General features: G+C 60.5%; 58 protein-coding genes (2 of these 58 cut by a window edge). 23 read left to right on the top strand and 35 right to left on the bottom strand.

The window, feature by feature from the left end; genetic code table 11:
* Positions 1-1,360: the 5' portion of an AI-2E family transporter gene (locus ACLB1Z_RS10875; RefSeq protein ID WP_409559880.1), read on the bottom strand. 449 nt of this gene lie to the left of the window's left edge; the window shows 1,360 of its 1,809 coding nt (coding positions 1-1,360); its start codon is at positions 1,358-1,360; its stop codon lies off the left edge, out of view.
* Between the two features lie 513 nt (positions 1,361-1,873).
* Between ACLB1Z_RS10875 and ACLB1Z_RS10870 the strand changes: the two genes are divergently transcribed.
* The gene (locus ACLB1Z_RS10870) at positions 1,874-2,848 is read left to right on the top strand and encodes an arsenic resistance protein (protein WP_409559879.1); all 975 of its coding nucleotides are present in this window, start codon (positions 1,874-1,876) and stop codon (positions 2,846-2,848) included.
* Between the two features lie 28 nt (positions 2,849-2,876).
* On the opposite strand, the gene ACLB1Z_RS10865 is transcribed toward ACLB1Z_RS10870, so the two are convergent.
* Positions 2,877-3,425, bottom strand: coding sequence for a hypothetical protein (locus ACLB1Z_RS10865; RefSeq protein ID WP_409559878.1), 549 nt, complete (start codon positions 3,423-3,425; stop codon positions 2,877-2,879).
* Between the two features lie 127 nt (positions 3,426-3,552).
* Positions 3,553-4,449: a LysR family transcriptional regulator gene (locus ACLB1Z_RS10860; protein WP_409559877.1), complete on the bottom strand. Its 897-nt coding sequence runs from the start codon at positions 4,447-4,449 to the stop codon at positions 3,553-3,555.
* A 95-nt stretch (positions 4,450-4,544) separates the two neighbouring features.
* Here ACLB1Z_RS10860 and ACLB1Z_RS10855 point away from each other — a divergent pair, with 95 nt between their 5' ends.
* Positions 4,545-5,435 carry an aldo/keto reductase family oxidoreductase gene (locus ACLB1Z_RS10855; RefSeq protein WP_409559876.1) on the top strand — a complete coding sequence of 297 codons (891 nt, stop codon included), beginning with the start codon at positions 4,545-4,547 and terminating at the stop codon, positions 5,433-5,435.
* A 226-nt stretch (positions 5,436-5,661) separates the two neighbouring features.
* On the opposite strand, the gene cysQ is transcribed toward ACLB1Z_RS10855, so the two are convergent.
* The 5 genes from cysQ to ACLB1Z_RS10830 all read right to left on the bottom strand — a co-directional run bounded on the left by cysQ (position 5,662) and on the right by ACLB1Z_RS10830 (position 11,371).
* Positions 5,662-6,486: a 3'(2'),5'-bisphosphate nucleotidase CysQ gene (gene cysQ, locus ACLB1Z_RS10850; RefSeq protein WP_409559875.1), complete on the bottom strand. Its 825-nt coding sequence runs from the start codon at positions 6,484-6,486 to the stop codon at positions 5,662-5,664.
* 11 nt (positions 6,487-6,497) lie between these two features.
* The gene (locus ACLB1Z_RS10845) at positions 6,498-7,316 is read right to left on the bottom strand and encodes a hypothetical protein (RefSeq protein WP_409559874.1); all 819 of its coding nucleotides are present in this window, start codon (positions 7,314-7,316) and stop codon (positions 6,498-6,500) included.
* A 209-nt stretch (positions 7,317-7,525) separates the two neighbouring features.
* On the bottom strand, positions 7,526-9,355 hold the full coding sequence (locus ACLB1Z_RS10840) for a diguanylate cyclase (RefSeq protein ID WP_409559873.1): 1,830 nt from the start codon (positions 9,353-9,355) through the stop codon (positions 7,526-7,528).
* 161 nt (positions 9,356-9,516) lie between these two features.
* Positions 9,517-10,017: a DUF1772 domain-containing protein gene (locus ACLB1Z_RS10835; protein ID WP_409559872.1), complete on the bottom strand. Its 501-nt coding sequence runs from the start codon at positions 10,015-10,017 to the stop codon at positions 9,517-9,519.
* A 151-nt stretch (positions 10,018-10,168) separates the two neighbouring features.
* A complete protein-coding gene (locus ACLB1Z_RS10830; protein ID WP_409559871.1) occupies positions 10,169-11,371 on the bottom strand; it encodes a YbfB/YjiJ family MFS transporter in 1,203 nt (400 codons plus the stop codon).
* A gap of 490 nt (positions 11,372-11,861) precedes the next feature.
* On the opposite strand from ACLB1Z_RS10830, the gene ACLB1Z_RS10825 reads away from it, so the two are divergent.
* From ACLB1Z_RS10825 to cysC, 3 genes are all read left to right on the top strand, one after another.
* On the top strand, positions 11,862-12,308 hold the full coding sequence (locus tag ACLB1Z_RS10825) for a DUF1810 domain-containing protein (RefSeq protein WP_409559870.1): 447 nt from the start codon (positions 11,862-11,864) through the stop codon (positions 12,306-12,308).
* 205 nt (positions 12,309-12,513) lie between these two features.
* Positions 12,514-12,852, top strand: a complete 339-nt coding sequence (locus ACLB1Z_RS10820) for a hypothetical protein (RefSeq protein ID WP_409559869.1) — start codon at positions 12,514-12,516, stop codon at positions 12,850-12,852.
* 211 nt (positions 12,853-13,063) lie between these two features.
* Complete coding sequence (cysC, locus tag ACLB1Z_RS10815) at positions 13,064-13,705, top strand: adenylyl-sulfate kinase (RefSeq protein ID WP_409559868.1); 642 nt, start codon at positions 13,064-13,066, stop codon at positions 13,703-13,705.
* A 60-nt stretch (positions 13,706-13,765) separates the two neighbouring features.
* Here cysC and ACLB1Z_RS10810 read toward each other — a convergent pair whose 3' ends face one another.
* From ACLB1Z_RS10810 to ACLB1Z_RS10800, 3 genes are all read right to left on the bottom strand, one after another.
* Positions 13,766-14,311 carry a peroxiredoxin gene (locus ACLB1Z_RS10810; RefSeq protein WP_029670964.1) on the bottom strand — a complete coding sequence of 182 codons (546 nt, stop codon included), beginning with the start codon at positions 14,309-14,311 and terminating at the stop codon, positions 13,766-13,768.
* A gap of 132 nt (positions 14,312-14,443) precedes the next feature.
* Positions 14,444-15,319 (bottom strand): ParA family protein, encoded by an 876-nt coding sequence (locus ACLB1Z_RS10805; RefSeq protein WP_409559867.1) that lies wholly within the window; start codon positions 15,317-15,319, stop codon positions 14,444-14,446.
* A 175-nt stretch (positions 15,320-15,494) separates the two neighbouring features.
* A complete protein-coding gene (locus ACLB1Z_RS10800; protein ID WP_409559866.1) occupies positions 15,495-15,686 on the bottom strand; it encodes a hypothetical protein in 192 nt (63 codons plus the stop codon).
* Between the two features lie 213 nt (positions 15,687-15,899).
* Here ACLB1Z_RS10800 and ACLB1Z_RS10795 point away from each other — a divergent pair, with 213 nt between their 5' ends.
* Positions 15,900-16,328 (top strand): hypothetical protein, encoded by a 429-nt coding sequence (locus ACLB1Z_RS10795; RefSeq protein ID WP_409559865.1) that lies wholly within the window; start codon positions 15,900-15,902, stop codon positions 16,326-16,328.
* 11 nt (positions 16,329-16,339) lie between these two features.
* Here ACLB1Z_RS10795 and ACLB1Z_RS10790 read toward each other — a convergent pair whose 3' ends face one another.
* The 4 genes from ACLB1Z_RS10790 to eno all read right to left on the bottom strand — a co-directional run bounded on the left by ACLB1Z_RS10790 (position 16,340) and on the right by eno (position 19,708).
* A complete protein-coding gene (locus ACLB1Z_RS10790; RefSeq protein ID WP_409559864.1) occupies positions 16,340-17,332 on the bottom strand; it encodes an SDR family oxidoreductase in 993 nt (330 codons plus the stop codon).
* A gap of 20 nt (positions 17,333-17,352) precedes the next feature.
* A complete protein-coding gene (locus ACLB1Z_RS10785; protein ID WP_409559863.1) occupies positions 17,353-17,844 on the bottom strand; it encodes a hypothetical protein in 492 nt (163 codons plus the stop codon).
* Between the two features lie 108 nt (positions 17,845-17,952).
* Positions 17,953-18,267: a hypothetical protein gene (locus tag ACLB1Z_RS10780; protein ID WP_409559862.1), complete on the bottom strand. Its 315-nt coding sequence runs from the start codon at positions 18,265-18,267 to the stop codon at positions 17,953-17,955.
* Between the two features lie 154 nt (positions 18,268-18,421).
* Positions 18,422-19,708 (bottom strand): phosphopyruvate hydratase, encoded by a 1,287-nt coding sequence (gene eno, locus ACLB1Z_RS10775; RefSeq protein WP_409559861.1) that lies wholly within the window; start codon positions 19,706-19,708, stop codon positions 18,422-18,424.
* Between the two features lie 154 nt (positions 19,709-19,862).
* Here eno and ACLB1Z_RS10770 point away from each other — a divergent pair, with 154 nt between their 5' ends.
* Genes ACLB1Z_RS10770 through ACLB1Z_RS10760 form a run of 3 tightly spaced genes read left to right on the top strand, consistent with a single transcriptional unit; the run spans position 19,863 to position 21,164 of the window.
* The gene (locus ACLB1Z_RS10770) at positions 19,863-20,222 is read left to right on the top strand and encodes a GFA family protein (protein WP_409559860.1); all 360 of its coding nucleotides are present in this window, start codon (positions 19,863-19,865) and stop codon (positions 20,220-20,222) included.
* Positions 20,203-20,940 carry a 7-cyano-7-deazaguanine synthase QueC gene (queC, locus tag ACLB1Z_RS10765; protein WP_409559859.1) on the top strand — a complete coding sequence of 246 codons (738 nt, stop codon included), beginning with the start codon at positions 20,203-20,205 and terminating at the stop codon, positions 20,938-20,940. Before ACLB1Z_RS10770 ends, queC begins: the two co-directional genes overlap by 20 nt.
* Complete coding sequence (locus ACLB1Z_RS10760; protein WP_409559858.1) at positions 20,919-21,164, top strand: hypothetical protein; 246 nt, start codon at positions 20,919-20,921, stop codon at positions 21,162-21,164. The genes queC and ACLB1Z_RS10760 overlap by 22 nt, the downstream gene beginning before the upstream one ends.
* 180 nt (positions 21,165-21,344) lie before the next feature.
* On the opposite strand, the gene ACLB1Z_RS10755 is transcribed toward ACLB1Z_RS10760, so the two are convergent.
* Positions 21,345-21,833: a PaaI family thioesterase gene (locus ACLB1Z_RS10755; protein ID WP_409559857.1), complete on the bottom strand. Its 489-nt coding sequence runs from the start codon at positions 21,831-21,833 to the stop codon at positions 21,345-21,347.
* A gap of 12 nt (positions 21,834-21,845) precedes the next feature.
* Entirely contained in the window at positions 21,846-22,553 is a 708-nt protein-coding gene (locus ACLB1Z_RS10750; protein WP_409559856.1) for a queuosine precursor transporter, read from the bottom strand.
* A 64-nt stretch (positions 22,554-22,617) separates the two neighbouring features.
* Here ACLB1Z_RS10750 and queE point away from each other — a divergent pair, with 64 nt between their 5' ends.
* The 3 genes from queE to queF all read left to right on the top strand — a co-directional run bounded on the left by queE (position 22,618) and on the right by queF (position 24,191).
* A complete protein-coding gene (queE, locus tag ACLB1Z_RS10745; protein ID WP_409559855.1) occupies positions 22,618-23,250 on the top strand; it encodes a 7-carboxy-7-deazaguanine synthase in 633 nt (210 codons plus the stop codon).
* A gap of 86 nt (positions 23,251-23,336) precedes the next feature.
* The gene (locus ACLB1Z_RS10740; RefSeq protein WP_409563260.1) at positions 23,337-23,723 is read left to right on the top strand and encodes a 6-pyruvoyl trahydropterin synthase family protein; all 387 of its coding nucleotides are present in this window, start codon (positions 23,337-23,339) and stop codon (positions 23,721-23,723) included.
* 6 nt (positions 23,724-23,729) lie between these two features.
* Complete coding sequence (gene queF, locus ACLB1Z_RS10735; protein ID WP_409559854.1) at positions 23,730-24,191, top strand: preQ(1) synthase; 462 nt, start codon at positions 23,730-23,732, stop codon at positions 24,189-24,191.
* Between the two features lie 37 nt (positions 24,192-24,228).
* Here queF and ACLB1Z_RS10730 read toward each other — a convergent pair whose 3' ends face one another.
* From ACLB1Z_RS10730 to ACLB1Z_RS10720, 3 genes are all read right to left on the bottom strand, one after another.
* Positions 24,229-24,528 carry a hypothetical protein gene (locus tag ACLB1Z_RS10730; RefSeq protein WP_409559853.1) on the bottom strand — a complete coding sequence of 100 codons (300 nt, stop codon included), beginning with the start codon at positions 24,526-24,528 and terminating at the stop codon, positions 24,229-24,231.
* Positions 24,529-24,777: 249 nt separating this feature from the next.
* Entirely contained in the window at positions 24,778-25,701 is a 924-nt protein-coding gene (locus ACLB1Z_RS10725) for a pirin family protein (RefSeq protein ID WP_409559852.1), read from the bottom strand.
* Positions 25,701-26,195, bottom strand: coding sequence for a thiol-disulfide oxidoreductase DCC family protein (locus tag ACLB1Z_RS10720; protein ID WP_409559851.1), 495 nt, complete (start codon positions 26,193-26,195; stop codon positions 25,701-25,703). Before ACLB1Z_RS10720 ends, ACLB1Z_RS10725 begins: the two co-directional genes overlap by 1 nt.
* 168 nt (positions 26,196-26,363) lie before the next feature.
* Between ACLB1Z_RS10720 and ACLB1Z_RS10715 the strand changes: the two genes are divergently transcribed.
* The 3 genes from ACLB1Z_RS10715 (at position 26,364) to ACLB1Z_RS10705 (ending at position 28,267) form a co-directional block, all read left to right on the top strand.
* Positions 26,364-26,786, top strand: a complete 423-nt coding sequence (locus ACLB1Z_RS10715; protein ID WP_409559850.1) for a lysozyme inhibitor LprI family protein — start codon at positions 26,364-26,366, stop codon at positions 26,784-26,786.
* A 269-nt stretch (positions 26,787-27,055) separates the two neighbouring features.
* On the top strand, positions 27,056-27,550 hold the full coding sequence (locus tag ACLB1Z_RS10710) for a DUF992 domain-containing protein (RefSeq protein WP_409559849.1): 495 nt from the start codon (positions 27,056-27,058) through the stop codon (positions 27,548-27,550).
* 318 nt (positions 27,551-27,868) lie between these two features.
* On the top strand, positions 27,869-28,267 hold the full coding sequence (locus ACLB1Z_RS10705; protein ID WP_409559848.1) for a hypothetical protein: 399 nt from the start codon (positions 27,869-27,871) through the stop codon (positions 28,265-28,267).
* 18 nt (positions 28,268-28,285) lie between these two features.
* On the opposite strand, the gene ACLB1Z_RS10700 is transcribed toward ACLB1Z_RS10705, so the two are convergent.
* From ACLB1Z_RS10700 to speB, 3 genes are all read right to left on the bottom strand, one after another.
* The gene (locus ACLB1Z_RS10700) at positions 28,286-28,984 is read right to left on the bottom strand and encodes a ParB-like protein (protein ID WP_409559847.1); all 699 of its coding nucleotides are present in this window, start codon (positions 28,982-28,984) and stop codon (positions 28,286-28,288) included.
* A 135-nt stretch (positions 28,985-29,119) separates the two neighbouring features.
* A complete protein-coding gene (locus ACLB1Z_RS10695; protein WP_013947576.1) occupies positions 29,120-29,431 on the bottom strand; it encodes a hypothetical protein in 312 nt (103 codons plus the stop codon).
* Positions 29,432-29,558: 127 nt separating this feature from the next.
* Positions 29,559-30,584 carry an agmatinase gene (gene speB, locus ACLB1Z_RS10690; RefSeq protein WP_409559846.1) on the bottom strand — a complete coding sequence of 342 codons (1,026 nt, stop codon included), beginning with the start codon at positions 30,582-30,584 and terminating at the stop codon, positions 29,559-29,561.
* Between the two features lie 219 nt (positions 30,585-30,803).
* Here speB and ACLB1Z_RS10685 point away from each other — a divergent pair, with 219 nt between their 5' ends.
* Complete coding sequence (locus ACLB1Z_RS10685) at positions 30,804-31,103, top strand: hypothetical protein (RefSeq protein ID WP_409559845.1); 300 nt, start codon at positions 30,804-30,806, stop codon at positions 31,101-31,103.
* Positions 31,104-31,177: 74 nt separating this feature from the next.
* On the opposite strand, the gene ACLB1Z_RS10680 is transcribed toward ACLB1Z_RS10685, so the two are convergent.
* Positions 31,178-31,384: a hypothetical protein gene (locus ACLB1Z_RS10680; protein ID WP_409559844.1), complete on the bottom strand. Its 207-nt coding sequence runs from the start codon at positions 31,382-31,384 to the stop codon at positions 31,178-31,180.
* Positions 31,385-31,681: 297 nt separating this feature from the next.
* Here ACLB1Z_RS10680 and ACLB1Z_RS10675 point away from each other — a divergent pair, with 297 nt between their 5' ends.
* Positions 31,682-32,029 (top strand): DMT family protein, encoded by a 348-nt coding sequence (locus ACLB1Z_RS10675; RefSeq protein ID WP_013947571.1) that lies wholly within the window; start codon positions 31,682-31,684, stop codon positions 32,027-32,029.
* Positions 32,030-32,164: 135 nt separating this feature from the next.
* Here ACLB1Z_RS10675 and ACLB1Z_RS10670 read toward each other — a convergent pair whose 3' ends face one another.
* Positions 32,165-33,211, bottom strand: coding sequence for a hypothetical protein (locus tag ACLB1Z_RS10670; RefSeq protein ID WP_409559843.1), 1,047 nt, complete (start codon positions 33,209-33,211; stop codon positions 32,165-32,167).
* A 211-nt stretch (positions 33,212-33,422) separates the two neighbouring features.
* Here ACLB1Z_RS10670 and ACLB1Z_RS10665 point away from each other — a divergent pair, with 211 nt between their 5' ends.
* The gene (locus tag ACLB1Z_RS10665) at positions 33,423-33,809 is read left to right on the top strand and encodes a YidB family protein (protein ID WP_024275836.1); all 387 of its coding nucleotides are present in this window, start codon (positions 33,423-33,425) and stop codon (positions 33,807-33,809) included.
* A gap of 9 nt (positions 33,810-33,818) precedes the next feature.
* On the opposite strand, the gene ACLB1Z_RS10660 is transcribed toward ACLB1Z_RS10665, so the two are convergent.
* From ACLB1Z_RS10660 to ACLB1Z_RS10650, 3 genes are all read right to left on the bottom strand, one after another.
* Positions 33,819-35,462, bottom strand: a complete 1,644-nt coding sequence (locus tag ACLB1Z_RS10660; RefSeq protein WP_409559842.1) for an isovaleryl-CoA dehydrogenase — start codon at positions 35,460-35,462, stop codon at positions 33,819-33,821.
* A 23-nt stretch (positions 35,463-35,485) separates the two neighbouring features.
* Entirely contained in the window at positions 35,486-35,920 is a 435-nt protein-coding gene (locus ACLB1Z_RS10655) for a GNAT family N-acetyltransferase (protein WP_409559841.1), read from the bottom strand.
* An 88-nt stretch (positions 35,921-36,008) separates the two neighbouring features.
* A complete protein-coding gene (locus ACLB1Z_RS10650; protein WP_409559840.1) occupies positions 36,009-38,111 on the bottom strand; it encodes an alkyl/aryl-sulfatase in 2,103 nt (700 codons plus the stop codon).
* A gap of 611 nt (positions 38,112-38,722) precedes the next feature.
* On the opposite strand from ACLB1Z_RS10650, the gene ACLB1Z_RS10645 reads away from it, so the two are divergent.
* Both ACLB1Z_RS10645 and hspQ read left to right on the top strand, forming a co-directional pair.
* Positions 38,723-39,784, top strand: a complete 1,062-nt coding sequence (locus ACLB1Z_RS10645; RefSeq protein WP_409559839.1) for an HpcH/HpaI aldolase/citrate lyase family protein — start codon at positions 38,723-38,725, stop codon at positions 39,782-39,784.
* Between the two features lie 50 nt (positions 39,785-39,834).
* Positions 39,835-40,167 carry a heat shock protein HspQ gene (gene hspQ / locus ACLB1Z_RS10640; RefSeq protein WP_409559838.1) on the top strand — a complete coding sequence of 111 codons (333 nt, stop codon included), beginning with the start codon at positions 39,835-39,837 and terminating at the stop codon, positions 40,165-40,167.
* A 263-nt stretch (positions 40,168-40,430) separates the two neighbouring features.
* Here the strand turns inward: hspQ and ACLB1Z_RS10635 are convergent, their stop codons facing one another.
* On the bottom strand, positions 40,431-41,243 hold the full coding sequence (locus ACLB1Z_RS10635; protein WP_409559837.1) for an invasion associated locus B family protein: 813 nt from the start codon (positions 41,241-41,243) through the stop codon (positions 40,431-40,433).
* A gap of 344 nt (positions 41,244-41,587) precedes the next feature.
* Here ACLB1Z_RS10635 and ACLB1Z_RS10630 point away from each other — a divergent pair, with 344 nt between their 5' ends.
* On the top strand, positions 41,588-43,378 hold the full coding sequence (locus ACLB1Z_RS10630) for an extracellular solute-binding protein (protein ID WP_409559836.1): 1,791 nt from the start codon (positions 41,588-41,590) through the stop codon (positions 43,376-43,378).
* The gene (locus ACLB1Z_RS10625; protein ID WP_409559835.1) at positions 43,375-44,907 is read left to right on the top strand and encodes a class I adenylate-forming enzyme family protein; all 1,533 of its coding nucleotides are present in this window, start codon (positions 43,375-43,377) and stop codon (positions 44,905-44,907) included. Before ACLB1Z_RS10630 ends, ACLB1Z_RS10625 begins: the two co-directional genes overlap by 4 nt.
* A gap of 47 nt (positions 44,908-44,954) precedes the next feature.
* Here ACLB1Z_RS10625 and mfd read toward each other — a convergent pair whose 3' ends face one another.
* On the bottom strand, positions 44,955-48,440 hold the full coding sequence (gene mfd, locus ACLB1Z_RS10620) for a transcription-repair coupling factor (protein WP_409559834.1): 3,486 nt from the start codon (positions 48,438-48,440) through the stop codon (positions 44,955-44,957).
* A gap of 9 nt (positions 48,441-48,449) precedes the next feature.
* Complete coding sequence (locus tag ACLB1Z_RS10615) at positions 48,450-48,797, bottom strand: succinate dehydrogenase assembly factor 2 (RefSeq protein WP_409559833.1); 348 nt, start codon at positions 48,795-48,797, stop codon at positions 48,450-48,452.
* A 128-nt stretch (positions 48,798-48,925) separates the two neighbouring features.
* Between ACLB1Z_RS10615 and recG the strand changes: the two genes are divergently transcribed.
* Positions 48,926-51,040: an ATP-dependent DNA helicase RecG gene (gene recG, locus ACLB1Z_RS10610; protein WP_409559832.1), complete on the top strand. Its 2,115-nt coding sequence runs from the start codon at positions 48,926-48,928 to the stop codon at positions 51,038-51,040.
* Here the strand turns inward: recG and ACLB1Z_RS10605 are convergent.
* The 4 genes from ACLB1Z_RS10605 to glmS all read right to left on the bottom strand — a co-directional run.
* Positions 51,037-51,408 carry a VOC family protein gene (locus ACLB1Z_RS10605; RefSeq protein WP_409559831.1) on the bottom strand — a complete coding sequence of 124 codons (372 nt, stop codon included), beginning with the start codon at positions 51,406-51,408 and terminating at the stop codon, positions 51,037-51,039. The genes recG and ACLB1Z_RS10605 overlap by 4 nt on opposite strands.
* A gap of 56 nt (positions 51,409-51,464) precedes the next feature.
* Positions 51,465-52,295: a DUF502 domain-containing protein gene (locus ACLB1Z_RS10600; protein WP_409559830.1), complete on the bottom strand. Its 831-nt coding sequence runs from the start codon at positions 52,293-52,295 to the stop codon at positions 51,465-51,467.
* A 45-nt stretch (positions 52,296-52,340) separates the two neighbouring features.
* Positions 52,341-53,714 carry an SPOR domain-containing protein gene (locus tag ACLB1Z_RS10595; protein WP_409559829.1) on the bottom strand — a complete coding sequence of 458 codons (1,374 nt, stop codon included), beginning with the start codon at positions 53,712-53,714 and terminating at the stop codon, positions 52,341-52,343.
* Positions 53,715-53,834: 120 nt separating this feature from the next.
* A protein-coding gene (gene glmS, locus ACLB1Z_RS10590; RefSeq protein ID WP_409559828.1) for a glutamine--fructose-6-phosphate transaminase (isomerizing) crosses the window boundary here: on the bottom strand, positions 53,835-54,035 show its final stretch. 1,620 nt of this gene lie beyond the right edge of the window; 201 of the gene's 1,821 nt are visible here — the last part of the coding sequence; its start codon lies off the right edge, out of view — the gene reads right to left on this strand; it ends in the stop codon at positions 53,835-53,837.

Raw genomic sequence — 54,035 nt, 5'->3', positions numbered from 1 at the left:
GGTTTTCGGGCTTGGACTTTTCTGGCTTGGACTTTTCCGTGATGGCGCCAATCGTGCTCGAGAGTTCCGCCAACGCTTCCTTGTCCAGACGACCGCGCCGCCGATCTCGGGCGCTTAATGCCAGCGCCGGAAAGACGAGCTTGTCCAAAACTTCCGCGTAAGGGGCCTTTTCTTCAGCTTCGGCGATTTGTTCAGTGGCCGCAAATACGTCGCTCGACAGGAGCCGATGATAAAGGTTCTGCTGTTCGGATAACGCCGGCTCATCGCCGAGCAGAACCGTTATGAATTCAAGGTCGGGCACGTATTTGCCCAACACCACAAGAATGAGCGTGATTGGTGCGGCTAGAACGAGCCCGATGGGACCCCAGGTGAGCGTCCAAAAGCTCGTTGCCAAAATCATCGCAAAGGGAGATAGGCCAGCTCGCCGGCCGAGAACCAACGGTTCCAGAACCTGCCCCATGATAGGTTCGCCGATAGCAAATATCGCGAGCGTCAGAAGAGCTTTCGTCCAGCCTGGGTCGACGGCCGCGGCCAACAATATCGGCGGAATGGCCGCGATATATGAGCCGACAAACGGAACGAACCGCATCACGAACGCCACCACGCCCCACAGCGGCGCGTTCGGGACGCCGAGCGCCAATAAAGACAGGCCGACAAACGTTCCGAATGAGGCGTTGAGTATGACCTGGCCGGTGAAGAGCGCGATGAGCCTATCGCCGGCATCCGACATCGCTGCGGTCGTCTCAGTCATGTGCTCGACGCCGAAAATGCGCACAATCCTGTCTCGCAGGTCGCGGAACTGCATCAGCAGAAAAAGCGTGAACAGGAACGTCAAGGCCGCTTGCGTCAGCGGCTCTGCGAGAATGCGAAGTCCGTAGAGGGCCGTGCTTTCGTCGTCACCCTTAACGATCTGGACCTTGTCGCCTTCCTTACTCGAAGCATTCTCGGAGGGCGGTTGGTTCTCAGGGAACGACGTGACGCCGAACTGAAGTTCGTTATTGATCATTCGCTGATACGTCTCGACCGCGTCAATGGCACGGCCAACAAGACCGCTCGGCACGGATGAACCAACGATGCTTCTGACTTTCTCCAGCACATTCGTGCGGTACTGGGGCAGATCGGCCGCGAGCGAGAGAAGTTGCGAACTCAAGCCGATCGAGGCTGCCGTCATGCACACAACCACGACAAGCAGGACGGTGCCTTCGGCAAAGCCTTGAGGGACACCACGTTTCTTGAGAAAAACGACAATGGGCACCAGCACGAAGCAGGATATGCCTGCGAGCGCGAGAGGCACCAGGATATCCCGGCCCAAAACCAGCGCCGCAATAATAAGGGCCGCCGTTACGAGCGTGGCAGACAAACTTCGTATTGAATCTGCGAGTAACGGCATCGGATGACGTATCGGACGTTAGAGGAAGCGTCGCGCTTTAACGTTGCTGCCTTCCCTCCTGTTCCCCGCCCGCAGACAATGCTCATTCAGCGGTGAACTGAACTCTTTTGCCCGCCGCGCGTTGAATGAATGCACGCGCCCGGTGGCAACCGGCCGCAACAGGGAATGATGGACGCAGCTATTTTGCCGGTTTCTCGCTGCGACACCAACGCATTGGTACGCGCTGACATCTAACCCGTTCCGGGCGAGTGCGCTTTCCTAGAGACCGCACCGACGCGGCCACCTCCAAGACGTTATCGATAAACGCTCTTCCCCTAAACGCTTAAAACTGCGTTTTTTCCGAAGCATGAGTGTCGCCCCCGCAGCTCCGTCTTTTGGGGCGATCGACCACGTTCTTTGATCGTATGACGCGTGGCAATGTGGGCACGATCGAACTTGCGAACGGGGTTCATTCGAGCCTGAAGCGAAGTGGGGGAAATAGTTTTGGCTGAACTCCGCGAGATCCTGGAAAGCCGGCAGGTCTCGATCTATTTCGCCGCCGTCGCGTTGGCCGCAGTGCTCGCTCTAACCGTCGGCGGGACGGATGTTCTGGAAGACAGCATCAATCCCGCACTCGCGGCGATGCTGTTCCTCACCTTCCTACAGGTCCCGTTGGCCGATCTTGGCCTGGCCTTCGCGCACGGCCGGTTTCTTGCCGCGCTACTCCTCACGAATTTCGTCGCGATGCCGCTGCTCGTCGCGCTTCTCGTACAGATCCTTCCCGATGATCCGATGATTAGGCTCGGAGCACTGCTGGTACTGCTCAGTCCCTGCATCGACTACGTCGTCACGTTCTCGCACCTCGGCCGCGCCGACGCCCGTCTGCTGCTCTCCGCCACTCCCGTCCTGCTCATCGTGCAGATGCTGCTGCTGCCGATCTACCTCCAGTTATTTCTCGGAGCGCGCGTGGCAGACCTCGTCCATGCCGGACCGTTCGTACACGCCTTCATCTGGCTTATCGCCATTCCGCTGGCGTTTGCGGCTCTCCTCCAGTACTGGGCCGCCCGCAACGCTGCCGCCGCGCGCCTGTCCTCTATCTTCGGACTTCTGCCGATTCCGGCCACCGCCATCGTTCTCTTTATTGTCGTCGCGGCGGTCATACCCCAGCTCGCGCCTGCCATCGGCAAAGCTCTGAGCGTCGTCCCGATCTATATCGCCTTCGCGATCCTCGCCCCACTCATCGGATGGCGCATTGCACGCTTATTTCAGCTTCAGGCACCGGCAGGACGCGCCGTCGCATTCAGCGCCGCGACGCGGAATTCGCTCGTCATCCTTCCGCTCGGACTTGCTATTCCCGGCGCGGTGCCGGTCCTTCCGGCGATCATCGTGACCCAGACTCTGATCGAACTTTTGAGCGAACTCGTCTACGTCCGCCTCATGCCAAAGCTGACTACCAATCGCGAGACGGAAACGGTCTGACCGGCCACCGCAATATCAGCTTTGCAAGCTAAAAGGCTGCCAGCCGTTTCGTCGGGCGCTGGCCGATGTCATCCGCCCGTCGCTTCAGCCACGTTCCGCCCTTCTGGTCGGCTTCGGCCACACAGTCGTCGACCCACGCCACCAAATTCGACGATTGCTGACGCAGACTTTCGAGCTTCAGGATACGCCGCACCTCCATCAGTCGCCCCGGTTGATGCGGAAAAACCGGCCTATCGTCGCGATCGACGTTCCAGTGGCACAGGATCATAAGATCGCCGTCGCCCGCTGCCGCTTCCTTCACGACGTCCGCAAGAATATCGTCAACGGGCAGAACTTCCGCGAAGCCGCCGCCAACCCCAATGAAGAGCAGGATCTGCGCCAGGTTCTGCGGACGGCGCAGCGCGTTACGCAGAATGACGTGCCGGTGCATTTGCCGAAGCGCCGTCCTGAATTCGCCGTCGAAAATCTGTAGCAGCGCCGTGCCGCGATCAGGCTCCGTGCTTCGCCATAGCGTTTGGCCCGGATCGTATTCGAGGTCGACAAGTTGTGGGTCGGAAACGGGTGAGCGGAAAGGCATGGCGGGGCTCCGGATGCGCTCGCAAACGCACGGCAATGATTGCCGGCGTAAGGTATTTCGAAATCCCGCGAAATGATCTGTAATACCAAAACTGGGTCGAAAGAATGACCGAGCCGAGCATTTGCAGCTAATTGGCTTTGATGAAATCGACGAACGCCCGCAATGGCGCGGGCACCAGCCGCCTCCCTGGATAATACAGAAACGGCCCCGAAAACGCTTGCCACCACGGTTCGAGGATGGGCTCCAGCGCGCCGCTGTCGAGATACGGCCGCAGCCAATCTTCGAACAGATAGATGACGCCCGAACCAGCTACGGCGACGTCCACCGCCAAGTCGACCATGCCGCCCGCCTGCACGATCATAGGTCCGGTTGTGTCAACGCTCACGATCTCGCCGTCGCGCTCGTATTCCCACGGCGGCATGGAGCCACTCGCGAACCGCCCTCGCAGACACGCATGATTGAGCAGGTCCCGCGGATGTGAAGGTCTGCCGTGGCGATCGAGATACGCAGGCGATGCAGCCGTCGCGAAACGCTGCACGCGAGGGCCGATCGGCACGGCGATCATGTCCTGCTCCAGCCGTTCGTCATAGCGAATACCGGCGTCGCATCCCGCTCGCACCACGTCGACGAAGGTGTCTTCGGCAATGATTTCGAATTTGATTTCGGGATAGGCCGACAGAAAAGGCGGAATGATCGTCGGCAGCACGAGCCGCGCCGCGCTGACCGGCACGTTGAGACGCAGCGTGCCCGCAGGCCGGTCGCGGAAAACATTGACGACATCGAGCGCGGCTTCGACCTCATTGAGAGCAGGCGTAAGCCGTTCCAACAAGCTGCGGCCGGCATCCGTCGGCACCACGCTCCGGGTTGTCCGGTTGAGAAGCCGGACACCAAGCTGCGCTTCCAGCCGACGTACCGCGTCGCTCAGGCCAGAAGGGCTCGCACCGCTCGCCCGAGCGCCATCCCGGAAGCCACCGGCCCGCGCCACAGCAACGAACGCGTTCAAATCACCAAGGTCAACGGCCATTGTTCGAAAATCCGCACAGCTTGTCCGGATTGTGGTCGATTATCGCATGCTAAACAACCGCTATATCTCCGCGCAGCACGAATAAGGAGACGCCCATGACCACCCTCGACGCTTCCGACACCTTCAAACTCGGCGACCGCACCGTCACGCGCCTCGGCTACGGTGCCATGCAGCTGGCCGGACCCGGCGTTTTCGGTCCGCCAAAAGACCGTGCCCAAGCCATCGCCGTTTTGCGCGAGGCCGTTGCGTCCGGCGTGAACCACATCGACACCAGCGATTTTTACGGCCCGCACGTCGTCAATGAACTGATCCGCGAAGCGCTGCACCCGTACCCGGACGACATGGTGATCGTGACGAAAGTTGCCGCCCGCCGCGGTGACGATGCCTCGTGGATTCCGGCGCTCTCACCAAAAGAGCTGACCCAAGCCGTGCACGACAATCTGCGCAATCTGGGCGTCGATGTGCTTGATGTCATCAACTTCCGCAGCATGCTCGACGTGCATGGGCCAGCAGAGGGCTCGATTGAAGAGCAAGTCTCTACGCTTGCCGACCTTCAGCGAAAGGGACTGATCCGCCACATTGGCCTCAGCAATGTCACGCGCAAGCAAATCGAAGACAGTCGCAAGATCTGTGACATCGTCTGCGTCCAGAACCTTTACAATCTTGCGCACCGTGACGACGACGCCCTGATCGACCAACTCAGCGCTGAAGGCGTGGCCTATGTGCCCTTTTTTCCGCTCGGTGGCTTCACGCCGTTGCAGTCGTCGGAATTGTCGGCAGTTGCCGCCCGTCTGGGCGCAACGCCTATGCAGGTCGCACTCGCATGGCTGCTCCGGCGGGCATCGAATATCCTGCTGATCCCCGGTACGTCATCGCTGGCGCACCTTCGCGAAAATCTGGCGGCAGCAGAGTTGCAATTGCCGGACGATGCGATGGGCGAATTGGATCGTATTTCTGCAAACACTGCTCCGGCAAACGGGCATTAGGTCGAACGTTGAAGGGACGGGGGAACGAATTCTCGGCCGGACGCCTTTATCCGATATGGAAAACGGCAACGATCCCCCGACCATCCCTTTCCCGACGCAAGAGCCCGGTGAGTTACCGCCGCTGCCACCTGAGCCGAACAAGCCGCCTGAGCCGTCTCCAATTCCGATTGACGATCCGGCCGAGCCGATGCCTCATCCGCCGGGGAGGTGAGCGCTCGGGGCGATGCTACGCGTCGATCACACCGCCGCAATTCTGCAGTAGCGCCCGCAGGGTGTCCGCATCGCCGCCGTACGAGATGAAATGCGGATTGTCGTAAGAACCGTCCGCCGCGCATGGCACGCCGTATTCGAGTTCCCTGCCGTCCGACGTCAGCGTGCAGCCACCGGCGCCGCGCAACACCGCGTCACCTGCCGCCGTGTCCCACTGCATCGTCCGACCGAAACGCGGATAGATATGAGCGTCCGCCATCGCCACGAGACAGAACTTCAAAGACGAGCCAACCGAGACCTTGCGATCGACCGGGAGCTTCTGCAGAAAATCTTCCGTTTCCAGATTTCCGTGCGAAGCACTCGCGACGGCGGTCAGGCGGCCATCTCCGCATGATGCGCGAATTTGCGAGCGCTCACCAATCGAAGCATCTTGCAAAATTGCGGACCGGTAAGATGCCAAGCCGTCACTGCTAAACAACTCGCCCCGCGCCGGCGCGAAGACGACGCCGAGTTTCGGCTTTCGGTTTTCGACGAGGCAGATGTTGACCGTGTAATCCGGCCTGCCGCGAATGAATTCTTTTGTCCCATCGAGCGGATCGACAAAAAACAGCGCGCGACTTGTTGAATGGTCTGCAACGCAAGAAGCGGCAGATTCTTCCGCGATGATCGGAATCTCCGGCGCGATCCTCTGCAGCGCGCGCACGATCAGATCTTCAGCCGCCTGATCGGCATCCGTCACCGGACTGCCGTCGGACTTGGTCATAACGTTCGCACCACCTTGCCGAATTTGGGCAATGAGTGTGCCGGCCTCGATGGCAATGCGTTCGAGCGTATCAAGCATTTCTTCTTCTCTTACCCGAACAAACGGGCAAGGCGCCGCTCGCATTGATAGCGGGGTCTCAGAAACTCCGAGCGCCTGAATTGACTTTGCAGATCGGGAGCAACTCTGACGTCTTCTTTCAGCACCCACCGTCGCCACAGATAACGATCAAGCTGTGTACGCGATTTCAGCTCGGCGCGTTCGGCGTCCGACAGATCGCCATGGCGCACCATCGTCCAACCGGCCTTTGCTTTTCCATCTTCGGTCGTGTTTTGCCGTTTAGCCACCGGCGAGATACCGAGTTCGGCCGAGATTTTGCGAACCAAGTCGTCTGCCTCGCTGATCGGAGCAATATGATCGACAGACGCCAGCGCGTCGTCGAGGAGACGCATCTTCTGCTGATCCGACAGTCGCACCAGATCCAGCCACGGAAGTTCGAGCCAGCGGTCCAAGAGGAAATGCGAAATGAAATTCTGGCGCGTTGCCCGCAAAAACAGCGAGAACCCATAGGGCCGCAGTCCCTGCTGGATGTACCGTATCATGCGATAATTGTAGTAGGACAGCATCAGGCTTTCCGGCTCGCGAAGAATGATCGAGCGAACGATTTTGCGGTCCTTGAACTGCTCCTCGATCGAGCGGCCGATGAAATGCCCGGATAAGGCTTTGATCTGGTCGAGCGGCGCCGGCGGCTTGTCGTTGTATTTTCGACCGAACCAACCGAGCGGAAATTGCCGCGTCCGCTTCGGCGCAAACCACACGCCCGAATGGCCCAGCTCGTATGCCAAATGCTTTTCAACCGTCGTGCCTGCGCATTTCGGCACGTGAATATGGATGAGCAACGGCTCCGGCATGCCAGACTTCCCCCCGTAACAGCTCGACGTCGGATAGACTGAGCAGCTTAGATCACCTTATCGGCAAGTCACACCGAGAGAGCTACCCTAAAAGTCATAATGGACAACTTTTTGGTCGCGGGGGGATCGCGGCTTCGCGCAGCACGAAGCCCGTATAACGTACTGTTTTTTCGTATTTATTCCTGAAAGGAGGATCGCATTAGCGCCGATTAGGCTTGGTCGGCTAGGCTCTCCTGGAAGACCGAGCGATTACGACCCGCCGCTTTCGCCTGATAGAGCGCCTTGTCGGCAACGAGAAGCAGCGACGCCAAATCGTCGTCCAGCGCCGATCGCGTCGTCGCTCCCACACTAACTGTCACGGCAACGCTGAGACCGTTCTCCATTGCGATCGGCCTCGCCTCGAGCGCTCGGCAAATTCTGTCTGCTACGGCCCTCGCCTCACGCGCCCCGCAACCGCTGAGCAGAATGGCAAATTCCTCGCCACCCAATCGGCCGACGAGATCCTGTTTCTTGACGCAGGCCTTGATCCGCTTTGCCGCGACGGCCAGCACATGGTCGCCACACGGATGGCCATACTCGTCGTTAATCGACTTGAAGTGATCGAGATCCATCATCAGCAGGCTGACGGGTGCGGCGTGTGCTGAGGCCTGCGCTATCGCGGCAGAGGCGCTATTGATGAAAGCTCGCCGGGTCAACAGCTCGGTAAGCTGATCCTCCGTCGCCATGCGCTCCAGCTCTTTTGTGAGCCGGGCGCGTTCGTCCGCCGCGAGGTACGAGTCATGGATGTCGGTGCTCGTGCCGAACCATCGCGTAATGTTTCCCTCGTCGTCGCGTATCGGCAAGGCCATGACGCGAAGCCAGCGATACTCTCCGGAATGATGACGGAACCGATAGTCGACATCGTAAGGCGTACCGGTCGCAACCGCATCCCTCCATGCCTTGCGGACCATATCCCAATGCGGCGGATAGACCAGCATCTTCCAGGTATCTTCGCTGATTTCATGCGAGAGTATCCCTGTGAATTCGCTCCAGCGCGCCGAGAAATAATCGTACTGGCCCTGCGCATCGCAGCTCCATACGATTTGCGGCAACGCTTCCGTTAATGTTTCAAATTGAAAGCGGCTCTGCGCTAACGCCGACGCCGTTTCCATCTGATCGGTCACATCGACGACGACGCCCGACATGCGCACGAGGTCGCCGCGCTCGTCGTAGACAGGCTTTGCCGACGTAATGACCCAGCGCAGCGCTCCGCCCTGCGGGAGGACGCGATATTTGCAGCGATAAGACGTTCGCGTCTCGATGGCAGTACGCAGCGTCTCTTCTACGCGCGCACGATCGGCGGCATGGATCGCGCGTATAAAATGCCCATCGTCAACACCGCGCACACAGCCTGCTGCCGACAATCCATACATCCGCGCCACGTTGGCGTCGGCCGTGCTGATGTTCGTTTTGACGTCGAAGTCCCAGACGCCGACCATTCCGGATGATTCAAGCGCAAGCTTCAGCCGCTGCTCCGACTCCCGAAGGTTGCGCGCGCACTGAACATGGCTTGTAACCTCCGACGCGATTGCAAGCACACCCAGCACCTGTCCCTGCGCATCGGCGACCGGCGTGAAATGCAGATTGAACCAGCGCGTCGCCCATTGGCCGTTGCGCACGAGACGCATCGGCTGATCATGGAAGCTGCAGCTTTCGCCGGTGAACACGCGCGATAGAACATCGGCGTAGAATTTCGCCCCTTCCCCGACAACCTCTTCGACCGACCGGCCGAGGAAATCACCGCGTGTAAATTCACTGAATAGCACGGTCGCCGCCGCATTCGGCACGAGGTGACCTTCCCGTCCGACCATCAATGCCATGGGTACGGACGCGTGCGCCACAAGCCGCGCGGCCATGCTCAATGCCGCGGGCCAGTCCTGAAACGGCGGCAGCCCTGACGACGGCCAATCGAAATGCGAAATCTCGGCGAGGCCACCGTTGTCGGCGCGTCGTGACAGGAGAAAATCGATACTGCGCGCCGGAATATCGCTATCGCGCATCAAATCAGTGACCCACCGCGTCACGATTGAAAAATTGATACAGCATTCGCGAAAGTTACCCTAAGCCACCGGAATTGAGAAAACGTTAGAATATCGCCGATAGTTCTCGGCTAATCCGTAGTCGGAATATTGTGAAAATAACGCTTAAAAAGCCGACGGTATCAGAGCGAACGCGCATTCAAAGCCATTAAGGCGAAAATGAACAGCGTGCTCGCTGCAATCGAGGCAGCGGTGCGGACGTGATTCCATATCGTCCAATCGGACACGTACCGCTTCCAAACGCCCCCTGACGATGCCGTCATCGGATCTGCTGTAGCCAAAGCGTCGTTTAACGGCACATTGAAGACAATTGTAACAATGAACATGCCGACGACATAGATCACGCCGCCGGCGAACATCGGAGCGGCGCCCTCGTTTCCCCAATGCCATAACGCCAGAACTGCCAACGCCAAACTGGCGACCGAAGTGCCGAAGAACAGCGGCATGAACAGCGATTTTAAAATGTCTGTGTTGATGGCATTCATCGCAGCAATCGCCGCCGCTTGGTCGATCCGGCCTAACGCCACCATGATGAATGCTGAAAACGCGAAGTAAACGCCGCCCATCACGGCGCACCCGACGGCGGAAAACCAGAGCAGCGCTGTCACGATCGTATGCATCATTGCAACTCCCGACAGCCGGACATGTCCGCGAGGGGAAGCTAAGCGTCCCGATGGTTTTCCCAAAGCAGTTATTGGCAGGCAAACGTAGTCGAATATGAACGGGAGTATTTTTCGGCCAACGTCTTGCGGGCGATACGCGAGCCCTTGCAGCCTAGCGCATTGCTTTTTCCCGGAAAGTCCCGCCGACGTCGATGACGAGCGCCAGTGACATCGCAATCATGCCGATAACAAACAGAATGTGATAATCGCCGCCGCTATGTGCGAAGATGAATGAAAATCCGTAAGCGGCTGCAGCCTGGCACAGTGCAAACGCCACGGTCGCAACACTCCAGGCCGCCTTCTGCTCGGCCGGATGATGCGGCAGAAGCTCGTGAATGCGCCCGAGAACCAGCGGCACGGTTCCGGTCACGAACGCACCAATGATGACGCTCGACAGAAACAGCCAGGGCGTGCTGGTCACGTCGAACACGAGCAAACCGATTGCGAAGATCTGCAAGCTGAACGCCAAGCGCAACGCCGATCTAAATCCGATACGGTCCGCGATGTGCCCGGCCAGAATAGGACCGGCCGTCGCGCTCAGGCCGAAGGCGACCCAGAACTCCGCACCGACTTTCACACCTTGCCCTAACCCGCGCGCCACGAAATCGACGAGAAAAATCATGTGCGGCACCCACCCGCCCGCATTGAGCCCATACTCGACATAAAGCGCGCGGAGTGCACCCAGGCGCGGCGGATGGACGTGGCCCGACGGGGCCGTCAGCACATGACCCGGTCCGTCCGGCCAGCCGCGCCAGGCAATAGCCGTCAGCACCAACGACAGTATTCCAAGGCCGATCCATGCGGCCTGCACGCCGAACTGCAACAGGAAAGGAATGACCGTTCCCGACGCCGCAATGCCAGCACCGATCCCCATGAAGATCAGCCCGCCCGCCAATCCGCGCCGCGCAGGCGGAACGTGCGCAAGCACCATCGGAGCGGCGAGAACCATCATCGCTCCGCCCGCAAAGCCCGCAGCAAAACGCCATACGAAAAACCAGAGAAAGCCTTGCGGCGACGCGCACGCGAAAAAGGCAGCCGTTGCCAGGACCATCATGGCGCGCAACACCGCGACGCCCGAAAGGCGTGCGGAAATGGGCCTCCCGAGCACAGCGCCTGCGAGATATCCCGCGAGATTGGCCGCGCCGAGATAGGCGGCATCCGCCGGCGCAAACCAGTGCGCATCGACGAGGGCGGGCAGCAGCGGCGTATAGGCGAAGCGCGCGAGCCCGATGCCGATGAGGCCGGTGCAAAATGCACAGATGATGGCTCTGGCAATTCTGGGAGAAGAAGCCTGCAAGACATCAGTGCGCGCCATACCGGTATCCCTTTTTGTTCGCGCGCGACCATACGCAAGCACGGGACATCCACAATAGGCGCTCCGCGATGGCACCTTTGCTCTCGGGCCCCTTGACGAAGAACCCCAAAATTCTAGCGAAACCTCACACCGATCTGCAGGCGACAGATTCATCGAGCGCCCCAGCCTTCACCTGAAACTTCCTTTGGAAAGAAGGCCGGGAAATATTTGTGCGGATACGGAGCACCACCTATAAGAGCGGGGCTTTAATGACTTTTCAGCATTCCATTTTCCGGAGCAGACGATGACCAATGAAAAGCCGATGATCTCGCAACTGCGAACAACAGGCTTCGCCTTCTAAGCGCAGTGCTGACGCCTATTTTCACGTTCGCTTTCAGCTTCTCTTTTGTCGATCTGACACTTCCGGACCGTCCGCTGCTGCCGCCTCAGGATTGTCGTAACGACGCTAAATCCTGTGCGCACGGCGTCGACCGGCTTCTGCGGTGAGAACATGCAAGACCTTCACGATCCATTCGACCTCGAACGCTTCGTCAGTGCTCAGGCGCACACCTATGAGCGCGTCGTCAGCGAACTGACGGCCGGCAAGAAGCAATCCCATTGGATGTGGTACACGTTTCCGCAGATGCGCGGATTAGGCTCCAGCGCCATGTCGGAGAAGTATGGCATCGGCAGTTACGAAGAAGCACTCGCCTATGTCTGCCACCCGATGCTCGGTCCGCGCCTCGCACAAATGACGGCGCTGATCCTCGAACACCGATACGATTCGCTCCTCCAGATTCTCGGCAATCCGGACAATCTGAAATTCCATTCCTCGATGACACTCTTCGCCGCCGTCACTGGGCACGAAAGCATTTACGCGCGAGCACTATTCACGTTTTGCAATGGGCCCGACCCAAAGACGATGGAGCTCCTTGCAAAATCGCGCAAGCTCGACTGACAGGCTGCGTACGGACGCATAATCCGCGGAAGATTTCCGCACGCGGCCTGCACACACAAGCCGGAAAAAAGATTTTTCGCCGTCTTAACTGTTCGTTACACGCCGTCCCCGAAAATGCTCACGACTATCGCGATTCCAAGTTGTACGGCCGCGCGCTTCGTTGAAGCAGCGAACAGCGCTCGCGCCATTCCGACCAAAGATCGTAGTGAGCCACATTCGGACCGAGCGCTTGCAAGCCATGAAAATTCTGCCGACCCTCGCGGCCGCCTTCATCTTTTTTATGCCCGCACTGGCGTGCGCTGCAGACTTCGGCGGCGAGGAAGCCCCGCCGGAAGAAGCTTTCGTTACGCCAATTCCGCCGCCGGTCCTGCTCGCCCGCCCCTATAATTACGTTTACGAGGAAAGCGGCATCTACTACGCGCCGCCGTACCCGATGCCCTACTTCGGACTGTTCCCTCAGTGGGGACCGCAGGTCGCGTTCATGCCGCAGCCGTATTGGCAGCCTCCCCCGCGGCCGCCGCATCCGCCACGCCGCCGCTGGTAGAGCGAGACGCGCCAAAGTCTGTCAGATGGTCGCCGTCGGTATCTCCGGGCGCGATTTTTGTTGCCTCCCCGCACCGCTTCGACGACCTTATTCCTGAGCAAGATATAGATGTGCAAAAAAGCCTATATCTTTCGGCATAGCGGGCCAATGACGATTATCTTGGAGGCGTGCGGTCGCCCAGAAACCTGGGCCGTGACCTCCGGGGGGAGCCATGAGAAAAATCGGCATGGAAAGTTTGCGCGGAGATCGCGCTTTGAACCTGCTTTGGCAGGATACAGCCATCTGCAAAGACGATCGGGCCGACGCCAAGGGGCAGAAAGCCTGTTGCCTGTGGTTCACCGGGCTCTCCGGCGCAGGCAAAACGACGATTGCCAATCTTCTCGACCAGACCTTGCATGCCTCCGGCCAGCACACGTTCGTGCTTGACGGCGACCGCTGCCGTACCGGCCTCTGCAGCGACCTCGACTTCACCGAAGCGGGACGCGCCGAAAACGTCCGCCGCATCGCCGAAGTCGCCAAGTTGATGGTCGATGCCGGACTGATCGTCATTGTGTCGCTGATCTCGCCGCTCCTTTCTCACCGGGAAACGGCACGAAAGATCTTCGATAACGGCGAATTCCTTGAGGTCTTCGTCAACACGCCCCTCACCGTCTGCGAGCAGCGGGACGCCAAGGGGCTCTATAAGAAGGCGCGACAGGGCCTCATTCCGCAGTTCACTGGCGTCTCAGCACCTTACGAGCCGCCGCTGAATGCCGAGATCGAGCTGAACGGCCGCGCGCATCCCGAGGAACTCGTGGTCGCGATCCGTTCCAAGCTCGAAGAATTGGGCGCCCTGGAAGGCCCTTACGGCTGACCGCCGCCCGGCAGCCAGCCCCTCCCGAAGCACCTTCTGCGTCGCCGAGTGCGATCGCGTTTAGCTGTGGTGCTTCGTCTTCCAGGCTTTGACCGCCGCCAGCGTATTCTTCACGTGCTCCGACGGATCGAGCGCGGTGTACTCGTAGGAAATCCGCCCGTCCGGCGTCACCACATAGGATGTGCGGCTGGCATAGGGCATGAAGCCCATCATCACCGAGTCGTAAGCGGTCATGATCCGCTGGCCACTGTCGGCCGCCACCGGAAATTTGCTGCGGCACTCCGACGTCGAAAACTTGTTGAGCGTCGCGATATCGTCGTTGCTGATCCCGATCACCGAAGCTCCCAGAGCATGGAACTGCCCCATCGCCTCAGCGAAATCGTGCGCCTCCTCGGTGCAGCCCGACGTGAAGGCCTTCGGATAGAAATAGACGACGACAGGCCCTTTCTTGAGCGCCTCGGGCAGGGAGAACGTGAATTGCTTGCCTCCGAGTGACGCCTGCGCCTTGAACATAGGCGCCTTGTCACCGGGTTTGAGCTGCGCCAGAGCCGGCGTCGTGACTGCCGCTAGCGAAATCAGCAGGTATCCCAGGAAACGGATCAGCATGATTGGTCCCCTCACTTATCAAAACCCAAAGCCGAAGGGCGATCCGACCTTGGCTCCAATAGCCGGACTTATAGCGCGCGCATCGGGCTCCGGCATCCCCAAATGGTCGCTGATCCACTCAGTATCCGACTATCAGCCATTTGCGCTCACGCGCTCGACAACCGCCTTCGTCAGCGCCACGACATCCGCCAATGCGTTGCCGTATTTCTGCCGCGCCGTCCGCAGGTTGCCCATCCCCGGATGCGCGGCAGCGTTCTGTAGAGCCGCCGTATAAGGCACCGGTCGGGAGATCGCGTTGAGATGTGCCAGCCCTTCTTTGATGTGCTGGAGCATCTCGCGTTGTAGAGAATTCGTCGCCTGATACTGCGTAATCAGCGGATGCACCACGACCTGCGCCGCAAGATCGAGATCGTCCGCGAGAATGAACTTCAGGAAGTCCGTCAGTGTCGAATAGGCATTCGTCTCAAGGCTCGTCGGCGCCAGGATATGATGCGCCAGCCGGATGCCCGCCAACGCGAGCGGTCCTGGCCCCGCGGGACAATCGACCAGAACGGCATCGTATTCGTCATCGAATTTATTCAGCTCTGCTCGCAGAGCCTTAGCAAGCTGCACATCGAGGCGGTCGCGCCGCCGTTTCCGGTGCGCAGAACGTTCGAAGTCGGCCATATCGCCCAGCAGCTCATGGTTCGACGGTACGATATCGATAAAACCTTTTTCCCGGTCCTGAAGCTCGATGAGATCGCTCGCCGCAACCCGATGCGAAGCAAGACGGATATCGCGTCCGCGCGCAAAGGCCTGAAGCATGGCGCCGAGGCCGATCCGCCTCTCGCGTAGTTCCTGCTCCGCGTCGATGCCGAGCAGCGCCTTTGTCGCCCCGGCCTGCGGATCCATGTCGAGCACGAGCACGCGAGCGCCGTAGGATAGCGCCAGCCCATCGGCCAGCATCATCGTCGTCAGCGTCTTGCCGACGCCGCCTTTCGGATTGGCGATCGCAATCGTAACGCTCATCGCCACACTCCCCGGCCCACCAGCCAGGACGTCAAAGTGTTGTATAGAAGCCCGACGAGACCACGCACGAGCATACCGGAACGCCCCCAGCTCCCCGGGACAGACACTACGTTCCACATCGAGCAAATGCCAGCGCGGCAATGCCACAACGTGCGGGCCGACAAGGTAAACGGGGTTATTTGCCGCCGACCGGACGGCGTGACGGGCCGTCGTCGTACCGCCACGGGCTATTTTTGCGCGCCCACTCTCTGGCGACTTCAGGATCGATCTTCGGCCGCTTGTTGATGACGGGTTTCGGAGCCGGACTAGGCGTTACCTCCGTATCCGGCTTGCGTTCGCGCCGATGGATCCATCCGAGCATGCTCATCAAAGATAGCCTTTACGATAACATTGCCAGTCGCCGTTCGGAGCGCGACGCCCCTTCGAGTGGCACCGCAGAATCAAATCGATCATAACAAACGGACACCGCGGGCGCGCATGTCATAAAACTGGAGGTTTGTTATCTGCGCGTCCCACTCACGGCATATTTCGCGCATCATTGCTGTCGTGCGAAACGATCCCGCTGCGAGATGCTATTGAGATGAGATTAAGATCGGCTGCCAGGTTTGCGATTGCAGGTGTCATCGCTGCCGTGCTGTCAGGATGGCTCAATCCGCCGACGGACGCCTGGGCCAAACACAAAAAGCCGAAAAGCCTTTCCACGGCCAACAGCGATCCCTGCGCCGAGCCGACAAAATTCGTCAACGACCAGCTCATAAAAATTCGCGCCTTACAGGCCTCGCAAGCCGCGCGACCGACCAACACCGTTTTCAGCTTGTTCAGCTCGAACGCGCACGTCGATCCCGACAGTTACGCGCAAATCGCTAATTTGCGTCGCGACGCCGATACCGTGAACGAGATGCTGCGTACCGGCGGCTGCAAACCGATCGATATCGATCTGGTGCTCAAAAACATGCCGGCCCCGGCGCCGACTCCGGCAACACCGAGCCATAAGAAACATCGGCAGTAAGCGCGATTGCGTTAAGCGCCATAACCGCCGATGACGGGAAGTATTTCGCCCGTGATGTAGCTTGAGCAGCAGGGCGCTGCCATGAATACGAACGCGGGCGCGATCTCTTCCGGTTGTGCCGCGCGTCCCATCGCCGCCGACGTTCCGAACTTGGCAACATCCTCGGCCGGACGATCGGCAGGGTTGAGCGGCGTCCACACCGGCCCCGGCGCGATGGCATTGACGCGAATGCCGCGCTCTATGAGTTGAGACGACAGCGAACGCGTAAACGCATGAATGCCGCCCTTGGTCATCGAATAATCCAGCAACTCTTTGCTGCCTTCGATGCCGGTCACCGATCCCGTCATGATGATCGCAGAACCAGAAGCCATATGTGGAACGGCAGCCCGCGCCATGTAGAAATAGCCGTAGAGATTTGTCTTCAGTGTCCGATCGAAATGCTCGTCGCTGAGGTCGAGAATATCCGACGTGTGCTCCTGGAAAGCCGCGTTGTTCACGAGCACGTCGAGCTTGCCGAGCGTCTTCACCGTTTGCGCGACGGCATCTTCGCAAAATTTGGAATCCGACACATCGCCTTCGATCAGTAGGCAGCGTCGTCCTTCCTTTTCGACGGCTTCCTTCGTATCGAGCGCATCGTTGCGCGATTCCAGGTAACAGATCGCGACGTCGGCGCCTTCGCGCGCAAATAACACCGCGACAGCCCGGCCGATGCCGGAATCACCGCCCGTGATTAACGCGACGCGATCCTTGAGCTTCGCCGAACCTTGATATCCCGGCGCATCATACATCGGCGCAAGTTGAAGCGCGGCTTCATCGCCGGACTTTTCCTGATGCTGCGCCGGAAAATGCGAAGGGTATTCGCGCGCCCCCGCCTGCATGACCGGCTTTGATTTTTGCTTTTTCTCCTGCCCGGCCTCCTTGGCATCCAGGAGATCGACCTCATCCTGAATGTCGCGGCCTTGTTGCGCCGTACGCTCAGGTTTTGACTTTGCTTGTGTTGCCATGATTATCCTTCGCAAATGGACTAGTGGCCGCCGCCCGACGAAGCTCCGCCTGCGCCGCCGCCCGCACCACCGGCGCTCCCACTTGCACCCGAGCCACTTGACGCACCCGTTCCCGGCGATGATCCGATGCCGGACGTCCCGGTGCTCGTGCCGCTGGTGGAAGGCGCCCCGCGCATGATCGTGTTGTAAGACGATCCAGACGGCCCCGGATGCAACGCGTCCGCATCAGGATTGCGCACCGAGGCGCTGGTGCCATCTTCAATCTGCAGTCGTTGCGGACTGGGCGCCGCCGGATCGAGCCGATGCCGTTCAACCGGTCCAGCCGCGCTGCCCGGCGCTTCCGTCGTCGGCTGCGAGCTTCCGCGGTTGGCAGGCATGTTCTGATCGCTGGCGTTCTGCTGCGTCACGCTTTGTTGGATGCGCATGCTTTCCGGCAGCGTGCTGTCCTGTGCCAACGCTGATGCAGCAGGAGCGGCGATCAGAGTTAGGGCTATCGCTGTTAAATGTTTCATGTCGCAGCTCTCCTTTGCGAGGCAAACGACCTGACAGCGCGACAGTTCCAACAAAGAAAAAGCCCCGACGCGGGGCTTTAACAAATGGCTTGCATGAAGACGTAGGCGTCAGCCTTTTTGCGGCCTCGCATCCGTCAATCGCTTCGCGCCACGATAGAGAAACCAGATTGCGAAGAACGGCGACAGCACTGTTAATATCGTGACGTCCCAGGTCAGGCAGATGGTACGCTTCACCGCCACGAAGAGTGGCGATTGCGGCTCTTCGAACTCGCCCGGAATATAGTTGCTCGCAACAGTCGGTTCCGAAATCTCGACCGGCACCGACCTGCGAACTGTTCGTGGCGTCCACGATTTACGCCGGAAATTCTCGATCCGTCGCGGGCGAGCAATCACCTGCTGAGCCAATACTCTCGATTGTCGCATTACTAACCCACCCTCTTACTCGCGGCAGAAACGCTCGCGAGGGGCAAAACGTTCCGACATCAGATCAGCATAGAAGATCGCAAGCGAAAGTGACGGAAAGTCGGTGAAAAACGACCTCGGTTCCGTAATGCTCGAAAAAAACGGCCCTTAAAGTTTATGCTGAGGCACGTTTAATTACTGATCGTCCAGCATAAACGGCGACATCGCCAAGCTCTTCTTCGATGCGAATGAGCTGGTTGTACTTTGCCAAACGATCCGAGCGCGACAGCGATCCTGTCTTGATCTGACCGCAATTCGTCGCGACCGCGAGATCCGCAATCGTCGAATCTTCGGTCTCGCCAGAGCGGTGCGACATGACGGCAGTATATCCGGCGCGCTGCGCCATACTGACCGCATCGAGCGTTTCGGAGAGCGAGCCGATCTGATTGACCTTCACGAGGATCGAGTTGGCCGTCCCCTTCGCGATGCCGTCCGCAAGCCGTTTCGTGTTCGTCACGAAGAGATCGTCGCCCACGAGCTGCACGCGATTTCCAAGAAGATCGGTCAGGATCTTCCACCCGGCCCAATCGTCTTCTGCCATACCGTCTTCTATCGAGATAATCGGGAAACGGTTGACGAGATCTTCGAGGTATTTGGCGTTCGCCGCGCTGTCCAGCGATTTGCCCTCGCCGGCAAGCTCGTACTTGCCATTCTTGAAGTATTCGGTCGAGGCGCAATCGAGCGCCAGCATCACGTCGTCGCCCGGCTTGTATCCTGCCTTCTCGATCGCCTTCATGATGTAGCCGAGCGCCTCGTCGGCGCTTTTGAGGTTTGGCGCGAACCCGCCTTCATCGCCAACCGAAGTGCTGAGGCCGGCGTCATGCAGGTTCTTCTTCAGCGTCTGAAAAATTTCCGAACCCATCCGGATCGCATCGGCGCAGGTCTCCGCCGCCACCGGCATGATCATGAATTCCTGAATGTCGATCGGGTTATCGGCATGCGCGCCGCCGTTGATGATGTTCATCATCGGCACCGGCAGGATGTGCGCATTGACGCCGCCGACATAGCGATAGAGCGCCAGGTTGTTCGCAATCGACGCTGCCTTGGCGACGGCCAGCGAAACGCCGAGGATCGCGTTGGCGCCGAGACGGCTTTTGTTATCCGTACCGTCGAGCTGGATCAGTGCCGCGTCGATACCGCGCTGGTCTTCCGCGTCCATACCCGACAGCGCATCGAAAATCTCGCCGTTGACCGCATCGACCGCCTTCTGCACACCCTTGCCCTGATAGCGCGCCTTGTCCCCGTCGCGCAGTTCGATGGCTTCGTGCGCGCCGGTCGAAGCGCCCGATGGCACCGCCGCGCGTCCCTCCGAGCCGTCTTCCAGCACCACATCCACTTCGACTGTCGGATTGCCACGGCTGTCGAGAATTTCGCGGGCAATGATGTCAACGATGGCGGTCATGAGCGTTTCCGATATTTTCTGGTTGGCTTGTCGAGAGACGACGGGTGTGACAGGTTCGGGCGGGTTTTAGCCGCAATCGCTAATAAGGCAAAGTCCCTGCGGGCAGTCGAACGCCTACCCGAAAGGACATTTACCCGAGAACCAAGGTATACCAATGTCGGAAACGAAGAAGTGGACCGGAGGTTGCCACTGCGGCCGCGTCCGTTTTGAGGCGGAGCTGGCCCTCGAAGGCCTGAAAATCTGCAATTGCTCCTTCTGCCAGAAGCGCGGCGCCATCATGGGCTTCGTGCCGGAGAGCGCTTTTTCCCTTTTATCGGACAAAGACGCGCAGACCGAGTACCAGTTCAATAAGAAGGTGATCCACCACACCTTCTGCCCGGAATGCGGCATCGGCTCCTATTCCTACGGCACCACACCGAGCGGCGCGACGATGGTCGCCGTCAACGTCCGCTGCCTTGATGGTATCGACGCGGCGTCCCTGAAACCGACGCTGTATGACGGTAAGAGCCTCTGATCGTACCCCCATGACGACACCTGAAACATCCGCGCTCGTATTGTTCTCAGGCGGCCAGGATTCGACCGTCTGCCTCGCCTGGGCGCTCGCGCATTACGACCGCGTCGAAACGATTGGGTTCAAATACGGCCAGCGCCACAGCGTCGAGCTTGTCCAGCGCGACGTCGTTCGCGACAAGCTCGCGAAGTTGGGAAAGGTCGGCGCCCGGCTCGGGCCTGACGCGGTGCTCGATCTTCCTGCCTTACAGAGCATCAGTGACACGGCGTTGACACGCGAAACAGAGATCACGTTCGCGGCGACCGGCCTGCCGACGACGTTCGTGCCGGGGCGCAATCTCTTGTTCCTCACCTACGCTGCGGCACTGGCCTACCGGCGCGGCATCACCACCCTCGTCGGCGGCATGTGCGAGACCGATTTCTCCGGTTATCCCGACTGCCGCAACGAAACGATCCAGACGCTCGCGCAGGCGATCTCGCTCGGCCTTGCAACCCCAATGACCATCGAAACGCCGTTGATGTTCATCGACAAAGCCGGAACTTGGGCGATGGCGTCCGAACTCGGCGGCGACAATCTCATCAAGATCATCATCGAGGATACGCACACCTGCTACATGGGCGACCGCACCAACCGTCATGACTGGGGGTACGGCTGCGGCATCTGCCCTGCGTGCGAGCTGCGCGCGAAAGGCTGGATCGAATGGCAGTCTCAGCAGACCTGAAACGCGCCGTTGATCTCGCCATCGCGGGCGATTGGGACAGCGCCCACCAGATCGCTCAGCGCGACGAGCGCGATCCGATGCATCGTTGGCTGCACGCCATTCTGCACAAGATCGAAGGCGACGATTTCAACAGCCGCTACTGGTATCGCGGCTCGGGGCATTCCTACGAAGATTTCCCCTCGCCTGAAGCCGAGCTTCAGGCGATCGCCGAAGCGCTAGAGTGATCCGGCCTTATATCGAGGCAGAACAACGTCATCCCGGCGCAGGCCGGGATCCAGTCAAACTGCAGCACCGCAAATGTCGATCGTTGTTTGGGTGCCGGCCTCCGCCGGCATGACGATATTGAAGAGACGGCGCAAATCTAGAACAGGTCATCTCCGATCTAAATCCGAGGATAACAAACATCAAAAACTGAAAACCAGACACGTCGTCGTTGCATGCGCGATGAGCTTGCCGCGCTTGTCCGTCAACCGTCCCTCAGCCGTCGCGGCGCGGCGTCCACGGCTCATGATGAGGCCTTCCGCGCGCACGGGGCCCGTATCCTTCGTCATCGGCCGCAGCAGAGAAATCTTGAACTCCATCGTCGTGAAGCCGGTGCCTTTCGGCAGCGTCGAAAGCACGGCGCACGCCATGCAGGAATCGAGCAGCGTCGCCGTGTAGCCCGCGTGCACGGTCGCGATGGCGTTGTAATGCGCCACCTGCGGCTCGGACTCGAATACCGTCCGCCCCTCTTCCGCCTCGACCATCTGAAACCCGAGCGTCGTCTCGATCGGCATACGCGGAACATCGCCCCGCATCATCGCTTCGAGGTATTGCAGCCCGCTCATCGACGCCATCGTCTCGACGTCGATGACGGCGTGGGTGTCCGGCGCGGAAATGCCTTCATCAGTCAACGGTAAGCTCCCTTACGCGTCCAGCTTGAACGGATTGAAATCCGTGTTGCGGTCGAAATAGTCCTCGTTCTCTGCCCCCTTCAACGCGGCGACCACGCGCACCGTGATCGGCAGAAACACGATCTCGACCAGCGTCTTCACGACAAACTGCGAGATCATCAGCGTCAGCACGAGGTCGTTCGGCATGATCCCGGAGTTGTAGAATGCTAACGGATAGAACAGCGAGGAATCGACCGCCTCGCCCGCAATCGTCGACGCCACGAAGCGCCAGCTCATGTGCCGCCCTTCGCTGCGCACCTTCATCTTCGCGAGCACATAAGAATTGACGAACTCGCCGCAGAAATACGCGATCATCGAAGCGCCGGCGATCCGCCACGTATTGCCGAAGGCGACTTCGTAGATGTGCTGGTTCGGCCACCCAGGTGCGGGTGGCAGCGCGACGATCACGGCCGCCATGATTGCCGCAAAAATGAGGGCCGCGAAACCCGCCCAGATCACACGCCTAGCCCGCGCGTAACCATAAACTTCCGTCAGCACGTCGCCGAAGATGTAGGAGATCGGAAAGAACAGCACGCCCGCCCCGAACGTTACCGGCCCGATCACCGGAAGCGTCAAGGTCGCGGCCTTGGCCGGCCCGATCAAGTTCGAGCATATAAGGACGACGACGAAGGCGACCATCACCAGGTCGAAATAGCGATAGGTGCGCTGCTCGGTCACCATTGCCCCCTCTGAGACTTGGATAAGTCGCACTTGACTGGCGCCCCCGGCGCCGTAGGTATCCGGCATGTATGCCGTCAAAGAGATCTTCTATACGCTACAAGGCGAGGGCGCGAACGCCGGGACGCCTGCGGTGTTTTGCCGGTTTGCCGGCTGCAATCTCTGGAGCGGCCGCGAGCAGGACCGCGCCAAAGCCACCTGCCAATTCTGCGACACCGATTTTGTCGGCACAGACGGCCCCGGCGGCGGACGCTTTGACACCGCCGAAGCTCTCGCCCGTGCCTGCCGCGATGCTGCCGCTCCTGAAACGAACGCCCCCAAATTCGTCGTGCTGACCGGCGGCGAACCGATGCTGCAGGTCGATCAAGAGTTGGTCGACGCACTACACGCCGAGGGATTTCGCATCGCCATCGAGACCAACGGCACGCTGCCCGTGCTCGACACCATCGACTGGATCTGCGTGTCGCCCAAAGCGGGCTCGGAGCTGAAACAGCGCCGCGGCCACGAATTGAAACTTGTCTTCCCGCAGACCGGTGTCGACCCGGCCGGATACCTCGATCTCGCCTTCGAGCAGCGCTTTCTGCAGCCGATGGACGGCCCCGAGCAGCTCGCCAATACCCAGGAGGCGATCGCCTATTGCAAGGCCAATCCGGCCTGGAGGCTGTCCGTCCAGACCCACAAATTGCTCGGAATCCCTTAACGCCCGAGCGTTCCGCGCCCGTTTGGCGCGGATTTGGCCTGCTACCGGGGGTGGCGAAGGCGGGGAAAATCCCCTATTTGAGCGCCATGCAGATCTATAAGGAATTCCGGTTCGAGGCGGCCCATTTTCTGCCGTCGGCACCGCCAGGCTCGCCAAATTCACGCGTGCACGGCCATTCTTTCCGCGCGCGCATTGTCATTGATGGCGAGCCCGGCGCAAAGACCGGCTACATCTTTCATTTCGATGAGCTTGCCGCGGCTTTGGCCGACACCGAAGACGCGCTCGACCACCGCATGCTGAATGAGATCGACGGCCTCGAAGCCCCGACGCTGGAACGCATTGCCATGTGGATCTGGAACCGGCTCGCCAACCGCATCCCGGGCCTGGCTCAGGTCGAAGTCCATCGCGATAGCTGCAACGAGGGTTGCATTTACCGTGGACCGGCTCCCGAAACGCGACTGGCTGCGGAGTAACGCGCCATGGCGGCATCAAAGCCGGACGTCACACAGCTCGGCAAACAGGTCGGCATTCCTGAAAGCCCGGAGAAGGCTGAACTTGAGCGCGTCCCCAATCCGCACACCGATACGGATTACGTCGCTCGCTTCGCGGCGCCGGAATTCACTTCACTTTGTCCGGTGACAGGCCAGCCCGACTTCGCGCATCTCGTTATCGATTACGTGCCGGGAAAGTGGCTGCTGGAAAGCAAATCGCTGAAGCTTTATCTCGCTTCGTTCCGCAATCACGGGGCATTCCACGAGGATTGCACCGTCGCCATCGGCAAACGCATCGCCGCGCTCATCAAGCCGAAATATCTGCGCATCGGCGGCTACTGGTATCCGCGCGGCGGCATTCCGATTGATGTCTTCTGGCAAACAGGCGCGGCGCCGGCGGACGTCTGGCTGCCCGATCAAGGCGTCGCGCCCTACAGGGGACGAGGCTAGGCCCGTCCCCCTGAGAGAGCTCACGACTTAAGTTCGATTACCAGCGATTGTAGTAACCGTGGCGCCAGTGACGGCGGTACGGACGGTATCCGTAGTAGTAGGGGCGCGCGTAGTAGCGGCGGCGCCAGTACGGCCGATAGCCATAATAGCCGCGACGCCAATAGCGATGGCGGCCGTAATATCCGCGACGGTAATAGGTCTTCTCGACCGCGGTATTGCCACTCTTTGCGACCGCATCGATCGCAGCGACATTGCCGCCGACGGCCGCGGCCTGAGCACCTGTCGCAGCGAAGCCAAGGCCCAACGCCAGGGCGACTGCCAGGAACAAGTTTCGCATTTTTGGTCTCCGAGTTTGTTGCTTCACGAGTTCGCTTGCCCCTTCACACCGCCCACCCAAATGCGGCTTTGTGAAAGGATCAGCGGAGTGATCCGCACCCACCACGGAGCACCAACTCGCCGATAGATATGCGCGTTCCGCCAGCCGGATTTGCGACCTCAACGTGAACCGGAGCTAAAGACGCGGATATTTGGCGCCGTCACTCGGTGAATGTCAGGCTGCACGCAGATTATGAGCGCGAATAGCGGGTTACCTATCATCGGGCAGCGGGATGAATTCGTTCTCGTCGCCCGGAACGATGTCGAAACGGCCTCGCCGCCATTCATCTTTCGCCGCCTCGATGCGATCCTGCGACGACGACACGAAATTCCACCAGATGTGCCGCGGCCCGTCCATCGGCTCGCCGCCAAGCAGCATCAGCCGTGCATTCGACTCCGCCAGAATGGAAATCCGGTCGCCCGGCTTGAAGACGAGAAGCTGACCGGCGTCGAACGACTGCCCGGCAATATCAATACGGCCCGACGCGATATAAACTGCGCGCTCATCGTAATCGGGATCGAGCGGCAGAACCGCTCCAGGCGCAAGCACGGCTTCCGCATAGAACGAGGCATGCGGAAACTCGGCAGGCGATGTCTCGCCGAAGAGACTTCCCAAGATGATGCGCACGCGCTTGCCCTCGCCTTCCAGCCGAGGAAGTTCACCGACGTCGAGATGCACGAAGCTCGGCGCCGTCTCCTCGTGCGATTTCGGCAACGCCATCCAGGACTGGATGCCGAACAGATCCTGACCGACGGAGCGCGCCTCAGGTCCCGTGCGTTCGGAATGAACGATCCCGCGCCCGGCCGTCATCAGATTGACCTCGCCGGGCCGAATGGACAGCGCCGAACCGAGACTGTCGCGATGCGTGATCTCGCCGTCGAACAGATACGTCACGGTCGCAAGTCCGATGTGCGGATGCGGCCGGACGTCGATCCCTTTCCCTGCGATGAACTGCGCCGGTCCCATTTGATCGAAGAAGATGAACGGCCCGACCATCTGCCGCTGCGCCGAAGGCAGCGCGCGGCGCACGGAGAAGCCGCCGAGATCGCGTGCTCGCGGCACGATCACTTGCTCCACCGCGTCGCAAGATTGCCGATCGCCCGGAACAGGATCGTTATCCGTCAGCCAGCTCATCAATGCCTCCACTGCTCGAGCGTTGAAAGATTGTCACGGTCCGACAAGAAGCGAGACGCCTCGCTCGCAGTCGGACGGCGACACGCCTGCCGCGTACCGAACCACGACAGTCTATTGCGCTGGACCCAATCATAGATCCGGTCACCAATGGTGTTGGGAACAATGCGTCCGGCAAAACCGAGGAACCGCCAAGGCTGCGGCATCGCCCGCGCCGCCGCCAGAACACCAGCCCAACGCGTATACGGCAAGCCATCCGCGAGAACCATGAATGTATCAAAGGCCGCCGCGTCGAGGCCGTAATGGCGGTAGAGCGCTTGCGGTACCGGATCCTGGATTACGGCAAAGCGGGTCGCACCCTTGGGATCCCTATCGAGCATCCACTGCACGCCGCCCGAACATAGCACGCAGAGCCCATCGAAAATCACGATCGGGTGCTGGTCGTCGAACGCCGGCACGGCCGGATCATCACGATAGCTGTAGGCAGCGGCGCGCATTGGTCCATTCATCGCCAAAGACTATGGGAGTTACGATAAAAGACGGCAATTGCAGAGAAAACGTTTCATTCGCCATGCTGCCGAAATCTTCGCTCCGACAGCCTTCCGATAGGGCGCCGCTCCGTCTAACACATCGGCTTGAAACCGCAGCCGCCCGGAGTTCGCCCCATGCCACATCTCGACGCCAGAACGCTTTGCATGATCGTCGGAGTTTCATCGCTCGCGTTCGCCGCACCCGCCACAGCCGACGAACCGATCGATTGCGCCAAAGCGGAATCGACCGTCGAAATCAATTTCTGCGCCGACAAAGAATATCAAGCCGCCGACAAGGCCCTGAACGCTGCTTACGCTTCGGCGTTGAAGGTCACCCGCGCCCGCAACCTTGAGAAGCCCTACGACGCCAAAAGTTTCGAAGAGGCGCTGCGGGGCGCACAGCGCGCCTGGGTCGCCTACCGCGATGCCGACTGCAAGGATGTCATGGCGCAGGTCTGGACGAACGGCACCGGTGCGACCTCCGCGATTCTCGGCTGCATGACCGACAAGACGCTGCGGCGCACCAAGGAATTGAAAGAGATGCTGGAACCGCAGTAGGCGCCCGACTCGCTCAAGATTGAACGGCGCATAAAAAGTCAATTATCCGAGACGTCATCCGTCTAATTGATAAGCATCAATTGGCGTCCGCTTCCATCCGAGGTACGTCTGCACCACATCAGTTGCAGCCACTGTAGGGTGCCTTTAGGAAGCTACCTCACAGTGTCAGTACGGGGCTCGAAATATCCGACCGTTTTGAGTTTTCTTATCTGCGTCGTCCGTGGCCAATAGTGGCTGCGAACGATCGAGCGATGTCAGGAGAGACGACAATGACCCTTTCGCCCATCCGTTTGCGCCTGTTGGCAGGCAGCGCCGCGCTCCTCGCAGCAGCGCTCGCAACGGTTTTGCCCGCATCAGCCGACCCGAAGGTCGCGCTCGGCACGTTGACCTGCCACGGCCATGGCGGCGTGGGCCTCATCTTCGGTTCAAAAGAGAGCATGAACTGCGAATTCACGACGGCGGTCAGCGGACGCGTGTTCCCCTATCACGCGACGATCACCCAGGTCGGCGTCGACATCGGCTTCACCGGCGCCAGCACGCTCGTCTGGACAGTTCTTGGCGGCACGAACGCCATGCCGGGCGACGCTCTTGAAGGAAGCTACGGCGGCGTCACCGCGGGCGCATCCGTCGGCATCGGTGCGAGTGCCAACGCTCTCGTCGGCGGCTCGAATCAGTCCGTCGTACTCCAGCCGGTCAGCGTCGAAGGACAGACGGGTCTCAATCTCTCAGCGGGTGTTGCAGGCTTGACGCTGACGCGGTCGTAATCGATCGCCAGTCGCGCCTCGCTCTTATCTTGTCGGTGATGACGTCACCACTTGGAGCCGGACGCATCGTCCTTACGCGGCGGTGTTAACGCGAAATCTGCGGCGGCTTGATCTTCCCGGAAAAAATAGCGCTCCGCATATTGTGCGGGGCGCTTTTAATTTGCCCGCCGATACCCAAACGAACCACGACGAAAGTCTGCATGCCGACGACTCAAGCTGTGCATAGATCATTCGTTGAGTATATCTGCAACATTTTTTAGCCATGCGAATCAATCGGTTTGGTCTACTAAGGCTCAACAACCCTGCGAGGAGAAACCGATGACGGACCTATCCAAAAACGTCGAAGAAATGTTGAGCCGCCTCGCCGAGAATGCCCGCACCGAGCAGGACTTCGTCCGCACGCTGTCCGATGCGCTACGCCGCGTCGACGAGCAGTTGCTGCGCGACGTCCGCAACGTCTCACTGCAGCATGAGCTTCGCCGCGAAGCGATCCTCGGCGAACTCCAGGAACTTGCTTCCCGTCTTTGCGCGCTGCCGGTGCGCGGAACCGCTCAGCCTGTTCAGGCCATCGATCAGCAGGACCATCATCATCAGGTCCAGGGAGAGATCGAACCGCCGCCGGGCATGGCAGCCGGAGCCGACTGGCGCCAAGCGGCTCAGAACATGCAGAACATGAACGACGAGTTCGAGTTCAGCTTCAACGCACCGCGCCACTGATCTGCAGCGCCGGCCGCTTCAGCGGCCGATGTAACCCGGCATTCTTGCCGCCTCTCGCGACCGGGCAAGCCACATGGCCCGGTCGTGTGCATAGTCAAAATCGCGCCGGACCGTCGAACGCGGGATGCGCGTGCGGAAGAAATCCGCCCATCGGAATTCGGCATAGGGCTTGCCCGTCTTGGCAAAGCCGCCCGCCCCTCTCACCGACCACGCGAGATCCCGGTACGGATCGCACCGCATGTCGTCGAGCCGCTCGGGCAGTTTCGTCGGAGCGACCGCGCGGCCATGCCCGTCGTAAGCGTGCAGCAATCCTAGCCCGGCCATCTTCTGCAAAAATCTCTTGCGCGGCAGATGCGAGAGATCGCCGACCACCGTCACGAACGCCTCTTCGACGTCGCTTTTGAGCAGCGCCAGGCTCAGATGATGATGATCGATAATGAACAGTTCGTCATTCGGCCCACGGACGGCCGGGATCGGCCGGTCTTCCAGAAAGCGGCGGAGCTTGCGGTTGTTGCGCGCCCGCCGCTCCACTTTCTCGCGCTTGGCGGCGACCGCCCGCATGCCGACCGCCATTTGCGTCGGCCGCAATTCTTCGAGCGGCACGCTCAGCAGTTTTGATTTTCGAGGCTGCACCCTGATGGGCGGCAGCGAGACAAGGAAAGGGGGGACAACTGGCGACGCGAACGCCGGTTCACGCGAGACGGCAAGCAACGACATGACTTCCCAGAGTGCGAATTGAACAGTGGCTTAATCATTTCGTCGCCATGGTTAAAATTTCATTGCAGCCCGTTCGCACACGCGCATCGTCCGCCGCCGAGCGCGCCCAAAACGCCTTTGAGATACCGGAAAATTTTACCGCGCCGCCGTCTCGGAGATGCCGCGCCGATGAGCGACCTCTTTGGCCGACACTTCGCCTGCCGCAACCAGCGCATCGACACATCGCTTCGAAAGCCCGGCACCGACGGCCCGCATGCACGACCGCACCTGCGGACTGTTCGGGCTATAGGCGCTGCAATGCGCATAATAGTCGGTTGCACACGCGATCTGCACACGAAGACTGACGGCATTGGCGTTGCTCGCAAGCAGTGTGGCCGTAGCCAGCGCTATGATCGAGACGCCTGCCGAACGGGTGCCGGTCCGCAGCACACAGGTCCAAGACGCCATGGGAAACCTCCTTCTCGTCGCTGAAAGAGAGCCACCACGGCTCTCGGGACGAGGAGACATAGCGGCAGGCAGCAGCCTCCCGCTGTTCCCGGCGAAACGGGTCATCCGTATGCAAACGATGCCAATGTCAGTCGGGAGCGTTTCCGACGCGCGGAACCGGATATGAGGCCGCGACGGCCCCGTTTTGCCGCGCGACCCGGCACGCCTGCTCATAGACGACCGTTGCGGCCGCCAACGCCGTGACGCCGCCTTGATCGTAAGACGGAGCCACCTCGACGACATCGCAGCCGACGATCTTCAAACCATCGAGTTGCCGTAACATGGCGAGCAACTCCCGCGGCATCAGCCCGCCCGTTACCGGCGTGCCGGTTCCCGGCGCAAACGCTGGATCGAGACAATCGATATCGACCGTGAGGTAGCAAGGATTGTCGCCGGCAAGCGCCTTCACCATCGACGCGACGGCCGACACACCTTTATCGGCGACGACCATGTTGTCGAAAATGTTCATGCCTTTCGGATCGTCCACCCACGTCCGGATGCCGATCTGGCTCGACTTTACCGGATCGATCAGCCCGTCGTCGATCGCCTGGGCGAACATCGTGCCGTGATTAAGTTCGACGCTGCCGTCTTTGCCGACTCGCGGCGTCCACGTATCGGTGTGCGCATCGAAATGGATGAGCGTCAGCTGGCCGTGCACCTTCGCGTGCGCTTTCAGCAGCGGATAGCTGATGAAATGATCGCCACCCAGCGAGCACAAGAATGCGCCCGTTTCGACCACCTTGGTCGCCGCATCTTCGATGGCAGCCGGGATTGTTTGCGGAAAGCCGTAATCGAGCCAAGCGTCGCCGAGATCGACAACATTCACATAGCTCAGTGGATTGAATCCACCTGGATAGGCCTTGAGCTCGGCAAGTTGCGCCGATGCGCACCGAACCGCATCCGGCCCCAACCGTGCGCCGGGCCGGTTCGACGTCGCGATATCGAGCGGCACACCGAGGACCGCGAAATCACCCGCCTTCGCCTGCTTCACGCGCGGCGACCTCAGGAACGTGTGCGTCCCTGAATAGGTTTGTTCGGAAGAAAGACAGTCGGGAGAAGGAGATGCGGTCCACGCGTTCGCGTGCACACCGCCGGGAATGGTACCGGAATGCATGACGACCTCGATTGTATACGATGTCGTCCGGCCGACACCTTCACAATCTACCGGGCCGAGCCCGGTGCCTCCGTTTCGCGGCCCAAGGAGAATGCCTGACCCAATATTCTAGTCAAGCCCTCAAACGCATGGCTGCTTTTCCGGCAAAAAGGGGCCTAAAAGAACCGCTTCCCCCGTCAGCGCGTTAGCACAGGAGAATAGGCTTGATGGATGCAAACCATGACCGATCTCGTCGATCTCGATGCTGAAAGACTGCTGCGCGCCGAGCGTGTTGCCGAGCTGGCACGCGCCGAACTTCTAGCGAAATGCGAAGCGGCCATCGAAGCCGTCGGCAACGACGTCGCTGGATTTGCGCTGATCGTATGGAACGGCAACGGCGAGATGCGAACGGTCTACGACGCCTCGAAAGGACCGATCGGAGCCGCCCTTCTCCCGACGCTTGCATCAGATGCTCTGAACCGGCACGTCGCCGTCATGCTGGCGAAAGACGACGCTGCCGACGATTCAAGCACAAGCTGATGGTACGTGAGCGGCGAACAAAACAAAACCCAGAGCGTGCGCTCTGGGTTTGTGGGTTCAGGCTCTCTCGGGGCTTAGTGTAGGAAGCCGAACAGATGCAGGCCGATGATGACGACCAGCGGAACGCCGGCGAACCAAAGGATGAGATCGCGTGCCATTCTTTTCTCCTCAATGCTTGATCGGTGATGTGGGAAGCGGCTCGTCCGGAACGTCGCGGTGCGGTTCGTCGTTTCGCGCCGGTTCGTCTGCACGAGCATTTTGCGCGAGGCTGAGAACCGCATCGAGATTGCGCCGCGCGTCCGCCAAATGTCGTTTGGCTTCGTCCCGGCGCAGCACAACACTGTTTTGAGCAGCGCTGCGTAAGTCCTTCTCGAGTTCCCAAAGCGTTTTAAGGAGCTTCGGAACCGTTTCCTGAATGCTGCGAGACATCCATCCACCTCGTCACGTGCAACTGAGGCGTGAACGCGTGCGGATTATTTCCGGTTCCGTTTTTTGGTGATCCGTCGTAGGCGGTAAATTTCGAGGGAACAAAAAGCCTCGAACGTGAATTCTGCAACGCGCTCCATAACGGACAACCAATGATCCCTCAATCGCTTCTGCCCATCGTCCTGCTGACGATGTCGAACGTCTTCATGACCTTCGCTTGGTACGGTCACCTTAAATTCACGAACAAGCCGCTGTGGCTTGTCATCATTGTGAGCTGGGGCATTGCATTCTTCGAATACTGCTTAGCTGTTCCCGCCAACCGCTACGGCAGCGCGGTCTATAATCCCGCCGAACTGAAGACCATGCAGGAGGTCATCACGCTGACGGTTTTCTCGATCTTTTCCGTCACGTATCTTGGTGAAACCCTCACCATCAATCACGCCGTCGGATTTGCATTCATCGCACTCGGAGCCTTCTTCGTCTTCAAGGCGCCGCTGTAATAGCACGATTTCGTGTCCAAGCGAACTCGACCCACCACCATCCTCGGCCTTATGCCGAGGATCTATCGTGAAGCAATGCGGATGTGGAAACGGCATCCAAGCACGACGCCAAGGGATTGAGCCAAATACGCTCCGCTATTTGTTGAGCGGCACGTTCAACTGCAACTTGCTCGATACGCTCTGCGCTTCATCAGCAACGCCGAAATTATCGACGCCGGCCGAAACGCTCAGCGAGTACGCGCTTGAATCCGTGTAGGTCACACCCGCGCCGACCGATTGCGTCGCATCGAACGAGGTGTCGATGCCGTCCTTGTGCGACGTCGAGAGATCGAACTCGCGCTGATAGCTGAGATAGGGCGAAAGCTTCGAGCCATCGTCGAGCTTGAAATCGTGATTGATCTTCGGCGCTAGGATAAAAGAGCTGCGTTCGTCAGCGCCCGTCGACTCTGCGAATTCGGCATTCCCGGTTTGCCATTGCGTGCGCGCGTCGAAACTCAACAGGGGCGTCGCTTGCAAGGTCACGTAGGCAGAAGCCTTCTGATCCGCGACGACGCCCGGCGTGCCGTAATTACGCGTATCGCCGCGCTCGATCGAGACGCCGACCTTCGCCGCCTTGTTGAAATTATAGTCGGCGCCCAGCCCCGTCCGCGTCGACTGATCGGGCGACCCGTTGTAGCCGTTGAGATCGACGTTGGTCCAAACGTCGAGCGGAGTCTTACGTTCGACGGGCGCCGACGGCATTGCGAAGTCGGGTTTGATGGTCTCGCCGAATGCGGGCTGCTCCAGCGTCACGGACGCGCTGCGCTTGTTGTAGTCGCGCAAGGTGCCAAGGCTGGTCCGCACCGAAACGCCGGTATCCGTCGTGCTGAACGTCGCGGGAATGTCGTTGGTGTCGGTCGCAATCCAAGGAATGCCATCCGACTTCGGCGCCGGCTTCTTCGGCTGCGGCAAGTCCGATGGCTGCGTGCTGAGGTCAAGCTCCACACTGTAGCCTTCGCACGGCTGAAACGTCGTGAGCGCCGTCGTCGTCACGTCCGCACAGTCGTCGGCACGGGCGGCGGCGGTGGCGACAACGAGGGCGGCGAGGCTCACGCAGCCGAGACGCAGGCTGCGATATCTCAGGGGGGCGATTGAGGTTTTCACGATCATGAGTGCGAGGTAGCCACGAACTTTGATCATCATGTGGCGATATGGTGAATCGCCGGCCGCCGAAACCCTCCTATGCCATTCGTTAATAGGTCGTTTTTCCTAGACAGCATTTACGGTAATGTCGCACAGTTTTGGTATACTGTGGGTTCGGTTTTCCTGCACGAAACGCGTGCGCTCGCCCCCGCTAATGCACGTAGAATTTGCAGTCGCCATCGGCAAAAATTATCAACAGAAAGGGCAATGCATGACCTGGAGCGACGCGCTGAAGGGAGTTGTCGGCAATCTCGTTGGACAAGCCGAGCAAGCAGCCCTTCCCGATCTCATCAAGGGCGTTCTCGGCAACGAAGGCCTGCAGACGATCCTTTCCAAATTGCAAAGCGCCGGTTTCGGCGATCAGGTGCAGTCGTGGTTCGACAAGAACAAGGACAGCCTGCCGATCACGCCGGACCAGATCAAGACCGCGCTCGGTGATGAGCACGTTCAGCAGATCGCGAAGTCGCTCGGCATTCCGGTCGATGCCATCCTGGCAGCCCTCGCCAAGGAACTGCCGCAGGTTGCAGAGACGGCAGGTCCTGCCGCAAATCCTTCGGCGTCGGCGGATGCATCATCCACGCCCGACCCGAAAGGCTGACCGGATGCCTTAATTCAACACCGGGGCCGCGCGTTCGATGATGGCCCTGGTGTCGGTTCCCGCCGGTAATAATCCGAACGCGCCGCCTGCCTCGCCGGCAAGACGCGTCGCGCAGAACGTCTCTGCGATTTCGCTCGGCGCGTGCCGGATCAGCAGCGCTGCCTGCAAGGCCAGCACCAGACTGCGAACGAACACCCGCGCCTGCGCTTCATCGAGGCGCCCTGCGCTTTCCTGAAGCTTTGTAACGAACGCCGCCAGCCTGCGATCGGTCTTCGCAGCTTCGCGCAGTTCACCCTCCAGCATGTCCATCGCCGTCTTCGACCGCGACAACGCCCGCAGCACATCCAGGCACATGATGTTGCCCGAACCTTCCCAGATCGAATTGAGCGGCATCTCGCGATAGATGCGCGCCAGATTGAACTCCTCGACGTAACCATTGCCGCCGAGCACTTCCATCGCCTCAGCCGCGAACGCCGGACCACGCTTGCAGATCCAGAATTTCGCGGCGGGCGTCACGATGCGCCGATAGGCAAGCGACGCTTCGTCGTCTTCGTCGTAGGCGCGCGCAAGCCGCATCGTCAGCACTGTCGCAGCCTCGGACTCGATCGCAAGATCGGCCAGCACGTTCGCCATCAACGGCTGATCGACGAGAAACTTCTGAAACGCCCGCCGATGCTGCGCGTGGTGGATCGCCTGCGCCAGTCCCTGCCGCATCAGACCCGACGTTCCGATAGCGCAGTCGAGCCGCGTATAATTGCCCATCTCGATGATGGTCGGAATGCCCCGCCCTTCCTCTCCCAAAAGCTCGCCGTGAGCACCGTCGAACTCCACTTCGCTCGACGCGTTCGAACGATTGCCGAGTTTATCTTTCAGCCGACGAATGTGGATCGCGTTGCGCACGCCATCGGGGGTCCAGCGCGGCACGAGAAAGCACGTCGGACCAGCAGCCGTTTGCGCCAGCACGAGGAACGCATCGCACATCGGCGCCGACATGAACCACTTATGTCCGCTTAGCTTGTAGAAGCGACGTTCCCCGATGCTGCGATAGAACTCCGCGCGCGTGACGTTGGCGCGCAAATCCGAGCCGCCCTGGTTCTCCGTCATCGCCATGCCGATCAGCGCCCCGGTCTTTTGCGCGACGGGCCGGAAATTCGGATCGTATGTTCGCGAGTAAATTCTCGGCAGCCATTCGTCTGCGATGGCGGGCGCGTGTTTCAGCGTCGCGACTGACGCATACGTCATCGACACCGGGCAGTAGACCCCGCTTTCGATCTGCGCCAGCATGAAACAACCCGCCGCCCGCGCGACATGCGCACCTTTCCGCGGCTCGGCCCACGGCGCTGTGTGCAGCCCGGCCTCCAGCGCCAGCCCCAAGAGCTTGTGCCAACTCTGATGAAAGTCGACCTCATCGAGACGATGACCATAGCGGTCGTAGATCTTGAGTTCAGGCACGTGGCGGTTGGCGTCCGCGCCTGCCGCGATCATCTCCGGCGTTCCGAGTTGCCGCCCGAGCATCGCGAGACGCGCGGCCGCCCAGCCTGCGTTCTCGCGCGCCAAAGACTCGCCAAGCACCGTGTCGCTCGACAACAGATTGTAATTTTCGAGCGGCGGCGGCTGGTTTGTGACGTCGATCATCGGCGCACCTTCGGGCATGATGCGGCACTCTCTCGTTGCAGCTAAATCGACATTTCCAGCTGCACCTGATCGCGCCGGCCGTCAGCATAACCTTTTTCTGGACTGAAGAAGCCCCGGTTGACGTTGATTATCCGGAAACCGCGACGAACATAGAAATTGATGTTGTCGGTTTCCCACGCGCCCGTGCCGACAATCAGGCGGCCAATCTTATTCGCACAACAATGATAAACCACGGCTTCGATCAAGCGCGTGCCGAAACCCTGCCGTTGAAATTCGGCGCGAACCGCGAGGCTCACCAGTTCGGTATACCCCACATCATCGAAGACAAGCGCCAAACCGGCAACCGACGTGCCGTCATACGCCGCAAAGACTGTCCCCAATTGGTAGTAGCTTTCGATTTGGCTGTCGGACTCGTCGGCAAGCCGAAAAAGCGGCAGCAATTCAGCTCGGCTGCCCTCATAGATTTGAATAGTCACACGGTCGCTCCTGTTCCCTCGTGAAGTACGCGAGCGACGGGCGAACTGTTTCGGCGGGACAGGTCAGACCGGATATTGACGCCAACAGCTACTCCGCGACGATTTTCTCCGGTACCGCCTGGTATGGATCGGCGTGAGCGACCGACGCAGTTCGAGCTTTTGTGCCGGGCATGATTTCAAAGCGCGGATCGAAGTCAACCATAGTTGCAGCTAACTTGCCGAGAATGGAAATATCGCCTTCGAACGTCGCCTTTCCTTCTGCAATCTGCTCGTCAAGCGACTTCACGCCCATCATCGTCAGTTCAAGATCGGCCCTGTTGATCTTGAGCGTCAGATCGGCCTTCGCCGCTTGGTGACCCTCGATATTGGTCAGCGTGGCATTTGCCAATTCTACGACAAACCTTTCGCCGTTGTCAGGCGTGATCAAATTCATTGTGAAGCTTAGACCTTCGGCCTTGCGGCTATCCATACGGATCCCGAGGAAGTTCAAGAACAGCTCAGTCGACATCGCGCGAATGACGTCAGGAGAGCTGGTGTTGGCAGTCTCGCCTTGGGGGATTCCGGAGCGCAACTCATAAGCAGCCGCGAGGAAACTGTTCCGCAGCCCGGGATTTTCCTGCTGATATCCGAGTTGCTCGAAAATATCCGCCAGCAGGTCCTTGGCAGCGCCGTTACCCGGCTCGGCCTGCACCAGTTTGTTCACGATTTCCGACGCGAGAAGATATTGACCGGCATCGTAAAGCTCGCGGCCCTTGTCGATGATCCTCGACGAACCGCCCATCATCTCGACATAAAGCGGCGCAGACTCTTCCGGCGACAGCGGTATCAAACTCGCCGGGTTACAGTCCCAGTAACCCAGATACCTCTGAATCACGCCGCGCGCATTATTCTCCGCCGAGCCGTGATATCCGCGGCAATGCCACTTTTGCAGAATGCTTTTCGGCAACGCGTAGACGTTATGGATCTGGTTGATCGTTACGCCCTGGTTGGCGAAATGCAGCACTTGGTTGTTCATGTGCGCATAAAGATCGCGCTGATCGCGCAGCACTTCCTGCACGCGATCGTTGCCCCATCGCGGCCAGTGATGCGAGGCGAACATAACCTCTGCTTCCAGCCCAAACAGGTAGAGCGACTCGTTGATGTATTTCGACCAGCGCAACGCATCGCGCACCTGCGCGCCGCGAAGCGTATAGATGTTGTGTAGCGACGCGACGACATTTTCCGCCATCCAAAGCGCCTTCAACTCCGGGATGTAAGTGTTCATCTCGCGAGGGGCTTCGGTATTCGGCGTGCTTTGGAAAATCATCCGAACGCCGTCGACCTCGAACTCCTCGATTGGCTCCGAAACATAGCGGTTAGGCGCGATGAGCCCAGTCGCTCCGGCAGAGACACCCTGTCCGAGACCCTGCCCGACATAGCCGTAGGGACTAGCGGGAAGCAGCAGTCCGTATTGATAAAAAAGTCGCCGGTTCATCGCGTTCCCGGCATAGACGTTCTCAGAGATCGTGAAATCCATGAAGTCGATTGGCGCAATCAACGCGACCTTGCCCGAGCGCACATCCGCCTCATCCACGATCCCGCGGACACCGCCCCAATGGTCGCCGTGCGTGTGCGAATAGATGACGGCTGTTACCGGCAATCCATTCCCCACATGCTTCTGAAAGAGCTGCCATGCCGCGCGAACGGGTTCAGCCGAGACGAGCGGATCAAACACGATCCAACCGGTCTTGCCGCGTACGAATGTGATGTCGGACAGGTCGACGCCCCGAACCTGATAGATGCCCGGCACAACCTCATAGAGGCCATAGTTGTTGTTCAATCGGGACTGGCGCAGCAACGACGGATGGACACTATCGAACGCGCGATCCTCGTTTAGAAACTGAAATCGCTCCATGTCCCACGCTGTGTGCCCGGCGTCGGCCATGATCTTGAGATCTGGCATCGGCGCGATAAAGCCCTTCGCCAGTTCGTCGAAATCGCGTTTGTCGGCAAATGGCAGCGACGCCCTCGACTGCTCCAGAATTGCCTTCGTGAATTTCGATGGCGCTTTGCCCTTGGGATGGAAATGTCCAGGCACCGGAGCAGCCTCTTCGGCCCACGACGACGTTGCCTCCAGCACGAAATTCGATCCGAGCGCAAATGCCGCTCCAACAGCAGGAACGGCCTCGATGAACTCGCGTCTCGTCGTCATAGCCAACTCCCCGGTTACCTAAACTGAGGGCGGCATTGAACCAGTGGCGATACGTGTGCGGATTGATTTAGGGCAATAGAACGGGAGACAAGAACAAGCAACGACTGGTAATCGACGGGCTTTGATCAAAAAACTTATCCCCGCTCGTGCCGCAGGCCGCATACTGGCCCCACCTCGCCTCGAAGATACGACGGACAGTCTCGAGACCGTTTGGAGATTGGGGGTGAGCGGCTGGTCGAACGTTTGCGGCACAAGGGGGTAACGGCCTGAGGCCCGAACGGAGCGAACCGTCCGGTGATCCGCGCGAATACGGTACCAACCGTCGGAGGAGTAAGGAACCTCCCATGCCGGACCGGTCGATCAGAATCCCAGCTGCGGAGCGCGCCAAGGCGCTGTTTCATTCTTCGGAACGAGAACGGCACCAGGTGCCGGCGCGCGCCGTCGCCGATTTTCCCGCCGGTGCGACAAGCACGCGGCGGCGAGCGTGTGTGGCGCGCCTTGCGGCCGGCTCCCCGCAGAGGAGTCGCAAGGCGCCTTCAAAGAGTTGACAGCCGCCGCACGTCCCCTAAAGGATGCACGATCCTCCAAACGTTTGAACAGGATAGCTGCCGATGGCTTCGACGCGCACGCCCGCCAAGCACTTTTCGCCCCTCGCCATTGGCGCGCCGGAGCCCTATCGCACGCTGCCTGTGAAGCTCGAGCGCATGATCCATTTCGTGCCGCCGCATAACGAGAAAATCCGCTCCAAAATCAAGGACCTGGCGTCCCAGGTTGACGTCGTACTCGGCAACCTCGAAGACGCCGTACCGATGGACCAGAAAGAGAACGCCCGCAAAGGCTTCATCGAGATGGTCCGCGACAACGACTTCGGCGCAACCGGCGTCTGGACCCGCATCAACTGTCTGAATTCGCCTTGGGTTCTCGATGATGTCACCGAAATCGTCGCCGCCGTCGGCAACAAGCTCGACGTCATCATGCTACCGAAGGTCGAAGGGCCGTGGGACATCCACTACCTCGACCAGCTTCTGGCCCAGCTCGAAGCCAAGCACGGCGTCAAGAAGCCGATCCTGATCCACGCCATTCTCGAGACCGCCGAAGGCGTCAACAACGTCGAAGCCATCGCCGCTGCCTCGCCGCGCATGCACGGTATGAGCCTCGGCCCGGCCGACCTCGCTGCTTCCCGCGGCATGAAGACGACCCGCGTCGGCGGCGGCCACCCCGATTACGGTGTGCTGGCCGACGCCCAGAAGGACAATCCGTCAGCACCGCGCGCCTTCTACCAGCAGGACCTTTGGCACTACACCGTTGGCAAGATGGTCGACGCCTGCCTCGCCTACGGCCTGAAGCCATTTTACGGCCCGTTCGGCGACTTCTCCGACTCTGCGGCCTGTGAAGCCCAGTTCCGGAATGCTTTTCTCCAGGGCTGCCTCGGCGCCTGGACGCTGCACCCCACCCAGATCGAAATCGCGAAACGCGTGTTCTCTCCCGATCCTGCCGAGGTGAAATTCGCCAAGCGCATCCTCGATGCCATGCCGGACGGCACCGGCGCCGTCATGCTCGACGGCAAGATGCAGGACGATGCCACCTGGAAACAGGCGAAGGTCATCGTCGATCTGGCCAAGATCGTGGCCTCGAAAGACGCCGAGCGCGCGGCACTTTATGGCGATCTCTAGGGCGTGGATATGGGCTTGCGCACGGGCCGCAACCGCCACACATTTACGCCATGAGTGACATTAAGCATGCAAAGTTCGCGATCGGTCAGGTCGTCCGCCATCGGCTTTATCCGTTCCGCGGACTGATCTTCGACATCGATCCGGAGTTTGCGAACACCGAGGAGTGGTGGCTGTCGATCCCTGAAGAGGTCCGCCCTCACAAGGACCAGCCCTATTATCACCTCTTCGCCGAGAACGCCGAGACGACCTACCTCGCCTACGTGTCCGAGCAGAACCTGCTGCTCGACGATACGCAGCAGCCGCTGCGCCATCCCGACATCGAAGATCACTTCATCATCGACGGCAACGGCAGCTATCGGCTTCGCCCCGAAGCGAATAACTGACCCCTCTCACCTGACGTCGTCTTCGTAACATCGTCATTCTCGATCGGACGAGCCTGCGAAGCCGATCGGGAATCCAGCGTAAGACGCTCCGAAGGCTCAAGCCCTCCCTCACCCTGCCCCTTCTCGCCAAGGAGAGAGCGCCCTCAGATCAGTCCGAGAGAGCCAACCTCTGCCTGCCCGGACAGCATCCCGTACCCACGCAACAAAAAACCGCCCCGAAAGGATCGGGGCGGTTTCGATTTAGAGTAACGCTGCTCCGACGATTACTTCTTCGTCGAACTCGTCGTCGTCGGCGCCTTCTCGATCGGAGGCGCGCCCGGACCATCGAGCGGCAGATTCTTCATCTCGTTGGCCTTCCACTTCTCGGCCGCCTGCTGCTGACGCTGGCGGATTTGCGCCATCAGCTGGCTGCGAGCTTCGGCGTATTTCTTGTTGTCGACCGGAGGACCTGCAGCGGCTTCGTTGTAGCCGTCGAGCGGAACCGGGAAGCCGATCGGCTGCGCCGCAGCGTTCATGGCCAGAACCATGATGCCGCCGCCCGTCGACATTTCCTTCAAGATCTCAGGCGTCGCTTCCGTCTCGGCCGTGCAGCCTGCCGGATGGCAAAGCGCATAACGCAGTTCGATAGGCTTCAACTGCTTCTCGTCGATCTTCTCGCCCTTCGACGCAGCGGCCCACTGGGCCTTCGTGTAAACGGCTGCGCGAATGCCCGGCGGGATGGCCATGCCGAGCGGCACCATGATCATCAGCGACTTTTTGGGCGAGCCCTCCACCGTGCGGATCGCCGCCGAAACCAGAACCATGCCGGTATTGCCGTCGAGACGCTCATGATGCGTGAGGCAGAGCGACTTCTCGGTCTTGACGTCCTTGCCGTCGGGCCCCTTCGTGACGACTGGTGCCTTCTCGCAAAGCTTGACCCATGCGCTTTGGGGTTTAGCAGCGGCGGTCTTCGCAGGCGCCGGCGCCTTTTTGGCGTCCGCGGCCTGAGCGCCGGCGGACGCAGCAGCGATTACCGCCAACATAGCAACGGCTGAAACGAGCGCCCTACCGCCCGTGCGCAATACTGCGTTTGCCATCAACGTAAAAATCCTCGCTTGTTTTGAACCAGCCCCGCCGGTTCGTCCCCTCAAAGTCGCCGCGCCGTTTGCTCGACATTGCAAGCTCGCGCAGACCCGGCATATACCTCTTGCCGTTCCTGAGCCGAGTAAGGCTCCGAATACGGCAATCCCGTGACCGGATCGAGCCCCTATTGGGGGCTTTTCCGCAGCCTTCTCAAACGTGGCCGCTCTGCAACTGCGACAAGCTGGACAGCAGGTCGAAACCGCCGCTAGAACATGCCCACGGCTTATTCGATGGGCATCTTGAATGCCGGGAATTATCCCGCTTTACCAAACACGTGGACGGCTTTCTGGTGCCTGGTATGTCATTTGGGAAATTCTCTCTCGCACTGCTGCTCACGGTCACGCTTGGCTGGAGCGCTGAGGCCGCTCCGGTTCGCGCCGTTGCACTGCACGGAAAACCGCTCTTTTCGGACAATTTCACGGCATTCCCCTACGTAAATCCGAACGCGCCGAAAGGCGGCAAGCTGACGCTCGGCGTCCTCGGCTCCTATGAAAACGTCAACCCGCTGATCGTCGGCGGCACGCCCGCATCCGGCATTCGGGAATTTGTCATCGAAGGTCTGATGGCGCGCAGCCTCGATGAGCCCTTCACCCTCTATGGCCTGCTCGCCGAGACGATCGACATCGCCGACGACCACAAATCCGTGACGTTCGCCATTAACCCAGCCGCGCGATTTTCCGACGGCCAGCCGGTCACCGCCGAAGATGTCCTCAACTCGTTTCAGCTGCTGAAGGACAAAGGCCGCCCCAACCACCGGACCTATTTCGCCAAGGTCACGAAAGCCGAAAAGATCGGCGACCGCAGCGTTCGCTTCACATTCGAAGACGCCAGCGACCGAGAATTGCCATTCATCCTCGGCCTGATGCCGGTCTTCGCCGCCCACGCGACCACGCCGGAGAAATTCGAAGCTGCCTCGATGACGCCGCTCGTCGGCTCCGGCCCCTACACGGTGTCGAAAATCGACGCCGGACGCTCGATCATCTACCAGCGCAACCCGGACTATTGGGGCAAGGATCTGGCCGTTAATCGCGGCCGGTTCAATTTCGACGAGATCCGCTTCGATTACTACCGCGACGCCTCATCCATGTTCGAAGCCTTCAAGGCGGGGAACATCGACCTGCGCCTGGAAGAAGACCCCGGCCGCTGGGCCACGGGCTATAATATCCCCGCCGTCCGCGACGGGCGTATCATCAAAGCCGAGTTCGACATCGGCTTACCGGCAGGCATGACAGCCCTCGTCTTCAACACCCGCCGGCCCATCTTTGCCGATCCTATGGTCCGGCACGCTTTGATGATGCTTTTTGATTTCGAATGGTGCAACCGCACGCTTTACAACGGTCTCTATAAGCGCACCGAAAGCTACTTCGAGCGTTCATATCTCGCCTCCACCGGCCATTCCGCCGACGCTTACGAACAAAAGCTGCTCGCGCCGTATCCGGATGCCGTTAAGCCCGAGATCATGGCTGGCACCTATCGCTTCCCGACGACTGACGGCAGCGGCCAGGACCGCCCGACCCAACGCGCAGCCTTCGCGCTTCTGAAAAAGGCGGGCATGGTCCTGAAAGACGGCCGCATGATCAACAGCAAGACCGGCCAGCCTCTTTCTTTTGAAATTCTTGCCAACAGCAACGCCCAGGAAGCGTTGTTGCTGAGCTACGCGCGAAGCCTGGCGCCGCTTGGAATCCAGGCGCACGTCCGCCTCGTCGATAGCGCCCAGTATCAGGCGCGGTTGACCGAATTCGATTACGATATGATCCAGAACACCTGGTACGCATCGCTCTCTCCCGGCAACGAACAGCTCTTCCGCTGGTCGGAAAAAACGGCTGACGCAAAGGGCTCGTTCAATTTCGCCGGCGTCAGAAACCCAGCCGCCGACGCGATGATCGACGCCATGCTCGCCGCCAACACCGAAACGGATTTTGTCTCTTCCGTACGCGCATTGGATCGCGTCCTGCTGTCGGGCGACTACGTCGTGCCGCTGTTCTACACGCCGCGCCAATGGGTGCCCTATTGGGCGCGCCTCAAGCATCCCGACAAGACACCTCTTTTCGGCTATTCCGTCGACACATGGTGGACCGAGCCGAAATGACACCGTTAGACGGCACGCCCTTCAACATGGCGGACTACGCTATCGGTCGGGCCGCACGCAGCACGCCCGATAAAACGGCGCTGCTCGTCTACGATACCGCGACGCCCGAACGGCCGCAGGAAAGCTGGACGTTCGCCGAGATCGAAGACGCTATCCTGCGCCTCGCAGCAGGACTGGCAGAGCGCGGCCTAAAGCCCGGCGACCGCATCGCCATTCGCCTTGGTAACTCCAGCCAATCGGCGTTGCTGTTCTTTGCGGCGATGGCCGGCGGCTTCATCGCTCTCCCCTTGTCCGATCAGCTGACGGCAACGGAACTGAAATCGCTTCTTGAAGACAGCGGCGCCGCTGCAATCGCAACATCGTCGCCGCTCGCCGATGACATCGTGCCTGGCGCGATCGTCCTGACATCCGCTGACATCGCTTTACTGATGCGCGGACCGACGCGCGCCGACTACGCACCGACCGCCGCCGACGATCCCGCCTTCCTGATCTACACCTCCGGCACGACGTCGAAACCCAAGGGCGTGCTGCACGCACAGCGCTCCACTCTCGGCCGCCGCCCGATGTATCAGGGCTGGTATGGCATCACGCCTGATGACCGCATGCTGCACGCAGGTGCCTTCAACTGGACGTTCACGCTTGGCGTCGGCCTGACCGACCCGTGGGCGAACGGCGCAACGGCCATTGTCTGTACCGGCGATAAGGCGCCCGAGCTTTGGCCAGCCCTCATCGCTTCAACCGGCGCGACGCTGTTCGCCGCCGTGCCCGGCGTCTATCGCCAAATTCTGAAATACGCGCGCCCCGACCGCGGCACGCTCGGCCGGCTCCGCCACGGATTGACGGCGGGCGAAACGCCGCCGCCCGGCTTGATCGAGGAATGGACCGCAACCACCGGCCTGCCGCTCTACGAAGCCCTCGGTATGAGCGAGATCTCGACGTACATCTCGACAGGTCCAGACGTGCCCTATCGCTCCGGTACCGTAGGCAAACCGCAGGCGGGCCGTCGCATCGCGATCCTTCCCGCAGAAGGCGGCAATCAACCGTTGCCGACTAGCGCCGAAGGCCTGATAGCCGTTCATCGCTCCGATCCCGGCCTGATGCTCGGCTATTGGAACCGCCCAGACGAGGAAGCTGAAGTCATGCGCGGCGAGTGGTTCGTTGGCGGCGATCTCGGTTCCATCGACGCCGATGGCTACGTCACGCATCTCGGCCGCGCCAACGAACTGATGAACGCGGGCGGTTATCGCGTCTCGCCGCTCGAAATCGAAGCGGCGCTCGCAGCGTGCCCTGGCGTGGCCGAAGTCGCGTGCTCAGAAATCCGCATACGGAGCGATGTGTCGATCATCGGCGCGTTCGTCGTCGGCAACGATGCAGCCAAGATCGACGCCGACACCGTCAAAGCCTTCGCCTCCGAACGCCTCGCTGCCTACAAGGTGCCGAAAGAAATCGTCTTCGTCGACAAGCTCCCCCGCACCGCCAACGGCAAGGTGCAGCGCAAGGCGCTCGCACCGCTGCTCCAGTCGAAATAACCGTCATCCCGGCAAAGACCGGCATGACGGTGCCGAAGATAAAAAGCCTAAGCTGCCTTTTTGGTTTTCGCGGCGAGGTCGGCGAACTGTTGCACCAGCGCACGCACGCCCTTGAGACGCAGCTCTGGCAAGTCCCAATCCGAGCGATAGACGAGCCGCTGATCAGGCTGCACCTTGAGAAGCCCGCGCGAATTCTGCACGAGCGAGATGAGTCCTTCGGGGTTCGCAAACCGCCCCTTGTAAAGCGTGATGACGGCGCCCTTGGGACCCGCATCGACCTTCGCAATGCCCGCCGTGCGGCACAGGCCTTTGATCTCCATGACGTCGAGCAGATGGCCAACTTCGTCCGGCAGCGGACCGAAGCGATCGACCAATTCCGCTGCGAACGCATCGATCTCGGAGCGCTTTTCGAAACTCGACAAACGCCGATAGAGACCGAGGCGAAGTTGTAGATCCGTGACGTAGCTTTCCGGAATCATGATCGACGTACCGAGCTGGATCTCCGGGCTCCACTTGTCGTCCGCTTCGAGATCGCCGCCCTTCATCGCCGCGACCGCCTCTTCGAGCATTGACTGATAAAGCTCGAAGCCGACTTCGCGGATATGACCTGACTGCTCTTCGCCCAGCAGGTTGCCTGCGCCACGAATATCGAGATCGTGCGACGCCAGAGAGAAGCCCGCGCCGAGCGTATCGAGCGACTGCAAAACCTTGAGACGCTTCTCCGCGCCCTCGGTCAGCTTTTTATCGGGCGGCGTCGTGATGTAGGCATAAGCGCGCGTCTTGGAACGTCCGACGCGACCGCGAAGCTGATAAAGCTGCGCCAAGCCGAACATATCGGCGCGGTGCACGATCAGCGTATTCGCATTCGGCACGTCGAGACCGGATTCGACGATCGCCGTCGAAAGTAGAATGTCATACTTGCCCTCGTAGAACGCCGTCATGACGTCTTCGAGTTCGGTCGGCGACATCTGCCCCGTGGCGCGCGCGAACGCGAGATCGGGCACCGCTTCGCGCAGGAATTCCGCGATGTCATCGAGATCAGAAATACGTGGCGCGACGTAGTACGTTTGGCCGCCACGGAAGCGTTCGCGTCTGAGCGCTTCCTTCAAGATCACCGGATCAAACGGCGAAATGAACGTGCGCACCGCGAGGCGATCGACCGGCGGCGTCGTGATTAGCGAAAGTTCGCGCACGCCAGTCAACGCCAGTTGCAGGGTGCGCGGGATCGGCGTCGCCGACAGCGTCAGCACGTGCACGTCCTCGCGCATCTTCTTCAGGCGTTCCTTGTGATTGACGCCGAAATGCTGCTCCTCGTCGATAATCAAAAGCCCAAGCCGTGCGAAGTCGATGCCCTTGCCAAGCAGCGCATGCGTGCCGACGACGATATCGACATTGCCCGACTTCAATCCCGCCTTCACCTCGGCGAGATCCTTCGCACTGACCATGCGCGACGCCTGCGCGATCGTCACTGGCAAACCCTGGAAGCGTTGCGCAAATGTGCGGTAGTGCTGCCGCGCCAACAGGGTCGTCGGCACCACGACCGCAACCTGCAAACCATTCATCGCAGCAGTAAACGCCGCGCGAATGGCGACTTCCGTTTTGCCGAAACCGACGTCGCCGCAAACAAGGCGGTCCATCGGCTTGCCCGACGCCATGTCAGCAAGAACGGCATCGATGCTCGCCGCCTGGTCTTCCGTCTCCTCGTAAGGAAAGCGTGCGACGAACTCATCGTAAGCGCCGGTCGGCGGAATGAGCACGGGCGCTTCCCGCATTGCCCGCATCGCTGCGATCTTGATGAGCTCGTTGGCAATCTCGCGCAGTCGCTTTTTAAGCTTGGCCTTGCGTGTCTGCCAACCGACGCCGCCGAGACGGTCGAGCTGCGCGTCGCCCTCGTCCGAGCCGTAGCGCGACAGCAGTTCGATGTTTTCGACCGGCAGAAACAGCTTATCGCCGCCGGCGTAGTGCAGCTCCAAGCAGTCGTGCGGCGCGCCGAGCGCGGTGATCGTCTGCAGCCCGTGAAAGCGACCGATACCGTGATCGCTGTGCACGACGAGATCGCCAACCGAAAGGCTCGTCGCTTCGGTCAGAACGTCGGCGGCCTTTTTCGCCCGGCGCCGCTGCCGCACAAGGCGGTCGCCCAGAATGTCCTGCTCGGCGATGACGGCGAAGTCCGGCGTCTCGAAACCTTCCTCGATCCCGAAGACCGCGAACGCCGTCTCCTTAGGGCGCATCGCCTGCACGCCAGCGAAGTCGTCGACCTTTACGGCGTCCTTCAACCCATGATCTTCGAGCAGCGTGATGAGCCGCTCGCGCGCGCCCGGCGTCCAGCACGCAAGGATCACGCGGCGGTTGTCGCCTTGAATGCGCCGGATATGCCCAACAGCCGCATCGAACACGTTCGCATCCGGATTGGCGCGCTCGGCCGCAAACGTGCGCCCGCGCTTACCGTGCATCTGGTAGACGTTCGTCGTACCCGGATCGTCGAACGGCGTCAGGCGCGAAACGGTGCGCGCATCGAGCGCCGCCTTCCAGTCCTTGCCGTCGAGGAACATTTGATCGGGCGGCACCGGCTTGTACGGCGGCGCGCCGAATCGCTGGCCTTCGAGCGAGTCGACGCGCGCTTCATAGTGCTCACGGATCTGTTCGAACCGCCGCTGCACCGCCTCGTCGGCCAGATGATCGAAACTGATGCCGACGCCTGGCAGATAATCGAACAAAGTCTCAAGGCTCGGGTGGAACAGCGGCAGCCAGTGCTCCTGGCCGACATAGCGCCGCCCGCTGCTGACCGCTTCGTAAAGCGGATCGTCGCCCGTGTTGCCGCCGAACAGCGCGACGTAACGCGTGCGGAACAGCGCCGTCGCCGCTTCGCCGAACGCCACTTCGCTGACCGGCATCAGCGAGAATTTCGGCACCGGCTTCTGCGAGCGCTGCGTCTCGGGATCGAACGCCTTGATGGTCTCCAGCTGGTCGCCGAAGAAATCGAGCCGGATCGGCAGGCTGCGTCCCGGCGGATAAAGATCGACGATGCCGCCACGTTGCGCGTATTCGCCGGGCTCCATCACCGTGCTCGAACGGTCGTAACCGTAGGACTCCAGCCGCCGGATCAGATCGGCCGGATCGAGCCGCTGCCCCGGCGCAATCGTCTTCACCGCGCCGCGAATGAAGCTGCGCGGCGGTACACGCTGCAAAATCGAATTGACGGTCGTCAGCACCAGCGTCGGCTTTTTGCGGCCCCCGACCGCGAGCTTGCCGAGCGCCGTAATGCGCTTGGCAACGATTTCCGGATTGGGGCTCGTGCGGTCGTAGGGCACCGTATCCCACGATGGAAACGGCACGATCGCAACGTCGGGCGCGAAGAACGCCACCGCCGCCTGCAGCTCGTCGAGCCGCCGGTCGTCGCGCGCCACGTGCAGATGAATGCCCGGCAGATCGCCCGAGCGCGCGGCCTTCGTCACGTCCGCGATGACGCGGCCGTCGAAGCCTTCCGGAACGCCTGAAAAGATTGCGCGTGAATTTTGAACGTCTGTCGTCATCAACTCGTCTTAGCTCGCCGCGGCGCTCAGGCCATGAAAGGCGCGAATGTCATTCACAAGATCTTCGAACTCGATGCCCGCAAAACCCTCGCCCGAGAAGATCCATTGCTGCAGCGCCGGATCGGGAATAGTCAGAAACCGCTCGAAGCGCGCGATCTCGTCGCCGGAATAGCCCGGCAGCCGGGCATCGGCATATCTCCCCACCAGCACGTCCATTTCCTTGGTGCCGCGGTGATGGGCGCGGTACCGCGCACGCCGCCTGTGCGTTTCAAGTTCGTCGGTCATATGCAGCTCAGGTTGCATGGCAATGGTATAAAGCGCTGCCGGCAGCTTGACGGAGTGCCGGCCGGCCGTCACGGTGCCGTCATTCGCGAAGGGCTCGTATAGCGCCCGCAGCTTGGCTCGCCTAGCGCGGCGGACGATGCTTATTGCCGCGACCTTAGGGCGCGGCCGCGAATTCGAACAACCGCAGGCCCCTTTCGACGATGCGACCAGCCCTCCTGAACCCGCTTTTCGCATCGGCACAGACGCTCGGCGGCATCGGCCCTCGCCTGATCCTGCTGCTGAAAAAGTGCCTGGCGCTGCCCCCCGGCATCTCGGAGCCTCGCGTCATCGACGTGCTCTGGCATATGCCGACCGGCGTTATCGACCGCCGCAGCCAGCCGCGCCTGACCGAGGCCATCCCCGGCACCATCGTCACCCTGGAACTCCGCGTACTGAAGCATAAGCCCTCGCCACGGGGAAACACCAAGGCGCCCTATAAAGTCACCTGCGAGGACGACACCGGCCGTATCGATCTGGTGTTTTTCCATGCCGAACACAAGTTCATCGAGCGTCAGCTCCCCGTCGGCGAAATCCGTTTCGTCTCCGGCCGCATCGAGCGCTACGGCGACAACCTCCAAATGTCCCACCCGGATTATATCGTCTCGCCGGAAGCGCGTGACGAGATGCCGATGCTGGAGCCGGTCTATCCGCTCACCGCGGGCCTCTCCGGAAAGATCGCGTTGAAAGCCGCACGTCAGGCGGTCGATCGCGTCCCCGAATTTCCCGAATGGCAAGAGGCTCACTGGCTGAAAGCCCGCGACTGGCCGAATTTCAAGGACGCGATTTCCCGCGTCCATCGCCCCGACGACGCGCAGGACGTTTCGAGCGGTGCTGCGCCATGGCAGCGCCTCGCCTTCGACGAGCTTCTGGCCGGGCAGCTCGCCTTCGCGCTGGTCCGTCGCAACCTCAAGACCGAGCGCGGACGCCGGTTGTCGGGCAACGGCGAAATCCGCGCCAGGATCGCCGCCGCGCTTCCCTTCTCGCTGACCGGGTCACAGAAGAACGCGCTTGAAGAAATTTCGGCCGACCTCGCAGCTTCCCACCGCATGCTGCGTCTGCTGCAGGGTGACGTCGGCTCCGGCAAAACCGTGGTTGCGCTGATGACGATGGCGGTCGCTGTGGAAGCGGGCGCCCAGGCCGCGATGATGGCGCCGACCGAAGTTCTCGCCCGCCAGCACATCGATACCATCGCGCCGCTCGCTGACACCGCCGGGCTGCGCCTCGCCCTCCTCACCGGCCGCGAAAAAGGCAAAGCCCGCGACGCCGTCATCTCGCGCCTCGCGTCAGGCGAAATCGACATTCTCGTCGGCACGCACGCGCTGTTTCAATCCGATGTGATCTTTAAGGATCTCGCGGTTGCCGTCATCGACGAACAGCATCGCTTCGGCGTGCACCAGCGCATGGCTTTGCAGTCGAAAGGCACAAATGGCGACACCAACGTCCTCGTCATGACCGCCACGCCCATTCCGCGCACACTGTTGATGACCCATTACGGCGACCTCGACGTCTCGAAGCTCACCGAAAAGCCTGCCGGACGCAAACCCGTCGTCACCAAGGCCGCGCCGCTCGAACTGCTCGAACGCCTGATCGACCGCATCCGCGTACAGCTTGAGGAAGGCGCACAGGTCTATTGGGTCTGCCCGCTGATCGAAAGCTCCGAGCTGACCGATCTCGCCGCAGCGGAAGAACGCTATGCCTATCTCCGCCAACTCTTCGGCGACACGGTGGGTTTGCTCCACGGCGGCATGAGCGGGAAGGAGAAAGACGAGACGATGGCCGCGTTCGCCGCGAACCGGCTCAAAATTCTCGTCGCAACTACCGTTATCGAGGTCGGCGTTAACGTGCCGAATGCCAACATCATGGTGATCGAGCATGCCGAGCGCTTCGGCCTCGCCCAGCTGCACCAGTTGCGCGGACGCGTCGGCCGCGGTGCGCGGGAATCCTTCTGCATGCTGCTTTATAAATCGCCGCTCGGCGAGACCGCCGAAGCACGCCTCAAGATGATGGAAGAAACCGAAGACGGTTTCAAAATTGCGGAGAAGGATTTGGAGCTGCGCGGCGGCGGCGAAATTCTCGGTGCGCGCCAAAGCGGTGACCCGGGGTTCCGCATCGCTGATGTTCCAGGACGCGATGCCCTCCTCGAAGCGGCACGCGACGACGCGGTGCTAATACTCGAAAAAGATCCCAACCTCGTCTCACCGCGCGGGCAAGCGCTGCGTACGCTGCTCTATCTCTTCGAATGCGACGAAGCCGTCCGTCTGTTTCGCGCGGCTTAGATCGCCTGCGCGAACATCATCCGGTGTCCCTCGGGAGTTGCGACGCCCATTTCCCGCCAGCCCCACGGTTTGTCGGCAGGACCGGAAAGAATAAGCGCGCCGCGAGCTTTAAATTCCGCGTGCAGGGCGTCCACATCATCAGTCGCAAAGAAGCCGAAATAGCTATGGTCGCCAAGTTCCGATGGAGCGAGCGCATCCGGACAACGGCCGAGCATCACCCTCACGCCGCCCCGAACAAGCGCCTGCCAGTTGTCGCCGTCGTTCCAGTCCTTCTCGAAACCGAGCGCGTCAATGAAATAGGTAGTCGAACCGTTGAGGTCATGTACGGCGAGCACAAACGCATGCGGCGAAAGCGTGGGTTTGGTCATGTCGGCGACGGGCCATCAATATCGGACATCGATACTTATTATTGTTTGCCTCTAGATTACGCTGCCGGCTTGTCGCCGCTGCGCCGGAAGCGCGATTTTTTCTTCGCGGCAGCCTCAGCAAGAAGCTTGAGCTTTTCCTGCTCGGTATTCGGCATGACGATACCGCCCGACAGAATGATCTTGGCTGCTTCCTCGACTGTCATATTCAGGAACACCACATTCGAACGCGGCACGAAGCAGATGAATCCGGTCGGCGGCACGATGCCGGTCGGCATGAAGACGGTCAACAGATCGCCCTCACCGCCGGGTTGCACGTCCTTGATCTCGCCGGTCGTCTCCCCCGTCACAAACACGAGGCTCCAGATCTCTTTCGAGGGGAATTCGATCATCCCCACCTTCTGAAAGCTCTGGCTTGGACCCGTTGTCGAGATCACGCTCTCAAAGATCTGCTTAAGCGCGCCGTAAACGTTACGGACGATCGGCGTGCGCGACATCATCAGTTCGCCGGAAGACACCAGCGCACGGCCGAGAAGGTTTGCAGCGAGCGCGCCTATCAGCGTTAAACCGAAAACCGCGATGACCAGCCCGAAGCCTGGAACCGGAAACGGCAAATAGGTGTCGGGATTGAACCAGGTCGGCAAGAGCGGCTTGATCCAGGCGTCGATCCAATGGATCACGCCCCACATCAGCCAAAGCGTAATGGTGACGGGGCCGACGATGACGAGGCCCGTCAAAAACGCGTTGCGAAAACGCGAGCCGAGCCGCCAGCCTGTTTTTCCGCTGTCGCTCGCAAGGCGCTTGAGGCCCGCTGTCAATTGCGCGTCGGACGGCGTAACGCCCATCACGCGACGGACATCGTGCTCAGGATCAACCGGGGGAGGAACCATTCTCTCCTACTCGAGCATCAGACCCGACGGAGGGACGGGCATCCCTCAGTTTGTCACGACCAGACAGTCAAGGCCACTGCTTCTGAGTTTGTTGCAGAGGCTTCGCGGCTCGGCTTGCGAAGCGTAGCCGCCGATACGGACCCGATAGAAGGTGCCCATGCTGCCAATCACTGCGGAATCGACGACCGGCCGATGATTGCCAAGCTCCGCACCGTGCTCCGCCATGAGCTTCTGAGCCAACGCATCGGCCTGAGCCTTCGAGCGCAGCGCTGCGATATGGATCTTGAACTTGCCCTTCGTCACGACAGGCGCAGCAGGTTGCGCTTCTCGCGAATAGGACGCCTTCTCGGCGCGGATCACATCATGTTGGCCATGGTTTGCAACAGTCGTCGCACTGCTCCAGCTTGATGTCTCGGGCGCAACCGCAACGGTCGATGCCGTCGTCACGCCAGCCGGTGGCGGTGCTGCGGGCGCCGGCGCAGACGAGCCGCCGCCGCTGAACATGTTTGAGAAGAAACCGGACACATTCCCCGGAATGGCGGTGACCGTCTGAGTGAATGACGATCCTGTGCTTGGCGCTGCTGCGACAGGCGCGGGCTCCGGTTGCGGCTGCGGCGTGGACGACTGTCCCCAGCCGAAGAAGCCCGCAATGCCCGATGACGCAGGCTTTGCCGGGGTCCCGGCGACACTGCCAGCAGCAGCAGACTGAAGTGTCGTTTCGCCATTGACGGGCGAAGGCGTGCTCTCAGCCGACGCCGCGTCCGTATTGGCGGCTGCCTTCTGGGCATTGGCGGCCTCGGCGACGGCCGCGGCCGACAGCCCTGCGGAACCGGCGTTCGGTCCTGGCGCTGCATTCGCAGTCACATTCGACGCCGGTGCTGAAGCGACGGCAGGTGTGCCGATAACGCGCTGGTCGGGTCGGCTGCCGGTATCCGAAAGGCCGGCCATGCTGTAGGCCTCTGACCGCTCGGCCATCGCCGACTTCTGCTCATCGGGGCTCAATCCGTTTTTCAGCCAGATCGCGCTTGTGAGATCGGAAATCGCCAGACCTGCTTGATTGTCCTTTTTGTAGGCCCGGCCGCGTGTGAACATTGCCTTGGCCAATTCCGGCGACGACAGCTTGCCGGATTTAATCGCCACCGATAGCTGTTCGATCGACGGCTTGAATTTCCCGGCGGCATAAGCCTTGAGGCCGGCATCATAGGCTTTTTTGGCCGCTTCGGTCTCGGCAGCCTTCTGAGCGGCATCGCCACCCGCACCAGCCTGCGGACCTTGCGCCGACGGACCTGCAGGCCCGCTCGCTGCTTTTGCCTTACGCGCCTCGCCGATAGACGGCCAAACCGCAAGGGTGCTTGCAAATACGCACGCCACAGTAGCAGCGAGCGCCGCACGGCGCGCGAGCACTTGGAATTGCGTCATCTCCCGTACCTTCCCCAATGGTCACGTTCTGAAGTGGCGTAACCCTCCCTTCGCGCTGATAATTGAACCAGCGGAACGAGGCGAATTAAGGGCCCCCACCCCCAATGCGCCGGCTTTGGGCTACTCCACCGTAACTGACTTCGCCAGATTCCTGGGTTGGTCAACGTCGGTCCCCATCAGCACCGCCGTCTGATAGGCGATGAGCTGAGTAGGAACAGCATAGATCATTGGCGCGACAAATGGGTCAACCTTTGGCATCGGGATATGCCCGGCAAGTTTACATCCGGCCTTGCCCGGATCGGCATCCGAAATCAGGATGAC

It is taken from the genome of Hyphomicrobium sp. MC8b (genome assembly GCF_905067615.1).
Lineage (GTDB): Bacteria > Pseudomonadota > Alphaproteobacteria > Rhizobiales > Hyphomicrobiaceae > Hyphomicrobium_B.
This window is presented reverse-complemented; position numbering and strand designations above follow the sequence as displayed.

Coding starts and splice junctions, on each gene's coding strand:
- ACLB1Z_RS10865 (WP_409559878.1), bottom strand. CDS start 3,425: ATGCCTTTCCGCTCACCCGTTTCCGACCCACAACTTGTCGACCTCGAA.
- ACLB1Z_RS10860 (WP_409559877.1), bottom strand. CDS start 4,449: ATGGCCGTTGACCTTGGTGATTTGAACGCGTTCGTTGCTGTGGCGCGG.
- ACLB1Z_RS10855 (WP_409559876.1), top strand. CDS start 4,545: ATGACCACCCTCGACGCTTCCGACACCTTCAAACTCGGCGACCGCACC.
- cysQ (WP_409559875.1), bottom strand. CDS start 6,486: ATGCTTGATACGCTCGAACGCATTGCCATCGAGGCCGGCACACTCATT.
- ACLB1Z_RS10845 (WP_409559874.1), bottom strand. CDS start 7,316: ATGCCGGAGCCGTTGCTCATCCATATTCACGTGCCGAAATGCGCAGGC.
- ACLB1Z_RS10840 (WP_409559873.1), bottom strand. CDS start 9,355: ATGCGCGATAGCGATATTCCGGCGCGCAGTATCGATTTTCTCCTGTCA.
- ACLB1Z_RS10835 (WP_409559872.1), bottom strand. CDS start 10,017: ATGATGCATACGATCGTGACAGCGCTGCTCTGGTTTTCCGCCGTCGGG.
- ACLB1Z_RS10830 (WP_409559871.1), bottom strand. CDS start 11,371: ATGGCGCGCACTGATGTCTTGCAGGCTTCTTCTCCCAGAATTGCCAGA.
- ACLB1Z_RS10825 (WP_409559870.1), top strand. CDS start 11,862: ATGCAAGACCTTCACGATCCATTCGACCTCGAACGCTTCGTCAGTGCT.
- cysC (WP_409559868.1), top strand. CDS start 13,064: ATGAGAAAAATCGGCATGGAAAGTTTGCGCGGAGATCGCGCTTTGAAC.
- ACLB1Z_RS10810 (WP_029670964.1), bottom strand. CDS start 14,311: ATGCTGATCCGTTTCCTGGGATACCTGCTGATTTCGCTAGCGGCAGTC.
- ACLB1Z_RS10805 (WP_409559867.1), bottom strand. CDS start 15,319: ATGAGCGTTACGATTGCGATCGCCAATCCGAAAGGCGGCGTCGGCAAG.
- ACLB1Z_RS10800 (WP_409559866.1), bottom strand. CDS start 15,686: ATGAGCATGCTCGGATGGATCCATCGGCGCGAACGCAAGCCGGATACG.
- ACLB1Z_RS10795 (WP_409559865.1), top strand. CDS start 15,900: ATGAGATTAAGATCGGCTGCCAGGTTTGCGATTGCAGGTGTCATCGCT.
- ACLB1Z_RS10790 (WP_409559864.1), bottom strand. CDS start 17,332: ATGGCAACACAAGCAAAGTCAAAACCTGAGCGTACGGCGCAACAAGGC.
- ACLB1Z_RS10785 (WP_409559863.1), bottom strand. CDS start 17,844: ATGAAACATTTAACAGCGATAGCCCTAACTCTGATCGCCGCTCCTGCT.
- ACLB1Z_RS10780 (WP_409559862.1), bottom strand. CDS start 18,267: ATGCGACAATCGAGAGTATTGGCTCAGCAGGTGATTGCTCGCCCGCGA.
- eno (WP_409559861.1), bottom strand. CDS start 19,708: ATGACCGCCATCGTTGACATCATTGCCCGCGAAATTCTCGACAGCCGT.
- ACLB1Z_RS10770 (WP_409559860.1), top strand. CDS start 19,863: ATGTCGGAAACGAAGAAGTGGACCGGAGGTTGCCACTGCGGCCGCGTC.
- queC (WP_409559859.1), top strand. CDS start 20,203: ATGACGGTAAGAGCCTCTGATCGTACCCCCATGACGACACCTGAAACA.
- ACLB1Z_RS10760 (WP_409559858.1), top strand. CDS start 20,919: ATGGCAGTCTCAGCAGACCTGAAACGCGCCGTTGATCTCGCCATCGCG.
- ACLB1Z_RS10750 (WP_409559856.1), bottom strand. CDS start 22,553: ATGGTGACCGAGCAGCGCACCTATCGCTATTTCGACCTGGTGATGGTC.
- queE (WP_409559855.1), top strand. CDS start 22,618: ATGTATGCCGTCAAAGAGATCTTCTATACGCTACAAGGCGAGGGCGCG.
- ACLB1Z_RS10740 (WP_409563260.1), top strand. CDS start 23,337: ATGCAGATCTATAAGGAATTCCGGTTCGAGGCGGCCCATTTTCTGCCG.
- queF (WP_409559854.1), top strand. CDS start 23,730: ATGGCGGCATCAAAGCCGGACGTCACACAGCTCGGCAAACAGGTCGGC.
- ACLB1Z_RS10730 (WP_409559853.1), bottom strand. CDS start 24,528: ATGCGAAACTTGTTCCTGGCAGTCGCCCTGGCGTTGGGCCTTGGCTTC.
- ACLB1Z_RS10725 (WP_409559852.1), bottom strand. CDS start 25,701: ATGAGCTGGCTGACGGATAACGATCCTGTTCCGGGCGATCGGCAATCT.
- ACLB1Z_RS10720 (WP_409559851.1), bottom strand. CDS start 26,195: ATGCGCGCCGCTGCCTACAGCTATCGTGATGATCCGGCCGTGCCGGCG.
- ACLB1Z_RS10715 (WP_409559850.1), top strand. CDS start 26,364: ATGCCACATCTCGACGCCAGAACGCTTTGCATGATCGTCGGAGTTTCA.
- ACLB1Z_RS10710 (WP_409559849.1), top strand. CDS start 27,056: ATGACCCTTTCGCCCATCCGTTTGCGCCTGTTGGCAGGCAGCGCCGCG.
- ACLB1Z_RS10705 (WP_409559848.1), top strand. CDS start 27,869: ATGACGGACCTATCCAAAAACGTCGAAGAAATGTTGAGCCGCCTCGCC.
- ACLB1Z_RS10700 (WP_409559847.1), bottom strand. CDS start 28,984: ATGTCGTTGCTTGCCGTCTCGCGTGAACCGGCGTTCGCGTCGCCAGTT.
- ACLB1Z_RS10695 (WP_013947576.1), bottom strand. CDS start 29,431: ATGGCGTCTTGGACCTGTGTGCTGCGGACCGGCACCCGTTCGGCAGGC.
- speB (WP_409559846.1), bottom strand. CDS start 30,584: ATGCATTCCGGTACCATTCCCGGCGGTGTGCACGCGAACGCGTGGACC.
- ACLB1Z_RS10685 (WP_409559845.1), top strand. CDS start 30,804: ATGACCGATCTCGTCGATCTCGATGCTGAAAGACTGCTGCGCGCCGAG.
- ACLB1Z_RS10680 (WP_409559844.1), bottom strand. CDS start 31,384: ATGCGGTTCTCAGCCTCGCGCAAAATGCTCGTGCAGACGAACCGGCGC.
- ACLB1Z_RS10675 (WP_013947571.1), top strand. CDS start 31,682: ATGATCCCTCAATCGCTTCTGCCCATCGTCCTGCTGACGATGTCGAAC.
- ACLB1Z_RS10670 (WP_409559843.1), bottom strand. CDS start 33,211: ATGATGATCAAAGTTCGTGGCTACCTCGCACTCATGATCGTGAAAACC.
- ACLB1Z_RS10665 (WP_024275836.1), top strand. CDS start 33,423: ATGACCTGGAGCGACGCGCTGAAGGGAGTTGTCGGCAATCTCGTTGGA.
- ACLB1Z_RS10660 (WP_409559842.1), bottom strand. CDS start 35,462: ATGCCCGAAGGTGCGCCGATGATCGACGTCACAAACCAGCCGCCGCCG.
- ACLB1Z_RS10650 (WP_409559840.1), bottom strand. CDS start 38,111: ATGACGACGAGACGCGAGTTCATCGAGGCCGTTCCTGCTGTTGGAGCG.
- ACLB1Z_RS10645 (WP_409559839.1), top strand. CDS start 38,723: ATGGCTTCGACGCGCACGCCCGCCAAGCACTTTTCGCCCCTCGCCATT.
- hspQ (WP_409559838.1), top strand. CDS start 39,835: ATGAGTGACATTAAGCATGCAAAGTTCGCGATCGGTCAGGTCGTCCGC.
- ACLB1Z_RS10635 (WP_409559837.1), bottom strand. CDS start 41,243: ATGGCAAACGCAGTATTGCGCACGGGCGGTAGGGCGCTCGTTTCAGCC.
- ACLB1Z_RS10630 (WP_409559836.1), top strand. CDS start 41,588: ATGTCATTTGGGAAATTCTCTCTCGCACTGCTGCTCACGGTCACGCTT.
- ACLB1Z_RS10625 (WP_409559835.1), top strand. CDS start 43,375: ATGACACCGTTAGACGGCACGCCCTTCAACATGGCGGACTACGCTATC.
- mfd (WP_409559834.1), bottom strand. CDS start 48,440: ATGACGACAGACGTTCAAAATTCACGCGCAATCTTTTCAGGCGTTCCG.
- recG (WP_409559832.1), top strand. CDS start 48,926: ATGCGACCAGCCCTCCTGAACCCGCTTTTCGCATCGGCACAGACGCTC.
- ACLB1Z_RS10605 (WP_409559831.1), bottom strand. CDS start 51,408: ATGACCAAACCCACGCTTTCGCCGCATGCGTTTGTGCTCGCCGTACAT.
- ACLB1Z_RS10600 (WP_409559830.1), bottom strand. CDS start 52,295: ATGGTTCCTCCCCCGGTTGATCCTGAGCACGATGTCCGTCGCGTGATG.
- ACLB1Z_RS10595 (WP_409559829.1), bottom strand. CDS start 53,714: ATGACGCAATTCCAAGTGCTCGCGCGCCGTGCGGCGCTCGCTGCTACT.